The sequence below is a fragment of the Bradyrhizobium sp. Ses1 genome (assembly GCF_059512365.1).
Genome location: NZ_JCAMOQ010000003.1, coordinates 1 through 56,865, shown reverse-complemented (window position 1 = coordinate 56,865; position 56,865 = coordinate 1). Strand labels below are relative to the sequence as shown.

General features: G+C 63.4%; 52 protein-coding genes (1 of these 52 only partly in view). 28 read left to right on the top strand and 24 right to left on the bottom strand.

The features are described from left to right. Positions 1-1,311: the 3' portion of an Rne/Rng family ribonuclease gene (locus AC5ZG5_RS05545; RefSeq protein ID WP_456641516.1), read on the top strand. Its footprint begins 1,200 nt before the window's first position; only the last 1,311 of its 2,511 coding nucleotides appear in the window; the start codon falls outside the window, past its left edge; the stop codon is at positions 1,309-1,311. Between the two features lie 162 nt (positions 1,312-1,473). Here AC5ZG5_RS05545 and AC5ZG5_RS05540 read toward each other — a convergent pair whose 3' ends face one another. From AC5ZG5_RS05540 to AC5ZG5_RS05510, 7 genes are all read right to left on the bottom strand, one after another. Further along, positions 1,474-2,241: a DeoR/GlpR family DNA-binding transcription regulator gene (locus tag AC5ZG5_RS05540; protein ID WP_456641515.1), complete on the bottom strand. Its 768-nt coding sequence runs from the start codon at positions 2,239-2,241 to the stop codon at positions 1,474-1,476. Positions 2,242-2,417: 176 nt separating this feature from the next. Continuing rightward, entirely contained in the window at positions 2,418-3,416 is a 999-nt protein-coding gene (pdxA, locus tag AC5ZG5_RS05535; RefSeq protein WP_456641514.1) for a 4-hydroxythreonine-4-phosphate dehydrogenase PdxA, read from the bottom strand. After that, positions 3,413-4,720, bottom strand: coding sequence for a four-carbon acid sugar kinase family protein (locus AC5ZG5_RS05530; protein WP_456641513.1), 1,308 nt, complete (start codon positions 4,718-4,720; stop codon positions 3,413-3,415). The genes pdxA and AC5ZG5_RS05530 overlap by 4 nt, the downstream gene beginning before the upstream one ends. A gap of 2 nt (positions 4,721-4,722) precedes the next feature. Next, entirely contained in the window at positions 4,723-5,760 is a 1,038-nt protein-coding gene (locus AC5ZG5_RS05525) for a 2-keto-3-deoxygluconate permease (RefSeq protein ID WP_456641512.1), read from the bottom strand. Positions 5,761-6,088: 328 nt separating this feature from the next. After that, on the bottom strand, positions 6,089-7,426 hold the full coding sequence (locus AC5ZG5_RS05520; protein WP_456646157.1) for a dicarboxylate/amino acid:cation symporter: 1,338 nt from the start codon (positions 7,424-7,426) through the stop codon (positions 6,089-6,091). Positions 7,427-7,529: 103 nt separating this feature from the next. After that, positions 7,530-8,087, bottom strand: coding sequence for a biotin transporter BioY (locus tag AC5ZG5_RS05515; protein WP_456646159.1), 558 nt, complete (start codon positions 8,085-8,087; stop codon positions 7,530-7,532). 91 nt (positions 8,088-8,178) lie between these two features. Further along, positions 8,179-9,366, bottom strand: coding sequence for a pyridoxal phosphate-dependent aminotransferase (locus tag AC5ZG5_RS05510; RefSeq protein ID WP_456646156.1), 1,188 nt, complete (start codon positions 9,364-9,366; stop codon positions 8,179-8,181). A 135-nt stretch (positions 9,367-9,501) separates the two neighbouring features. Here AC5ZG5_RS05510 and AC5ZG5_RS05505 point away from each other — a divergent pair, with 135 nt between their 5' ends. The 10 genes from AC5ZG5_RS05505 (at position 9,502) to aat (ending at position 19,416) form a co-directional block, all read left to right on the top strand. Beyond that, positions 9,502-10,905, top strand: a complete 1,404-nt coding sequence (locus tag AC5ZG5_RS05505; RefSeq protein WP_496165433.1) for a M48 family metalloprotease — start codon at positions 9,502-9,504, stop codon at positions 10,903-10,905. 68 nt (positions 10,906-10,973) lie between these two features. Then, positions 10,974-11,741 carry a DsbA family protein gene (locus AC5ZG5_RS05500; protein WP_130229456.1) on the top strand — a complete coding sequence of 256 codons (768 nt, stop codon included), beginning with the start codon at positions 10,974-10,976 and terminating at the stop codon, positions 11,739-11,741. Positions 11,742-11,934: 193 nt separating this feature from the next. Next, entirely contained in the window at positions 11,935-12,729 is a 795-nt protein-coding gene (locus tag AC5ZG5_RS05495) for a DUF1236 domain-containing protein (protein ID WP_456646154.1), read from the top strand. A gap of 306 nt (positions 12,730-13,035) precedes the next feature. Then, entirely contained in the window at positions 13,036-13,503 is a 468-nt protein-coding gene (aroQ, locus tag AC5ZG5_RS05490) for a type II 3-dehydroquinate dehydratase (protein WP_130229458.1), read from the top strand. 41 nt (positions 13,504-13,544) lie between these two features. Next, a complete protein-coding gene (accB, locus tag AC5ZG5_RS05485) occupies positions 13,545-14,036 on the top strand; it encodes an acetyl-CoA carboxylase biotin carboxyl carrier protein (protein ID WP_130229459.1) in 492 nt (163 codons plus the stop codon). An 83-nt stretch (positions 14,037-14,119) separates the two neighbouring features. Beyond that, positions 14,120-15,472 carry an acetyl-CoA carboxylase biotin carboxylase subunit gene (accC, locus tag AC5ZG5_RS05480; RefSeq protein ID WP_456646153.1) on the top strand — a complete coding sequence of 451 codons (1,353 nt, stop codon included), beginning with the start codon at positions 14,120-14,122 and terminating at the stop codon, positions 15,470-15,472. 162 nt (positions 15,473-15,634) lie between these two features. Beyond that, the gene (locus tag AC5ZG5_RS05475; protein WP_456646152.1) at positions 15,635-17,164 is read left to right on the top strand and encodes a sensor histidine kinase; all 1,530 of its coding nucleotides are present in this window, start codon (positions 15,635-15,637) and stop codon (positions 17,162-17,164) included. After that, complete coding sequence (locus AC5ZG5_RS05470) at positions 17,161-17,601, top strand: response regulator (protein WP_456646151.1); 441 nt, start codon at positions 17,161-17,163, stop codon at positions 17,599-17,601. Before AC5ZG5_RS05475 ends, AC5ZG5_RS05470 begins: the two co-directional genes overlap by 4 nt. Then, positions 17,598-18,689 carry a sensor histidine kinase gene (locus AC5ZG5_RS05465; protein ID WP_456646150.1) on the top strand — a complete coding sequence of 364 codons (1,092 nt, stop codon included), beginning with the start codon at positions 17,598-17,600 and terminating at the stop codon, positions 18,687-18,689. Before AC5ZG5_RS05470 ends, AC5ZG5_RS05465 begins: the two co-directional genes overlap by 4 nt. Positions 18,690-18,735: 46 nt before the next feature. Next, positions 18,736-19,416: a leucyl/phenylalanyl-tRNA--protein transferase gene (gene aat / locus AC5ZG5_RS05460; RefSeq protein WP_456646149.1), complete on the top strand. Its 681-nt coding sequence runs from the start codon at positions 18,736-18,738 to the stop codon at positions 19,414-19,416. A 97-nt stretch (positions 19,417-19,513) separates the two neighbouring features. Here aat and AC5ZG5_RS05455 read toward each other — a convergent pair whose 3' ends face one another. Continuing rightward, positions 19,514-20,521 (bottom strand): DUF2155 domain-containing protein, encoded by a 1,008-nt coding sequence (locus AC5ZG5_RS05455; RefSeq protein WP_456646148.1) that lies wholly within the window; start codon positions 20,519-20,521, stop codon positions 19,514-19,516. A 244-nt stretch (positions 20,522-20,765) separates the two neighbouring features. Here AC5ZG5_RS05455 and lipP1 point away from each other — a divergent pair, with 244 nt between their 5' ends. After that, on the top strand, positions 20,766-21,716 hold the full coding sequence (gene lipP1 / locus AC5ZG5_RS05450) for a LipP1 family hormone-sensitive lipase (protein ID WP_456646147.1): 951 nt from the start codon (positions 20,766-20,768) through the stop codon (positions 21,714-21,716). A gap of 54 nt (positions 21,717-21,770) precedes the next feature. On the opposite strand, the gene AC5ZG5_RS05445 is transcribed toward lipP1, so the two are convergent. Next, positions 21,771-22,514 carry a response regulator transcription factor gene (locus AC5ZG5_RS05445; RefSeq protein ID WP_456646146.1) on the bottom strand — a complete coding sequence of 248 codons (744 nt, stop codon included), beginning with the start codon at positions 22,512-22,514 and terminating at the stop codon, positions 21,771-21,773. A 118-nt stretch (positions 22,515-22,632) separates the two neighbouring features. Between AC5ZG5_RS05445 and AC5ZG5_RS05440 the strand changes: the two genes are divergently transcribed. After that, complete coding sequence (locus AC5ZG5_RS05440) at positions 22,633-24,579, top strand: sensor histidine kinase (RefSeq protein WP_456646145.1); 1,947 nt, start codon at positions 22,633-22,635, stop codon at positions 24,577-24,579. 236 nt (positions 24,580-24,815) lie between these two features. Beyond that, a complete protein-coding gene (locus tag AC5ZG5_RS05435) occupies positions 24,816-27,866 on the top strand; it encodes a putative Ig domain-containing protein (RefSeq protein WP_456646144.1) in 3,051 nt (1,016 codons plus the stop codon). 49 nt (positions 27,867-27,915) lie between these two features. Here AC5ZG5_RS05435 and AC5ZG5_RS05430 read toward each other — a convergent pair whose 3' ends face one another. Next, complete coding sequence (locus tag AC5ZG5_RS05430) at positions 27,916-28,854, bottom strand: GlxA family transcriptional regulator (RefSeq protein ID WP_028164076.1); 939 nt, start codon at positions 28,852-28,854, stop codon at positions 27,916-27,918. Positions 28,855-28,976: 122 nt separating this feature from the next. Between AC5ZG5_RS05430 and AC5ZG5_RS05425 the strand changes: the two genes are divergently transcribed. After that, on the top strand, positions 28,977-29,663 hold the full coding sequence (locus AC5ZG5_RS05425; protein ID WP_130231598.1) for a DJ-1/PfpI family protein: 687 nt from the start codon (positions 28,977-28,979) through the stop codon (positions 29,661-29,663). A gap of 335 nt (positions 29,664-29,998) precedes the next feature. On the opposite strand, the gene AC5ZG5_RS05420 is transcribed toward AC5ZG5_RS05425, so the two are convergent. After that, positions 29,999-30,409, bottom strand: a complete 411-nt coding sequence (locus tag AC5ZG5_RS05420; RefSeq protein ID WP_028164074.1) for an NADH:ubiquinone oxidoreductase subunit NDUFA12 — start codon at positions 30,407-30,409, stop codon at positions 29,999-30,001. A gap of 264 nt (positions 30,410-30,673) precedes the next feature. Here AC5ZG5_RS05420 and AC5ZG5_RS05415 point away from each other — a divergent pair, with 264 nt between their 5' ends. Beyond that, complete coding sequence (locus tag AC5ZG5_RS05415) at positions 30,674-31,324, top strand: BA14K family protein (protein ID WP_456646143.1); 651 nt, start codon at positions 30,674-30,676, stop codon at positions 31,322-31,324. Positions 31,325-31,512: 188 nt separating this feature from the next. Continuing rightward, positions 31,513-31,917: a response regulator gene (locus AC5ZG5_RS05410; RefSeq protein ID WP_456646142.1), complete on the top strand. Its 405-nt coding sequence runs from the start codon at positions 31,513-31,515 to the stop codon at positions 31,915-31,917. Positions 31,918-31,938: 21 nt separating this feature from the next. Here AC5ZG5_RS05410 and AC5ZG5_RS05405 read toward each other — a convergent pair whose 3' ends face one another. Next, positions 31,939-32,835: a DMT family transporter gene (locus AC5ZG5_RS05405; RefSeq protein WP_456646141.1), complete on the bottom strand. Its 897-nt coding sequence runs from the start codon at positions 32,833-32,835 to the stop codon at positions 31,939-31,941. Positions 32,836-33,631: 796 nt separating this feature from the next. Between AC5ZG5_RS05405 and AC5ZG5_RS05400 the strand changes: the two genes are divergently transcribed. Together AC5ZG5_RS05400 and AC5ZG5_RS05395 are read left to right on the top strand one after the other, a co-directional pair. Then, complete coding sequence (locus tag AC5ZG5_RS05400) at positions 33,632-37,399, top strand: vitamin B12-dependent ribonucleotide reductase (RefSeq protein ID WP_456646140.1); 3,768 nt, start codon at positions 33,632-33,634, stop codon at positions 37,397-37,399. Between the two features lie 384 nt (positions 37,400-37,783). After that, on the top strand, positions 37,784-38,371 hold the full coding sequence (locus AC5ZG5_RS05395; protein WP_456646139.1) for a QcrA and Rieske domain-containing protein: 588 nt from the start codon (positions 37,784-37,786) through the stop codon (positions 38,369-38,371). Between the two features lie 227 nt (positions 38,372-38,598). On the opposite strand, the gene AC5ZG5_RS05390 is transcribed toward AC5ZG5_RS05395, so the two are convergent. After that, positions 38,599-39,366: a hypothetical protein gene (locus AC5ZG5_RS05390; protein ID WP_456646138.1), complete on the bottom strand. Its 768-nt coding sequence runs from the start codon at positions 39,364-39,366 to the stop codon at positions 38,599-38,601. Positions 39,367-39,389: 23 nt separating this feature from the next. Next, positions 39,390-40,529 carry a YncE family protein gene (locus AC5ZG5_RS05385; protein WP_456646137.1) on the bottom strand — a complete coding sequence of 380 codons (1,140 nt, stop codon included), beginning with the start codon at positions 40,527-40,529 and terminating at the stop codon, positions 39,390-39,392. Positions 40,530-41,012: 483 nt separating this feature from the next. On the opposite strand from AC5ZG5_RS05385, the gene AC5ZG5_RS05380 reads away from it, so the two are divergent. Further along, positions 41,013-41,480, top strand: coding sequence for a hypothetical protein (locus AC5ZG5_RS05380; RefSeq protein ID WP_456646136.1), 468 nt, complete (start codon positions 41,013-41,015; stop codon positions 41,478-41,480). 62 nt (positions 41,481-41,542) lie between these two features. Here the strand turns inward: AC5ZG5_RS05380 and AC5ZG5_RS05375 are convergent, their stop codons facing one another. Beyond that, positions 41,543-42,463: a DMT family transporter gene (locus AC5ZG5_RS05375; RefSeq protein ID WP_456646135.1), complete on the bottom strand. Its 921-nt coding sequence runs from the start codon at positions 42,461-42,463 to the stop codon at positions 41,543-41,545. 1,015 nt (positions 42,464-43,478) lie between these two features. On the opposite strand from AC5ZG5_RS05375, the gene AC5ZG5_RS05370 reads away from it, so the two are divergent. Beyond that, a complete protein-coding gene (locus tag AC5ZG5_RS05370; protein WP_456646134.1) occupies positions 43,479-44,015 on the top strand; it encodes a hypothetical protein in 537 nt (178 codons plus the stop codon). Positions 44,016-44,532: 517 nt separating this feature from the next. On the opposite strand, the gene AC5ZG5_RS05365 is transcribed toward AC5ZG5_RS05370, so the two are convergent. Beyond that, a complete protein-coding gene (locus tag AC5ZG5_RS05365; RefSeq protein ID WP_080663856.1) occupies positions 44,533-44,778 on the bottom strand; it encodes a DUF3551 domain-containing protein in 246 nt (81 codons plus the stop codon). Between the two features lie 415 nt (positions 44,779-45,193). On the opposite strand from AC5ZG5_RS05365, the gene AC5ZG5_RS05360 reads away from it, so the two are divergent. Then, entirely contained in the window at positions 45,194-46,132 is a 939-nt protein-coding gene (locus tag AC5ZG5_RS05360) for a hypothetical protein (protein WP_456646133.1), read from the top strand. 70 nt (positions 46,133-46,202) lie between these two features. Here the strand turns inward: AC5ZG5_RS05360 and AC5ZG5_RS05355 are convergent, their stop codons facing one another. After that, positions 46,203-46,757 carry a TetR/AcrR family transcriptional regulator gene (locus AC5ZG5_RS05355; protein ID WP_456646158.1) on the bottom strand — a complete coding sequence of 185 codons (555 nt, stop codon included), beginning with the start codon at positions 46,755-46,757 and terminating at the stop codon, positions 46,203-46,205. 149 nt (positions 46,758-46,906) lie between these two features. On the opposite strand from AC5ZG5_RS05355, the gene AC5ZG5_RS05350 reads away from it, so the two are divergent. The 3 genes from AC5ZG5_RS05350 to AC5ZG5_RS05340 are packed head-to-tail and all read left to right on the top strand — an operon-like array spanning position 46,907 to position 49,444. Further along, the gene (locus AC5ZG5_RS05350; RefSeq protein ID WP_456646132.1) at positions 46,907-47,926 is read left to right on the top strand and encodes a zinc-dependent alcohol dehydrogenase family protein; all 1,020 of its coding nucleotides are present in this window, start codon (positions 46,907-46,909) and stop codon (positions 47,924-47,926) included. Further along, on the top strand, positions 47,923-48,780 hold the full coding sequence (locus AC5ZG5_RS05345; RefSeq protein ID WP_456646131.1) for an alpha/beta fold hydrolase: 858 nt from the start codon (positions 47,923-47,925) through the stop codon (positions 48,778-48,780). The genes AC5ZG5_RS05350 and AC5ZG5_RS05345 overlap by 4 nt, the downstream gene beginning before the upstream one ends. 4 nt (positions 48,781-48,784) lie before the next feature. Continuing rightward, positions 48,785-49,444 (top strand): nitroreductase, encoded by a 660-nt coding sequence (locus tag AC5ZG5_RS05340; protein WP_028165827.1) that lies wholly within the window; start codon positions 48,785-48,787, stop codon positions 49,442-49,444. Between the two features lie 128 nt (positions 49,445-49,572). Here the strand turns inward: AC5ZG5_RS05340 and AC5ZG5_RS05335 are convergent, their stop codons facing one another. Both AC5ZG5_RS05335 and AC5ZG5_RS05330 read right to left on the bottom strand, forming a co-directional pair. Beyond that, a complete protein-coding gene (locus tag AC5ZG5_RS05335; RefSeq protein ID WP_028165828.1) occupies positions 49,573-49,842 on the bottom strand; it encodes a DUF2312 domain-containing protein in 270 nt (89 codons plus the stop codon). A 164-nt stretch (positions 49,843-50,006) separates the two neighbouring features. After that, positions 50,007-50,288, bottom strand: a complete 282-nt coding sequence (locus AC5ZG5_RS05330; protein ID WP_456646130.1) for a hypothetical protein — start codon at positions 50,286-50,288, stop codon at positions 50,007-50,009. Positions 50,289-50,741: 453 nt separating this feature from the next. On the opposite strand from AC5ZG5_RS05330, the gene AC5ZG5_RS05325 reads away from it, so the two are divergent. Beyond that, entirely contained in the window at positions 50,742-50,972 is a 231-nt protein-coding gene (locus tag AC5ZG5_RS05325; protein WP_028165830.1) for a DUF6894 family protein, read from the top strand. A gap of 180 nt (positions 50,973-51,152) precedes the next feature. Here the strand turns inward: AC5ZG5_RS05325 and serA are convergent, their stop codons facing one another. Together serA and AC5ZG5_RS05315 are read right to left on the bottom strand one after the other, a co-directional pair. Next, on the bottom strand, positions 51,153-52,409 hold the full coding sequence (gene serA / locus AC5ZG5_RS05320; protein WP_456646129.1) for a phosphoglycerate dehydrogenase: 1,257 nt from the start codon (positions 52,407-52,409) through the stop codon (positions 51,153-51,155). A 142-nt stretch (positions 52,410-52,551) separates the two neighbouring features. Then, positions 52,552-52,758, bottom strand: coding sequence for a hypothetical protein (locus tag AC5ZG5_RS05315; RefSeq protein WP_130230954.1), 207 nt, complete (start codon positions 52,756-52,758; stop codon positions 52,552-52,554). Between the two features lie 174 nt (positions 52,759-52,932). Between AC5ZG5_RS05315 and AC5ZG5_RS05310 the strand changes: the two genes are divergently transcribed. Both AC5ZG5_RS05310 and AC5ZG5_RS05305 read left to right on the top strand, forming a co-directional pair. After that, on the top strand, positions 52,933-53,787 hold the full coding sequence (locus AC5ZG5_RS05310) for a DUF2306 domain-containing protein (RefSeq protein ID WP_456646128.1): 855 nt from the start codon (positions 52,933-52,935) through the stop codon (positions 53,785-53,787). A 411-nt stretch (positions 53,788-54,198) separates the two neighbouring features. Further along, positions 54,199-54,441, top strand: coding sequence for a hypothetical protein (locus AC5ZG5_RS05305; protein ID WP_028165833.1), 243 nt, complete (start codon positions 54,199-54,201; stop codon positions 54,439-54,441). A gap of 107 nt (positions 54,442-54,548) precedes the next feature. On the opposite strand, the gene AC5ZG5_RS05300 is transcribed toward AC5ZG5_RS05305, so the two are convergent. The 3 genes from AC5ZG5_RS05300 to AC5ZG5_RS05290 form a co-directional block, all read right to left on the bottom strand. Then, a complete protein-coding gene (locus AC5ZG5_RS05300; RefSeq protein WP_456646127.1) occupies positions 54,549-54,785 on the bottom strand; it encodes a hypothetical protein in 237 nt (78 codons plus the stop codon). Between the two features lie 472 nt (positions 54,786-55,257). Continuing rightward, complete coding sequence (locus tag AC5ZG5_RS05295) at positions 55,258-55,425, bottom strand: hypothetical protein (protein ID WP_196237332.1); 168 nt, start codon at positions 55,423-55,425, stop codon at positions 55,258-55,260. 199 nt (positions 55,426-55,624) lie between these two features. Next, positions 55,625-55,984, bottom strand: coding sequence for a hypothetical protein (locus AC5ZG5_RS05290; protein ID WP_208827056.1), 360 nt, complete (start codon positions 55,982-55,984; stop codon positions 55,625-55,627). Positions 55,985-56,865 lie beyond the last annotated feature (881 nt).

Below are 56,865 nucleotides of genomic sequence, written 5' to 3'. Positions count from 1 at the left end.
GCGGTCGAGCGCAAGCTCTCCGATTGCTTGCGGCAGGACCGCGCACGCATCCAGGTCGGGCGCATCTCGCATTTCGGCCTGCTCGAGATGTCGCGCCAGCGCATCCGCGCCAGCGTGCTCGAGAGCTCGACCGAGCCCTGCCCGCATTGCGGCGGCTCCGGGCATGTCCGCTCGGTCTCGTCGGTGGCGCTGCAGCTCCTGCGCGGCATCGAGGAAATCCTGATGAAGGGCGCGACTCACAATCTCGTGGTGCGCACCCGCACGGACGTCGCGCTCTACGTCCTCAACCACAAGCGCGGCCATCTGCGCGATCTCGAAACCGCCTTCAAGGTCCAGATCTCGGTGGCGGCGGATGCGACCGTGAGCGGCCAGCAGTCCTACATCATCGACCGCGGCGAGCAGGTGCACACGCTGGAAGCCGCCAAGGCGCTGCTCGCGGCGCAGGCCGCGTCCGCGCCGCCTCAGCTCGAAGAGGCCTATGACGACGAGGAACCGTTCGACATCGAGGCGGAGATCGAGACCGAGGAAACGGAAGGCCTGAGCGACGAAACGAGCGCCGGCGAAGAGGCCGACGGTCCGCGCCGAAGGCGGCGCCGGCGGCGTCGCGGCCGCGGTGGCGGCGGCGAAGTCCGCGAGGGCGGTGTGCCGCGCGAGGATGGCGAGGCGTTGCCGCTTGCGCCCGAGACCGACGACGGCATTGCCGCCGAGGAAGTCGAGACCGACGAGGACGAGAGCGAAGAGCAGTCGGCTCGTGGTGAAGGCCAGAACGGCGAACGCCGTCCGCGCCGGCGTGGACGGCGCGGCGGACGCCGCCGCCGTGGCGGCCATGGTGCGGATGAGGGTCTTGCCGCCTCGATTGCCGACGAGCTCGGCCCGCGCGCGGAGCCGGAAGCCGCGGACGCCGTCGCCGATTTCGACGGCGGCTCGCCCGAGCCTGCACAGACATTGGTTCAGCCCGAACCGGTCGCCGAGCCCGAGTTCGAGCTCGAGCCGGCCAAGAGCCCGCCCCCTCAGCCGGAGCCGGTGAGCGTCGCCGCGCCCGAGGCCGAGGAGCCTGCGCAGGAGAATGATCGCGCGATGCGTCGCCGCTCGACCGTGCGCGAGAAAGTGAGCTTCGCCTCGCAGCCCGAGCCCGTGCCCGTCGTGGTGCAAAGCGAATCCGAGCCGATTCCGCCGGCAGAGCCCGCTCCCGCGCCGGTCGCCGAACCTGCGCCTGCGGCCATCGCGGAACCTGCGCCTGCAGCGGCGACCGAGGCTCCGGCGCCCCGCAAGGCCGGCTGGTGGTCGCGCCGCTTTGGTGGCGGGGGCTAGGGCGTTTTCGAGCGAAGCATGCCCTCGGACTTGATCCGAGGGTGGACACCGGTTCGCATAGCAATCAAGTTTACGCAGATTGCGTAGACTTATCTGCGCAGAAAACGGGTCAAAATTAGAATCTAGAGTTCGGTTCTGATTCCATCAGAACCGAAAAATGCTCTAGCGAACGCCAGCAACGATCAAGCGCGCTCCCGCATCGGCGAGGCGCTTGCACTGCTCGTCAGATGCGCCGAGATCAGTCACCAGCGTCCAGCGCGGCGGCAGCGGCGCCCAGGCCATTTGTTCGGCGCGGCCGAGCTTGCTGGCGTCGGCGAGAACGATGACTTCTTTCGACTGCTGCATCATCAGCGACTTCAGTGCGACCTGCTCGAGATCCGCTTCGCACAGGCCACGGCCATCCACCACGCCGTCGGCGCTCATGACGGCGCGGTCCGCGGTCATGCGGCGCAGCGCCTCGTTGGCGAGCGGCCCCATGGTGCTCATGCTGGTGGTGCGCAGCGCGCCGCCCAGCACCACAAGCTCTATGGTCGGAGCCTTGGCGAGGAAGGGCAGCAGCGCGAGATTGTTGGTGATGATGCGCAGCCGCCGCTGCTGCAGCAGTCGGCCGAAGGCTGCGACCGTCGAGCCGGCATCGAGAATCAGCGTGTCGCCGTCCTCAATCAGATCGATCGCTGCGTGCGCGATCGCCTGCTTCTGTTTGCCCTGAACCGCAAGGCGCTGCTCGAGCGTCGTCTCGTTTGCGTGGGCGGTGAGAATGGCGCCGCCATAGGTGCGGCGCACGACATTGTTCTTGGAGAGATGCTGCAGGTCGCGCCGCACGGTGGAGGCGGAGACGTCGAAGCGCCGCGCGAGATCGTCGACATCGATCTCTCCTGCGTTCAGTGCTTCCAACAGACGAGCGTGACGCTCCTTGCTGCGCATCGACATCGAACCTCAGCCCACAGATTCATTGCCGTCAGCCGAGCTCGACCGTATCGGCTCCGCGGCACGACCGATGGATACCACGATGCATCGGCCGCGCAATACAAGCGCTCAACCCACATCGAGCTCCTCATCCTGAGGAGCCCGCGTACCGGGCGTCTCGAACGATAAGGCCCAGCCCCTCAAGCCGCCTTCTTCGGCGCGAGATCGACCGCCTGCCGCAGCGCCTCGATCAGGCTGCGTTCGTCGGCGATGCCCTTGCCCGCGATGTCGAAGGCGGTCCCGTGATCGACCGAGGTGCGGATCACCGGCAGGCCAACAGTGATGTTCACACCGGCTTCCAACCCCAGCACCTTGATGGGTCCATGGCCCTGATCGTGATACATCGCGACCACCATGTCGTAGTCGCCGCGGCCGGCCAGGAAGAACAGCGTGTCGGCAGGCAGGGGGCCGCGCACGTCCCAGCCCTTGCGCTGACAGGCTTCCACGGCCGGCGTGATCTTGGCGGCTTCCTCGCCGCGACCGAACAACCCGTTTTCGCCGGCGTGCGGATTGATGGCGCAGACGCCGATCTTCGGATTGGCGATGCCGGCGCGCACCAGCACGTCATGTCCGCGTGCGATGACACGCTCGACGAGGCCGGGCTCGATCTTCTCGATCGCATCGAGCAGGCCGATATGCGTGGTCACGTGAATGACGCGGAGTTTCGGCGACACCAGCATCATCGACACTTCCGGCGTGCCGGTCAGATGCGCCAGGAGCTCGGTATGGCCGGGATATTTGTGGCCGGCCGCATGCAGCGCTTCCTTGGAGAGCGGCGCGGTGCAGATGCCCTGAGCGAGCCCTGCCTGCACCACCTGCACGGCTTTCTCGATATAGCGATAAGCCGCCTCACCTGCCGTTGCCGAAACCTTGCCGAACGGCAGATCGTCCGGCACCAGCTTCAGGTCAAGGCACTGCACCGCCTTCGACGCAAAATTCGCCTCCTTCGCGTCGTTCAGCGCATCGACCTCAAGCGAGAGGCCGACGATCTGACCGGCCTTGCGCAGACGGTTGGCATCGCCGATCACCAGCGCATTGCAGATCGCCTGCACCTCCGGCTGCGCCAGCGCCTTCATGATCACCTCGGGTCCGATACCGGCCGGATCTCCCATGGTGATCGCAATGGTCGGACTGGTCATATGAAACTTCCTCTGGTTCGGACGGCGCGAAGGCGCTCGCTGATGCGGATGAGGCTGTGCTCGTCACCGAACGCGCCCGCTTTGGTGGCGATCGGAACGGATAATCGGCCAAGAGTGAGGCCGAGCGACACGCCCGGCTCGATTTCGTCGGCAAGACGGATGCCGTTGACGCCGAAGCGCGACAGCAGCGCCGCGGCAGTTTCGCCGCCCGTCGCAGCAAAGGCGCCGATCGCGGGTGCGACGGCCTCCAGGGCCTCGGCGAGACCGTTGGCGAGCTGCGGGCCGAGCGACATGTCGGGATGATCATCCATCATGATCTCAACCAGTGCATCGCCGCCGCCGGCAAGTCGTTTCATCACGTCCGCGGCGAGCGCCGCCCGGCCGGCACCATCGTTGAGCAGCGTCTCCGGCGCGACCGGGAAATGCGCCACGGTGCCGGTCGCCTCCAGCTCGCGCGCGGCAGTGCGAGACGCGCCGGCGAGCGAGCCCACCACGATCAGGGTGCCGGATGCGCTCGTCGGAATGCGCAGCGGCTCGACGACATGGCCGTCTTCGAGGCCGGCCAGCGCATGCGCGAGGCCGGCGCTGCCGATGAAGAAAGTTGCGGGCGATGCATGCAGGCTCGCCTCCGCGATCAAATGCAGATCGTGTTCGGTCTCGGCGTCGCAGGCCGCAACGACATCGCCCTCCCCGGCCAGCCTCGCGAATGTGGCTTTGAGATCGCCACCGCGCACGGCAGCGAGCTTGACCTTCTCACCGCGAATGCCCGCGGTCGCGAGAACGTCGACAAGATCGGCATTCGAATAGGTGTGGTCGCGCCGCCAGACCTCGGCCTCCTCGAGGGGGCGGCCTTTGACCAGGATGCGCCCGTCGATGGTGGTGCGGCCGGTGGCCGGAAAGGCCGGCGCGAACACGCCGAAGGCCGGACCCGACGGCGACTTGAGATGCGCAAGCGCGGCGGCAATCTCCGCTGCAGGTTGCCCCCGCAGCGTCGAGTCAATTTTCTTGAAAAGAATACGTCCGGGTTCGCAGAGGCGCGTCAGCACATCGGCATGGCGGACTGCAGCGGCCGCGGCCGAAAGGCCTCTACTCGCTGCATCGTAGGCCAGGACGGGCAGCCGGTAACCCGACGCGTCGGTCACCTCACCCCACGTCACCGCAGCCGCACGCCCCCTTCTGCCGAAGGCGATCGCACAATCCGCGGCACCGGTGAGATCGTCAGCGACGATCAGCCAGCTCTGGCTTGGCGCATTTTCTTGACGCGAACCGGTATCCACTTCGCTCGAAAACGCTTTAGGAGCCATCTTCAGTGACCTGCCTCAGTGACAGCCGAGCGCACCGTGGGGGTCATGTTGCCGGCAGAAGCCTGGTCCTTTTCTGCAGGCTCCTCGACGTCGCGACCAACAACGCGGGCCGTCCAGGCGGTAACGATCGGCACGAGGATTGCGGTAACCACGACGCATGCCGCGACGAGAATGGTCGCAGGCCGCGCCGCGTCTGCATAGGCCGGATTGGCCGCGGCGACAATCGCCGGGACTGCCGCCGCATTACCGGCCGTCGAGGCCGCCGCAACACCCGCGACACCATTCCCGCCAGTGATGCGATCGGCCAAGAACAGCGGGATGCCGGTCAGAACCACCACGGCCACTCCCATGCCGAGGCCGAGTAGACCGGCGTGCCAGACCTTCGACAGATCGAGGCCGGCGCCGAGCGCGAAGGCGAAGAACGGGATCATCACAGGCACCGCGCGGCTCAGGAAGTCGCGCATCTCGCGATCGAGATTGCCGATGATCATGCCCACCATCAGAGGCAAGATAGCGCCGACGAGGGTCTGCCATGGAAATGCCGAGAGGCCGGCGACGCCCAAGGTGATCATGGTGAGGAAAGGACCGCTCTCCAGCGACATGATGGTATAGGCGCCGACGTCACGCGGACGTCCATATTGGCCCATCAACGCCATATAGAGGCCGCCATTGGTGTCGTTCATGGCGGCGACGATCGCGAGAGTCGACACACCCGCGAACATGCCAGCAGCGACCGGCGCTTCTCCCAAAATGCGGCCGAAGATCAGGCCGAGGACAACGGCAACGCCAACCTTCACGATCAGCAGGGTGCCGCCCTTCTTCACAATGTAGGGGGTCGCGCGGAAGTCGATGCTCGCGCCCATGCAAACGTAAAACACGGCGAGAATCGTCAATGCGCCGGAGAAAAGTGCGCCGGTGAAGGAGCCGAAGAACTTCGGAGTCTCGGGAAAGAAGGTCGCAATAAGCGCCCCGACCAACAGCGGGACCACCATCATCCCGCCAGGGACCTTCTCGATCGCCCGCTTAATTGGAACCTGCATTTCTGTTTTCTCCCGCGCAAAGCGCTCATTCGATCATTTTGCGCATTTCCGCCAGAGAAACGAGCAAACGGCCGCCCGTATATGCTCGCATCACGCAACATTCAAGGCTTATTGCGCATTTCGCGCAAAATGGCCATGCGGGCGGTCGACCGCCAAACGGGACCCTTGGACGGAGTGTCGGCGGGCCTGATCTTCGGGCGCGCCATCTACCGCCAGTCCTAGCTGGCTTCCTTCAGAACGATTTGCTCCATGCGGAACGGGGCGCACCATGGGAAATGGTGCGCCCCGTTATCGTTGCGTTTGCCGCGCCGAAAAGCTCGCTGGCAGGTCAGCCCGTGGTGATCGCCGTCTCGACGTCGGATGGATCGATCTGCTTGTTCAGGTTGGCGTGCAGCTTCTTGTGGTCGAGCTCGCCCTCCCACCATGAGACGAACACCGCGGCGATGCCGTTGCCGGTGATGTTGGTCAGTGCGCGCACCTCGCTCATGAACTTGTCGATCGAGAACACGATGGCCATGCCCGGCACCAGCGCCGGATTGACCACGCTCAGCGTCGCCGCGAGCGTGATGAAACCCGCCCCGGTGACGCCGCTCGCCCCCTTCGAGGTCAGCATCGCGACGACCAGGATGGTCAGTTGCTGGCCGAAGGAGAGATCGACGCCAAGTGCCTGCGCGATGAACAGGGTCGCCAGCGTCATGTAGATGTTGGTGCCGTCGAGATTGAAGGAGTAGCCGGTCGGCACCACCAGCCCGACCACCGGCTTGGAGCAGCCGAGCCGCTCCAGCTTTTCCATCAATTGCGGCAGCGCGCTCTCGGACGAGCTGGTGCCAAGCGCGATCAACAGCTCATCCTTGATGTAGGCGATGAACTTGAAGATGCTGAAGCCCATCACCCGCGCGATCAGGCCGAGCACCAGCACCACGAACAGCGCGGCGGTGCCGTAGAACAGCGCGATCAGGCCGATCAGGTTGCCGAGCGCCGCGGGACCGAACTTGCCGATGGTGAAGGCCATCGCGCCGAACGCGCCGACGGGCGCCGCTTTCATGACGATGCTGATCACGCCGAACACCGCATGTGCGCTATCGTCGATGATATCGCGCAGCCGCTCGCCGCGTTTGCCCATCGCCATCAGCGCGAAGCCGAAGAGGATCGCAAACAGCAGCACCTGCAGGATGTCGCCGCGCGCAAACGCGCCGAACACGCTGTCGGGAATGATGTTGAGGACAAAATCGACCGACTTCTGAGCGTGCGCTTGATCCGCGTACTTGGTGGCGCTCGCGACGTCCGCCGCCCCGGGTTTTGCTGCGAGCCCATGGCCGATCTGGAACAGGTTACCCATGATCAGGCCGAGGATCAGCGCAAAGGTGGAGACGATCTCGAAATAGAGCAGCGCCTTGATCCCGACGCGCCCGACCTTGCTGGCGTCCTGGATATGGGAGATGCCCGAGACCACTGTGCAGAAGATGATCGGAGCGATCACCATCTTGATCAGCTTGATGAAGCCGTCGCCGAGCGCCTTGATCCAGTCATTTGTCGCGAGCGCCGGCCACAACCAGCCGACCACGACGCCGAGCACGATCGCGATCAGCACCTGGACATAGAGGATTCGGTACCACGGTTTTGATGTGCTGGCCTCAGCAGGCTCGCTCGTCGCAATCGTTGCCATGAGTCTCACTCCTACTCGAAGATGCGCAAGGTCGATCCGCCGAGCGATGCGGCGATGACCATCTCGGAAAATCAGATTGGCAGGCGCCTCGCCCGCGGCTCGCTTACAGGCGGCGATCGGCGAGCCGCCGTGCAGCCGGCAGCAGCGCGGCCCCGAGCGCGGTCTTGACGAGCGTACCCGCGATGAACGGCACGATCCCGACCAGCCACGCCTTCTCGGCCCCCAGGCCGACACCGAAGGCGAGCCAGCTAAAACCGGCCGCGAGGATGATGATGTGGCCGAGCGCCATCGCTGCAAACAGCCGGACGACGCTTCGGTCAAGGCCGCGCTCGGCGAGCCAGCCGGTGACGAACGCCGCCGCCACGAAGCCGAACAGATAGCCGGCCGTCGGCCCCATCAGCGGTGCGAGGCCGCCGACCGGTCCGGCAAACACCGGAAAGCCGATCGCGCCTTCCGCCAGATAGGCGACCACCGTCGCAGTTCCGAGCCGTGAGCCGTAGGCAGCGCCGATCATCAGCACCACCAGCGTCTGCAGCGTCATCGGCACATAGGGCAGCGGCAGATTGACCTTGGCCGACAGCGTCAGCAGCGCCGTGCCGAGGAATACCAGGACGATCCCGCGCAACAGTCCGGAGAAATCACCCGACCGGTTCGGCCACAGCACCGAAGCAAGAGGAAAATGCCTGGCGGCGGCGGAAACAGATACCGATCTGACGGACAAGGCCAACTCCGGGGTGTGACAAACTGGCGCGCTATTTAAGCCAACCAGCGATCCGCGCAACCGCTTCCTGCATCTCCTCTGCGGACCGCGCATAGGAAAAACGGATGAAGGCGCGGCCATGGATCGGGTCGAAATCGACACCCGGCGTCGCCGCGACATGGGCCTTTTCCAACATCTGGCGGGCGAATTCGAAGCTGTCGGACGTAAAGTCCGACACATCGGCATAAAGGTAGAATGCGCCATCCGCGGGCAGGAACTTGGTCAGCCCCGCTTTCGGCAGCCCCTCGATCAGAATACGCCGGTTCTCCTGATAGCCGCGCTTGATCGCTTCCATCTCCTCGCGGCCCTCGAAGGCGGCTTCGGCGGCGATCTGCGACAGCGTTGGCACCGAAATCGAGAGGTTCTGCTGCAGCCGCTCGATCGGGCGGACCAGCGGCTCGGGCACGACCATCCAGCCGACCCGCCAACCGGTCATGCAGAAATATTTCGAGAACGAATTGATCACGAGGGCGTGTGGGGACAATTCGGCTGCCGTAACTGCCGGAAAGGCGTAGTCGAGCCCGTGATAGATCTCGTCCGAGATGAAGCGGATGCTGGCGCTCTCGGCCGCCGCCATCAGGGTTGCAAGAGCCTCGCGCGACATCATCGTGCCGGTCGGATTGGCGGGGCTGCCCACCAGAACGCCTTTGAGCGGCGCCTTGCGATGTGCGTCCAGCAGCGCCTCGCCGGTCAGCGCATGCCGCGTTTCGTTCGTCGTCTCGATCAGCACCGGCTCGCAGCCGAGCGCGGTCAGGATATGCCGGTACGGCGGATAGCCGGGCACGGTCACCGCAACGCGATCGCCCGGCTCGAACATTGCGAGAAACGCCAGGATGAAGCCGCCCGACGAGCCCGTCGTGATTACGATGCGCTCGGCATCGACCTCGCATCCATACGTCTCGCGATAATGCCGCGCGATGCGCGCGCGCAGCGAGGGAATACCGAGCGCGGAGGTGTAGTCGATGCGTCCATCGTGGAGCGCCGCGTGAGCGGCCGCGATCGCCGCTTTCGGTGCCGGCGCCGCCGGTTGGCCGACCTCCATGTGGATCACATGCCCGCCGGCCGCCTCGATTCGCGCCGCCGCCGCCATCACGTCCATGACCATGAAGGGCGGAACCTCGCTCCTTCCCGAAGCGGTCAAAAGGTGATTCACGCGGTCTCTAAATGTCGCTTCGGGCATGGATATCTGCTATTTGGGCCGGCGTCGCCGGTTTCGGGTTCCGTAACGACCGGTTGCGCCCCAGACTGGCCGCATTCGGCGGTTTGTTAGGGCATATATTGTCCGTGGCCCGCCGCCAATCGCTAAGACCGCTCCATGCTGCTCCGTTTCGCGCTTCGCAAGAAGACCCTGAAATTGACCGCGCTCGCCACCGCGATCGCGCTGGCGGTCGCGCCGACGATGGCGCTGGCGCAGGAGAACAAGGGCCCGCCGATCCTTCGCGACACCGAGTCCGAGCAGTTGCTGCGCGACTATACGAGGCCGATCCTGCGCGCTGCGGGACTGGAGAAGCAGAACATCCAGATGGTCATCATCAACGATGGCACATTCAACGCTTTCGTTGCCGACGGCCGGCGCATCTTCGTCAATTACGGCGCGCTCATGCAGTCGGAGACGCCGAACCAGATCATCGGCGTGCTCGCGCACGAGACAGGACATCTTGCCGGCGGCCATCTCGCAAAGCTCCGCGAGCAACTGGCGCAGGCGCAGACCCAGATGATCATCGCCATGCTGCTCGGCGCCGGCGCGATGGTCGCAGGCGCACGCGGTGGCAGCAGCAACGGCCTCGCCAATGCCGGTGCCGCGGCGGTCGCGGCGCCGCAGGAAGTGATCCGCCGAACGCTACTCTCCTATCAGCGCCAGCAGGAAGAGAACGCCGACCGCGCCGGCGTGAAATTCCTGAACGCGACTGGCCAGTCCGCCAAGGGCATGTACGAAACGTTCAAGCGCTTCACCGACGAAAGCCTGTTCGCAGCTCGCGGCGCCGATCCGTATCTGATGTCGCATCCAATGCCCGCTGATCGCGTGGCGGCGCTGGCGGAGATCGCGCGCTCCAGCCCCTATTGGGACAAGAAGGACGATCCCGCGCTGCAAATGCGCCACGACATGGTGCGCGCCAAGATCTCCGCTTTCATGGAGCGGCAGGACACCGTCTATCGCCGCTATCCTTCGTCCAACAACGGCCTGCCCGCCCGCTATGCGCGGGCGATCTCGACCTATCTGCATGGCGATCTCCGCAGTGCGCTGGCCCAAATCGACGGCCTGATTAAGGCGCAGCCCAACAACGCCTATTTCTACGAATTGCGCGGCCAGGCGCTGCTCGAGGGCGGCAGGCCGGCGGAGGCGATCGCGCCATTGCGAAGGGCGGTGCAGCTCTCGGGCAACGCGCCCCTGATCGAGATGCTGCTGGGCCAGGCGCTGGTCGCGACCAGCAACAACGCCTACACCGATGAAGCCATCAACATCCTGCGCGCCGCGGTGGCGCGCGAGAGCGAGGCGCCGATCGGCTATACCCAGCTTGCCATGGCCTATGGCCGCAAGGGCGATTATGCGCAAGCGGACCTCGCTTCCGCCCAGGCCGCCTATCTGCGCGGCGACAGCAAGACCGCGCGCGAGCTGGCCTCGCGTGCCAAGACGCGCTTTGCCATCGGAACCCCCGGCTGGGTCAAGGCTGACGATATTGTGAGCGCCAAGCCGCTGCCGGGTCAGAAAAACAACTAGCCATCAACGTAAATCGTCTACAACGATTGCCAACCGGCACTAAACCCAAGCCGTACAAGGATTTGCCCATGCGCCCGCTCCGTTTTCTCGCTCCCGCCCTGCTCGCCGCAGCGCTCGCTGGCGCCCCGCTGCCCGCATCCGCGCAGGGCTTCTCCGATACGCAACGCAGCGACATCGAGAGCATCGTGCGCAACTACCTGATCACGCATCCCGAGGTGCTCGAGGAGGCGATGACCGAGCTGACCAAGCGTCAGGCCGCGGCCGAGGCCGAGAAGCATCAGGCGAGCATCGCGAAGAATGCGGATGTGATCTTCAACTCGCCGCGCGGCGTGACGCTCGGTAACAAGGACGGCGACGTCACCTTCGTGGAATTCTTCGACTACAACTGCGGCTACTGCAAACGCGCGATGGTCGACATGATCGACCTCATGAAGGCCGATCCCAAGCTGAAAGTCGTGCTGAAGGAATTTCCGGTGCTGAGCCAGGGCTCGGTGGAAGCGGCGCAAGTCGCCGTCGCCGTGCGCATGCAGGATCCGACGGGCAAGAAATATCTCGACTTCCACCAGAAGCTGCTCGGCGGCCGTGGCGCCGCCGACAAGGCACGCGCGATGGCGGTCGCCAAGGAAGTCGGCCTCGACATGGCCAGGCTCGAGAAGGACATGGCGGGCCCGGAAGCGAAAGCGACCATCGAGGAGAACTTCAAGCTCGCGGAAGCCATGGGCATGAACGGGACGCCAAGCTACGTCATCGGCAAGCAGGTCGTGATCGGCGCAGTCGGGCTGGAGAACCTGAAGGAAAAGATCGGCATCGCCCGTTGCGGCAAGGCGACGTGCTGACATCACTGCGAGACAATCTCGGATGCGCAAAGGCCGGCTTCGTAGCCGGCCTTTTGTTTGAGCGTTTCTGCACGCTTCCGTTCATCGCGCATTCACAAAACAAACCGCGTGGAACCGCTCTCAGTTCGGAACGCCGCTCTCCTCCTTTCGTTGTTGGCGTGGGCAATGCAGGACTTCTTGAGGAGGAATCGAAATGACGAACCGCTTGTTGATTTCAGTCGCGACTGCGGCCTTGATCGCCGGAACCGGCTTTGCGAACGCGCAGGGCACCGGCATAAGCCGCGAGTCGCCGTCGTCCGGTGGCGGCGCGACGACGCAGCACAGCGCGCCATCCAGTGGCGGCGCGTCTTCAGGCACGATGAACCGTGAACACGGCGGCACCACAGGCATGAGTGGCGCCGAGCAGTCCGGCAAGAGCTCGGGCTCTTCCGGCATGAAGTCGGAGTCCGATAGAAGTGGCGCGGCCGACAGGAACGCCCAGGACACCAACGCCCCGGGTCAGAAGTCGAAGAGCATGAGCTCGGAGAACGAGAGGACCAAGGGCGAGAAGGACATGAAGGCTGAAGGGCGCGAAGGCCGTGATCGTGACCGCATGAATGCCGAGACTCGCGACAAGAGCGGCGGCACCGCCGCCGAAAGCCGCGACAAGAGCGGCACCATGGAAAAGCAGAAGGGCGCGACCGACACCAGCCGCTCGCAGACCACGACCGGCAACGCCGGGACCTCGGCAACAGCCGCCCCGCCGGCCGAGAAGCGGACCCAGATCGTCTCCGCGATCAAGTCGGAGCGGGTTGAAGAGGTCAAGAACGTGAACTTCAACGTTGCGGTCGGCACCACCGTGCCAACGAGCGTGCGCTTCCATCCGCTTCCATCCCGGATCGTCGAAATCTATCCGGAATGGCGCGGCTATGATTTCATCCTCGTCAACGGCCGCTACGTGATCGTCCAACCCGAGACGCACCAGATCGTCTACATCATTGAGGGCTAACGGCAGCCCTCACGCGAGGGCGGGTCCAACCCGCCCTCGTTTTTATCCCCTTCGCCGCAGGTCACCGCCGAACGGCGAGCGCACCCATGTCGCTTTTCCACAAAAGTTGGTTAATTAGTGTTTTCCGTGGGTTAGCCAGGCAACCTGACGGTCCGAATGAGCCGTTTGAACCGGTTTGCGACAAACCTAAAGCTTTCCCTCTGGTCCGTTGTTACCTATAAACCCGCGACTTGGAGCGAGATCCGGAACCCCGTTTCCGAAACGATCCTGCCCAGAACGATTTAGCGCTGTTTCTTGGAACTCCGGATGGCCCAGGCCCCTGCCGCGACGATCTATGTGCTCAACGGCCCGAACCTCAATCTGCTCGGGACCCGTGAACCCGAGACCTATGGCCATGCCACGCTCGCCGACGTCGAGAAGCTCTGCAGGGATACCGCGGCCCAGTTTGGCCTGACCGCGGACTGCCGGCAGTCCAATCGCGAGGGCGAGTTGGTCGACTTCATCCATGAGGCGCGGGCGAAGCAGGCGGTCGGCATCATCATCAATGCGGGGGCCTATTCCCATACCTCGATCGCGCTGCATGACGCGCTGATCGGGGTAAAAATTCCGACCGTCGAAGTGCATATCAGCAACATTTATACCCGCGAGAGCTTCCGGCATCATTCCTTCACTGCTAAAGCCGCCTTTGCGTCGCTTTGCGGCTTCGGTATCGATGGCTATCGCCTCGCGATATCAGGCCTCGCCGCCAGGATCGGCGCCAAGGCGACAGCCTGACGCATTCCCCGTCATCAGACAGAGAGTTTCGGACCAAGATCATGGCGCGCCAGCCAGACGACAAATCCGCCGCAAAGCCCGGCAAAGACAACGACAAGGATGACGCCGCGCTCATCCGCGAACTCGCGCTCCTGCTCGACGAGACCCACCTGACTGAGATCGAGATCGAGCGTGCGGGCGTCCGCCTGCGTGTCGCGCGCAACGTCAGTATTGCCGCGGCCGTGCCGGCGGCCGTCGCGCCGGCCCTGTCGGTGGCTGCACCCGTGGCTGCCGCTGCCGCGACCGACCTCGCCAAACATCCGGGCGTAGTGCCCTCGCCCATGGTCGGCACCGCCTATTGGGCGCCGGAGCCGGGCGCAAAGCCCTTCATCGAGGTCGGCAGCAAGGTATCAGCCGGACAGACGCTGCTGATCATCGAAGCGATGAAGACGATGAACCAGATTCCGTCCCCACGCGCGGGCACCGTGACGCAGATCCTCGTCGAGGACGGCCAGCCCGTCGAATTCGGCGAGCCGCTGGTAATTATCGAATAGCGAATGGCGCGTAGCGGATAGCGAATGGTGAAGAGACAACTCCACTCGCTAGTCGCCATTCGCCGCCCGCGAGCTGGAAGCACATGTTCGACAAGATCCTCATAGCCAACCGCGGTGAAATCGCGCTTCGCGTGCTGCGCGCCTGCAAGGAGCTCGGCATTTCGACGGTGGCCGTGCATTCGACCGCTGACGCGGATGCCATGCATGTGCGGCTTGCGGACGAGAGCGTCTGCATCGGGCCGCCGCCATCGAAGGACTCCTATCTCAACATTCCCGCCCTGCTCGCGGCCTGCGAGATCACGGGCGCCGAGGCGGTGCACCCCGGCTACGGCTTTCTCTCCGAAAACGCCCGCTTCGCCGAGATCCTGGCCGAGCACAATCTGCATTTCATCGGTCCGAAGGCCGAGCACATCCGCCTGATGGGCGACAAGATCGAGGCCAAGAAGACCGCCAAGCGACTGGGCATTCCCGTCGTTCCCGGCTCCGACGGCGCCGTAAGCTCTGATGACGATGCAATGGCGATCGCCAGGTCGATCGGCTTCCCGGTGCTGGTGAAGGCCGCCGCCGGCGGCGGCGGGCGCGGCATGAAAGTCGCGCACGGCGAAGCCGATCTGGCGCTGGCGCTCTCCACCGCCGCAACCGAAGCGAAATCCGCCTTCGGCGACGCGTCGGTGTATCTGGAGAAATACCTGCAGAAGCCGCGCCACATCGAGATCCAGGTGCTCGGCGACGGCCGCGGTGGCGCCATTCATCTCGGCGAGCGCGACTGCTCGCTGCAGCGGCGCCACCAGAAGGTCTGGGAAGAAGGTCCCTCGCCGGTCCTCTCGGCCGCCCAGCGCGCAAAGATCGGCGAAACCTGCGCGAAGGCGATGCGGGATCTAAAATATCTCGGCGCTGGCACGATCGAATTCCTCTACGAGGACGGCGAGTTCTATTTCATCGAGATGAACACCCGCATCCAGGTCGAGCATCCCGTCACCGAGAGCATCACCGATATCGACCTCGTGCTTGAGCAGATCCGGATTGCCGCCGGCGGCGACCTGCCCGCGAAGCAGGACGAGGTCGCGATCATCGGCCACGCCATCGAATGCCGAATCAATGCGGAGAACCCGCAGACCTTCCGCCCTTCGCCTGGACGCATCTCGCAGTACCACCCGCCCGGCGGCCTGGGCGTCCGGATCGATTCCGCAGTGTACCAGGGCTATGTCATCCCGCCCTATTACGACTCGCTGGTCGGCAAGCTGATTGTGCACGGCAAGACCCGTGGCGAATGCCTGATGCGGCTGCGCCGGGCGCTGGACGAGATGGTCGTCGACGGAATCGAGACCACGCTGCCGCTGTTCCGCGCGCTGGTGCGCGAGCCCTCCATCATCGATGGCGACTATCACATCCACTGGCTGGAGCAGTATCTCGCCGGGCAGCCGACCATCGGCTGACGGCCCAAATCAGACGACGCAAGTCAGACGGCCCAAGTCAGACATCCTAAGCCAGTTCCATTTCGCATGGAACAAAGCACGGAACCGTGCGTTTGCAGCGACCGGGATTTCCCATCCCCGAGGACCGCTTGCATTCCACTGGATCCATGACACGAGGCACCCGTGACGTCTGACGCCAAGCGCCGGCGCGCATTGGGGCAGATCCTGCTGCTCGCGGCGGGGCTCCTGGTGCTGGTCGCGATCAGCGCCGGGTCGGTCCTGCTGGTGAACAAGGCGCGCCAGGATAGCGCCTGGGTGGTCCACACCGTCGAGGTGGAAAACCAGATCAATGCCGTACTGCTCGAGCTCCGCCGTGCCGAAAGCGCGGCCCGCGCCTATCTCTTGACCCGCTGGCCGGAATTCCTGACCGACCATGAGCAGGCGGTGGCCAACGTCGTCCCCTATGCGGATAAGCTGGCGCAGCTCACGGTCGACAATCCGCTTCAGGTCGAGAACGTGAAGAAGATGCGCGCGGCAATCGACATCCGGCTCGATCAGTTCAGGCGCGAAATGGATTTCATCAAGCGGGACGAAGCCGCTAGCGCCGCGGCGCTGGTCCGCGAGGCGGCCGCCGGCAACACCAATGCCATCATCCGCGACGTGACGGACAAGATGCACGCCGAGGAAGAGCGGCTGTTCGATTTGCGGACGGCCAATGCCGACCGCTCGCAGATACTGGCGTCCTCCGTCACCATCGCCGGATCGTGCATCGTGATTGCGCTTGGCGCGATCGCGGCGTTCCAGGTGCGCCGCTCCACGCGCGTCCGCGACGAGGCCGAGACCAAGCTCCGGGACCTCAACGTCACCCTGGAGACCAGCGTGCAGGAGCGCACCGCCGATCTGCGCGAGGCCAATGACGAGATCCAGCGCTTTGCCTATATCGTCAGCCACGACCTGCGCTCGCCGCTCGTCAACATCATGGGCTTTACCGGCGAGCTCGAGGAGCTGCGCGGCGACATCTTCAAGCGGATCGCCGCCCTGAGCCACAGCGCCTCGGAAGCTGCCGCATTGCCGCAGAACGCCACCGACAGCGCCGAGCCTGTGCTCGAGAGCGCCGACAAGCAGCTCTCCGACGATTTTTCCGAGGCGCTCGGCTTCATCAAATCCTCGATCGCCAAGATGGATCGCCTGATCACCGCGATCCTCAATCTCACCCGCGAAGGTCGGCGCGAGTTCAGTCCCGACCGGATCAACACTCGCGAGCTGATCGAGGGCGTCGCCGCCACCGTCGCGCATCAGGCGGCCGAGGCGAATGCGCAAATCCGCATCGAGCCATTGCCTGATATCACCAGCGACCGTCTTGCGCTGGAGCAGATCTTCTCCAATCTCATTGACAATGCGCTCAAATATCTGAGGGACGGTGTTCCCGGCGACATCGCGATCCGCGGACGCACCAAGCTTGGCTTTGCGATCTTCGAAATCAGCGATAATGGCCGCGGTATCGATCCCAAGGATCACCAGCGCATTTTCGAGCTGTTCCGCCGGGCCGGAACCCAGGACAAGCCCGGCCAGGGCATCGGGCTCGCGCATGTGCGGGCGCTGGTGCGGCGTCTTGGGGGAACCATGTCGGTCGCCTCGGAACTTCACAAGGGCAGCACATTCACGATAACACTTCCAGTCAACTGGGCCGCCAAGCGGAAGGCAGATGTATGAGCAATCCAGTCACCATCATCATGATCGAAGACGATGAAGGCCACGCGCGGCTGATTGAGCGGAATATTCGCCGATCCGGTGTCAACAATGCGATCTTGCCGTTCACGAACGGTACAGATGCGGTTCGCTATCTCTTCGGCCCGGATGGAAGCGGCAGCGACCAAAATGGCCAAGCACTGCTCATCCTGCTTGATCTCAACCTACCCGACATGACCGGCATCGATATCCTGAAACGGGTCAAGGAGAACAAGCACCTGAAGTCGACCCCGGTGGTGGTGCTGACCACCACGGACGATTCGCAGGAGATCAAGCGATGCTACGAGTACGGCTGCAACGTCTACATCACGAAGCCGGTGAACTACGAGAGCTTCGCCAACGCGATCCGCCAGCTCGGACTGTTCTTCTCGGTCATTCAGGTTCCGCCCGCAGCAGCATGAGCACCACGAGCCCTACCCTGCTCTACATCGACGACGACGAGGCGCTGGCGCGGCTTGTCGACCGCGGCCTGACGCGGCTCGGGCTGAAGGTGGTGCACGCGGCAAGCGGCCAGCAGGGGCTGGATCGCATCGCACAAGGCGGCATCGACGTGGTCGCGCTCGACCAGTACATGCCGGGTCTCGACGGGCTCGAGACGCTCGAGCAGATCCTGAAAATTCCCGACGCGCCACCGGTCGTGTTCGTCACGGCCTCACAGGATTCCGCGATCGCCGTCACCGCGCTGAAGGCCGGCGCGGCGGACTATCTTGTCAAGGACATCCACGGCGAATTCATTCCGCTGCTCCAGGTCGCCGTCAACGGCGCGCTACGTCAGGCGGAATTGCAGCGGGCGCGCGACGAGGCGGAAGCCGAGATCCACGCCTCGCGCGACCGCTTCGCTGCGCTCGCCGCCGAGCGCGAGGTCTTGCTCCGTGAGGTCAATCACCGCGTCGGCAACTCGCTGCAGATCATCGCCTCGCTCCTGCACCTGCAGGCGAGTTCGGCGACACAGGACGACGTCAAGGCGGCGCTCACCAACGCGATGGGCCGCGTCGCTGCCGTCGCCCAGGTCCACCGTCGGCTCTACACCTCGCACGACCTGAAGAGCGTGCTGCTGAACCAATATCTGGAATCCCTGCTCGAAGATCTCCGCCGCTCGGCTGAAGGCAACCGGATGTCGCGGCTGACCTTGAAGGCCGAACCGATCGAGATCGATCCGGATCGCGCGGTCGCGATCGGCATCATCGTCAACGAGCTGGTGATGAATGCGGTGAAGTACGCCTATCCCGACGGCGCCGGCCCGATCCATGTGGAGCTCAAGGCCGAGGGCGATGATCTGCTCCTGGCGATTTCCGACGACGGCGTTGGCCTCAACGTCAAGGCCGACCCGCGCTCCACGGGCCTGGGCCAGCGCATCGTCAGCGCCATGGCCTCCAAGCTCGAGGCCAGCGTCGAGCGCGACCCCAACCATAGCGGCACGCGCATCCTGGTACGCTTTCCGCGTGCCAGCGGCGCAACGGCGAAATCCGCCAGCGCCGCCGCGAGCTAGCTCGGCCCCTATCGCGCCGCCCTCGCTCGCCTGCTATTCTCCAACCATGACATCGCGCGACTCCGCCGCATCCGAGATCACACCCGACGTGCTGCTGCGCGCCTATGCCTGCGGCATCTTTCCGATGGCCGAGAGCGCCGACGATCCCACGCTGTTCTGGGTCGAACCGGAAATGCGCGGCGTGATCCCGCTCGACGGTTTTCGCATCACCTCGCGGCTGGCGCGCACGGTGCGTTCCGATGCGTTCACCGTGACGGTCAACAGCGCGTTCAAGGCCGTTATCGCCGGCTGCGCCGCTCCGGCGGAGGGACGCGAGGACACCTGGATCAACAACCGCATCCGCGAGCTCTATGTCGGGCTGCATCGGCTCGGCCACTGCCACAGCGTCGAGGCCTGGCAGGACGGCGAACTGGTCGGCGGCCTCTACGGCGTCAGCCTGGGGCGTGCCTTTTTCGGCGAGAGCATGTTCCATACGGCGCGCGACGCCTCGAAGGTCGCCCTGGTCCATCTGGTGGCGCGGCTGATTGCCGGCGGCTTTCAGCTGCTCGACACGCAATATGTCACTGAGCACCTGCGCAGCTTCGGTGCGCTCGAAATCCCGCGCCGCCGCTATCGCGCGCTGCTCGACCAGGCGATCTCAGGTGCGCCCGCTGATTTCCTGAAGTTGCCGACCGATCAGCCAGTCAAGGGCGGTGATGCGCTCGCGATCATCGCAGCGCGCACATGAACCCTCGTAGCCCGGAGCGCAACGCAACTCGGGACATCTCTCAAATGGCGCGAACCCGGGATTGCGCTTCGCTCCATCCGGGCTAAGCCATCTCCACTCAGTTCCCGAATATGCTGAAGAGCCCGCCGGGCCGCTGCTGCGGTGGAGGGGGCGGCGGTTGGGGCTGCGCCGGCGGCTGCTGGTATTGCGGCTGCTGCTGCGGCGGCGGACGCGGGGTCGCCTGCTTTTGCGCGGGCGGCCGCTTCTGCGCCGCCGGCGGTGGGGCCGGCTGTTTCGGCAGATCGGGCGCCGCGTTGACGATGGTCTGCTCCGGCCCTTTGCAGTCGGTCAGCCAGATATCATAGATCGGATGCTCGACACCGTGCAGGCCCGGACTTGCAGCGAACATCCAGCCCGAAAAAATCCGCTTCACTTCGCCCTGCAGCGTGATCTCGTCGACCTCGACAAAGGCATCGGTGTTGGCGGCTTCCGTCGAGGGCCGCGTGTAGCAGGCGTCCGTCTTCACACGCAGCGCACCGAACTGCACGGTCTCGCCGATATCCTCCTCGAAATTGATGATGCGCCCGGTGATCTTGTCGAGCCCGGAGAAGGTCGCCTTCTTGTTCGCGATCTTGGTCGACGGCGGCTCGCTCACCACCTCGTCGCCGGGCTGCAGCGTTGCCGGCGTCTGCGGCACGCTCTTGGGCTGACGCTGTCCCGGCGGCAGTCCCGGCAAAGGATTGGCACCGGGCGGCGCATTGGCGACATTAGGAGGCGCCCCGGGCGATGGCGGCTGCACGGCGACCGCGGGCGGCGCATTCGGAGGAGGCCCCTGGGTGCCCGGCGGCGGCGCCAGAGGCTGCGACTGGAAGCTGCCCGGTGGCGGCACCCCCTGCCCCGGCGGCGGCCGGTTCGGTGTCGGCAACAATCGGCCGCGCGGCAATTCCGGCACTTCCTCTTCATCGTCGGGAGCCGCCTGCTGGCCGCCACGCGGAATCGCGCCCGGCGGGCGCGGGGCGGGATCGGAGAAAATAGTACCGATCTGCGCGCGCGCAGGCTGCGCAAGCGGGAGGGTTGAGGCGGCGATCAGGGCCGCAAAGCCAGTCAGGGCAACGGTTCGGAGCATCTCGCGCGGCTTCAAGGAACGAATCGGGCTTTGAACATACTAATCAATTATTGGCTACATGCCGCTCGCAGGTTCACCGGTTAACACGCCGAATACGGCGGGGAAAGGGCGGGCCTCCGCCACTGGTCAGGCTCCCTGCCCCATGAGATAGTTCCGGCACTCGCCGAGGTCTGCGGACGCCACGCGGAAAACAGCAAAAAATCCGGAAAACCGGACCGGATGATCCAGAGGAAGCCCGTTCAATATGCCTATCGTTCTCGATCCCGATGCCGCCGCCGTCTTCAAGGCCTTTCAGGAGGCTGGCCGCCCCGCTTACGAAACGCTGACCGCCCCGGAAGCGCGTGCGTATTATTCGCAGGCGCGCTTTGTCAGCAATCCTGAGCCGCCGGAGCTGGCACAGGTCGAACCGCTGTCGATCCCCGCGCCCCACGGCACGATCCCGGCGCGGGTCTACAGGCCCAAGAAGCTGCGCCAGAAGGACGGCCTGTCACCGGCGCTGGTGTTCTTCCACGGCGGTGGCTGGGTGATCGGCGATCTCGACACCCATGATGTGGTCTGCCGGAAGCTTGCCGATGAAAGCGAGCTGATCGCGATCTCCGTCGACTACCGTCTCGCGCCAGAGCACAAATTCCCTGCGGCCGTCGACGATGCCATCGCGGCGACGAAATGGGTGGCGGCAAACGCGAAGCAGCTCGGCATCGATGCCGCGCGCCTTTGCGTCGGCGGTGACAGCGCCGGCGGCAATCTCGCCGCGGTCGTGGCGATCGCTGCGCGCGACGGCAATGGTCCTTCCATCGCGGGACAAGTGCTGATCTATCCGGCGATCGATTTCGCGATGACGCATCCCTCGCACAGCGAGCCGGAGACCAGCGTCCTGCTCACGCACTCGGTCATCCGCTGGTTTCGCGATCACTATCTGAGCAGCGCCGCGGACGCGCATGATTGGCGCGCGTCGCCGGCGCGTGCGACGACCCTGATCGGCCTGCCGCCGGCCTATGTGCTGACCGCCGGCGCGGATCCCCTGCGCGATGAAGGCGACGAATATGCCGAACGCCTGAAGGCAGCCGGCGTGCCCGTGACCTACAAGCACTTTCCCGGCCAATTCCACGGCTTTTTCACCATGGGCAAATTGCTCAACCAGGCCAATGTCGCGGCGACCGATATCGGCGCGTGGCTGAAACGACTGAACGCGTAACCGGGCGGGCGACGGTCAAGGTAACTAAGTTCACGCAGGGAAACTGGTGGATGATCATTCTACTTTAATGTTCACCATCAGTCGCAAGCCAACACCTTTGATGACGCGGAACGGCAACTCAATATCCTCGGCCTTGAGCTTGGCGCGGAGCCGAGTGAGGGCGGCGTCCAGGGCACGGCTCTCGGGATCTGGCTCTACATCTCCAAAGAGTCCGGCGATTTCTTCGCGCGATACCGTGATATTCGGGCGGGTTGCCAAGTAGTCAAGCAGCACCAGCTCTCGGCCGGACAGCCTGACAAATCGTCCCGCTGGATCATGAAGCGTCTGGCGGGCTCGATCGAGACGCAACGTGCTGCTGGAATTCCCAACGGCACGATTGACCTGCTGTCTGCCGCGTCGTGCGAGATTCTCGATGGCCAGCGCCAATTCCTCGCTATCGACGGGCTTGGTGAAGTAGAGATGCGCGCCATCGCCGTATCCGCGCAAGCGATCCTCTCGGTCCTTGCGCGCGGTTAGCATAATGATGCCCATGTCCTCGCCCGCCGAAAGTTCGGCCGCGAGATCAAATCCACTTGTGTCCGGCAAGTTGATGTCAAGCACGGCGACGTCAAAGCGGGCTTGACGTAACGCTCTGTAAAATTCGATGCCGGACGCCGCCTCGATCACCCGCATACCGCGAAGCCGCAGATAATCCGCGATACTCTGGCGAAAATCGCTGTGGTCTTCCACAAGCAGGATGCTGATGTTCTGCGAGACGATCGGCCCCTCTGATTCCCGTATGAATGAATTCTCAGTCATCACAAAGAATTAGACCAGGAGTGGTGAAGAAGATTCTACGATGTTTGCAGCAGTGCTCTTGCGATTTGTCCCAGCCAAAACAATAACAATTTTAACGGATGCTGCACGAGAGCGGTGGATGGCTCACGTTCGGCGCGGCACGCGCTATTACCTCTCGCTGTCATTGCTGACGTTTTGCATTCTCTCCGTCAACGCGGAAGCTGCCTCCCACCTTCCATCTATCCGGGGGAACGTGGCCGTGCTCACTGATCCTTCATCGACTCTCACGCTGCAGGACGTCCTGACGCCGGCCCGCCAAACGGAGTTTCGGTCCGCTCCTGGCCAGAACATCAACTTTGGCTACATCACTCATGCCGTATGGCTCCGACTGACCCTACCCGCCCCGGCCAATGCCGAAGGCCTTCTATCCCTCACACCGAACTTTGTTGACACGATCGACATCTATGTCGCCAAGCCAGGTGATGGATCCTCCAAGGAGGACTTTACCCTCCATCAGGCGGGAGACCATCGGCCGCTCCCGCACGATAGCTTTTCCGGGCTGGACAATGCGGTACGTCTCGAGTTTGCCGCGGGCGAAAAGACTGTTGTCTATATCCGCCTGCTGAATCTCAATTCGTTCACCCAGATGAATCTGAGACTCGAAACGGTCCAGGGCCATACGCGGTCGGCCGCCGTCATCGGCGGCATCTATGGCGTCTGGTTCGGGGGCATGAGCGTGTTGTTCGTCATTCACCTCGTCTTCTTTTGCTTCGACCGCAAAAGGCAGTATCTGCTCGTGGCCCTCAGCACACTTGGTGTGATGTTGGTCTACGCGGGCAATCTCGGGCTTAGTCATGTGTTATTGTTCCGTGGCACCGGGTGGGCCAACGATCTCTTTCTGGGCTTCAACGCCTGGATGGGGTTGGCATTTAGCGTTCTCGCCTGTTCGAGCCTGCTTGATCTGCGAAAAAAATCGACTTGGCTTCACGGGCTTTACCTCGCTTTCGCCGCCACAGGGATAGTGGGCACGGGATTCGCGCTTTCGGGAGGTAACGTCGTCTTCGGTCCTATCGGCTCGTCGGTGAGTATGCTGGCCGCAATCGTCAACTTGCTCTTGGGCTTACGGTACTTGAACGAAGACGGAGCGGTCAGTCGACTTCGAGCTGCCGCATTCGCGGCCGTCGCCATAGGCGTTCTCATCTCACTTGGGGACCGATTGGGCTTCGACCTGTTGCCGGAATGGAGTTATCACGCCTACGGCGTTTCGGGTCTGATCATGACGATTCTGCTCACCGGCTCGCTGGCGGCGTGGCTTCGAAAGGCCGAAGTCCTCTCACTTGCGCAGGCGACCGAGAGGCGCGTCGCGGAGGAAGCCCTGCAAGCTGAAATGCAATCGCAATTGCGGCAGGTCCGCTTTCTGGAAGTCGTATCACACCAATATCGCGCGTCGCTCGCGGCGATCCGCTCCAGCATCGACAGCATCGGCCTTTCACTGGCAAAGAGTGATCAGGCGAACCATGACCGCATCACGCGCATACGACGTTCCGTAGCGCAACTGGTGGAAGTTCTTGAGACCAATCTCGCACGCAGCCGCCTGCAAGGGCCCGCCTTTCGAGTTCGCCTCGCGCCAGCAACTGCTGGGTCCATTGTCGTCGCCGCACATCAACGCAGCCGCGATCTGCTGACAGGTCCGGAGATCAACCTTCGTATTGCGCCCGATGCCGCCGACATCAAACTCGCTGCCGATACGGATATGCTCGAACTCGCGATCCTCAACGTGTTGGAGAATGCCGTCAAATATGCCGCCCTGAAGGGCGCCTCACCGATCGCGTTATCCCTCGACAAGACAACGGAGGGCATCGCGATAATCGTAACCGATCATGGCATAGGTATTCCGGAGCGTGATCTCCCTCATGTGTTCGAGAATTCCGTGCGCGGCTCGAATGCGAAAGGGGCTGATGGTTCAGGGCTTGGCCTCTTCCTCGTTGCCAAGATTGCGACTGCGCATGGCGGTTCGGCCACCGTACAAAGCCGAGAAGGCGAAGGCACCACGGTACGAATCAATTTGCCCGCTCGCGAGGCCTGAGCAAGATTCACGCATCTCAAACCCGATGCCACCTGACCATTGCGTTGGTCTGAATCTGCGCCATCGCGAGTCTTGTGAATTCGCTACGGTTTTCGTTGCGTTCCGTTTCGTTGCGTTATGAACGTTACGATTGGTTTCTAAGGTTTTCCTGGGGCTTCCGCTATTTTCTCCCATGCGGCTCGGGCTTGCGCGTTGCGCATGAGAGCCAGCTCAGGCGTGGGACTAGGGGGCAATGAGTGGGCGCGAAGTATCCGGCAAAATTGCCCGACGATCGCGCGTTGCGGGCAAGGCCTGCTGGTGTTGGCGCGCTCGCATTATTTGTCGCGCTCATTCTTACGGTTTTCGCCATGTGCGGGCAGGCTCATGCACTGTCGGCGGGATGTAGCGCTGTTGCAGGTGGTGCGCTGAGCGGAAGCAGTCAGAGCATGACATACGGCCCAGCTACGTTCGAAGCGGGAGAAACAATATCGTTTGTCAACAACTCAACTCTCTACACCAACACGATTCTAGCGAACCTCACGACGGGCAATTCAATAAATACGCCATCGACTACAGGAAGTTTGGCTATCAACTCCTCAGGGAGTCAGAAATTCAATTTGTACACGGGCGTAAGTGTGGGGCCCGCTATAATTGACGTTCGTGCCACGTGCAGCGGACCGGCTTCGGCCCTGCTCACCCTCTCTCCTGCTGCTGGCAGGTTAACCGCAGGGACTGTGGGAGACGTTTACAGTCTAACCCTGAGTGCCTCGGGTGGTACCGGCTCGTACACGTTCGCGGTCACCTCGGGATCACTCCCGGATGGCTTGACGCTCAACGCAGCTTCCGGCGCCATCACCGGGACGCTGACACGCGCAATAGCCGGCATCGAGCCTTTTACGGTAACCGTCACCGACAGCGCTGCTAGTACCGCATCTGCGACCTATCAAATCCTGGTCGGCGCCGATACCACGCTGCCGCCTGCGACCGTCGGCGTAGCCTACGATCCTGTCCGTGTGGTTGCCGAAACCACTCCGACCTCGGGGAGCATCCCTCCGGGGATGACGCTAACGCAAGTGACGGGAGTGAGGGTCGTTCTGGGCGGTACTCCGCAACAGGCCGGGACCTACGTTTTCACCTTCTCGAACGGGGCTCGCTACACGATCGTTGTGAACCCGCCTGCTATTCTGACGCTCTCTCCTGCCGCGGGAGCGCTGACAGGCGGCACGACCGGGATCGCCTATAGCCAGACGGTAACAGCCTCGGGCGGGACTGCCCCCTATACCTATGCGGTCACCTCCGGCTCGTTACCGAGCGGTTTGCTGCTCGATCCGTCTACCGGAAAGGTCAGCGGTACTCCGACGACCCCGAGCAACTCTGGCTTCACCATCACCGCGACCGACGCCAATAGAGCTACCAGCTCGGCCGCCTACACGCTGACGATCTCTGCTCCCGGCGCGCTTTCGCTCTCGCCTGTGGCAGGCGCACTGGGCGGCGGTACGATTGGCGTTGCCTACAACCAGACCGTCACCGCATCCGGCGGAACAGCGCCCTATGGCTACGCCGTCGCGTCCGGTTCGCTTCCGGCCGGCCTGTCGCTCGATCCGTCCACCGGAAAGATCAGCGGTACTCCGACGGCGGCAAGCAATTCCAGCTTCACCGTTACAGCTACGGATGCCAACAGGACTACGGGGTCGGCAGGTTACACAATCGCGATTTCGGCCTCCGCTGCGTCGTTCACTTTTACGCCTCCGGCCGGCAGCCTGCCGGAAGCCATGGCGGGCGAGGAATACAGGCAGTCAATATCCGCCAAGGGTGGCGCGGCGCCACTCATCTACAGCGTCGCTTCAGGCGCTCTCCCAAAAGGTATGACCCTGAACATCTCGACCGGTGAACTTACCGGGCCGCTTGCGCCCACTGCCGCGCCGGGCAACTACACATTCACACTCCAAGTTCAGGACAGCCATGGTGCGATCGGTACGGCCGCGTACAGCCTGAAGGTCAATGCACAGAAAGTCACGGTCACCGACCGGGTGATCGATGTGCCGGCCGGTTCGACGCCCGCGGACGTCAATCTCAATCGCGGCGCAACGGGAGGGCCGTTTACGTCAGCGGATATCGTTTCCGTTGAGCCCGCCAATGCGGGAAGCGCCAAGATTACCCGCGGTCAACTGGCGCAGGCAGGCCCTGCGACACCGACAGGCTGGTACCTCCAGTTCAAACCCGATCCTGCCTATTCCGGCCAGGTGCGCGTGGGATTTCGTCTGACGAGTGCGCTCGGCGTCTCCAACACAGGAACAGTCACCTACAAGCTGAGTCACGATGCGCAGAAGGTGGCCCGCGATATTGATGCTCTGGTCCACGGCTTCGTACAGACCCGCCAGAACATGATCTCTTCCACGATCAGCGTTCCGGGCTTGATGGAGCGCCGGCAGATGGGACGAGACAAGGATCCCGTCACGGCACGCGCGCTGCCGTCAGAAAGTGGATTGACGCTCAACTTCGCCACCAGCCTCGCGCAGATGCAAGGTGCTCGCGACACCAAGTCTGGCGCTTCCGCGGCAGTATCCTTGCCTTTCAATCTCTGGATCAATGGCGCGATGCTGGCCCACAACCGCACTGAAAATGCCGGCAAGTGGGGTAGTTTCGCCATGGTCAATCTCGGAGCGGATTACCTGTTGACGGAAAAAGCTCTTGTTGGATTTTCGTTCCACTTTGACCGGATGATCGATCCCAGCAAGGAAGATGCCAAACTCACCGGCAATGGCTGGCTCGCAGGCCCGTACGCTTCGTTCGAACTCGGCAAGGGCGTGTTCTGGGATACGAGCCTGCGTTATGGCGGCTCCGCGAACAATATCGACACGCGGTTCTGGGACGGAACATTCGACACGAGGCGGTGGATGATCGACTCCTCGATCAAGGGGCAATGGAATCTCGACAAGGTGACCGTGCTGACGCCGAGGTTGCGAGCCGTCTACTTCTCGGAAAGAGTCGAAGACTATGTGGTGAGCAACAGCGCGAGGGATCAAATGGCGATCAATGGCTTTGACGCGCGCCAACTCCGCGTCAGTGCCGGCGCAGAAATCGCGCGATCCTATTTGCTCGGCAACGGTTCGATCCTTACGCCGAAGGTCGGAGGGACGGGTGGCTATTCCGGCCTCGATGGTTCTGGCGTGTTCGGCACTTTCACCGCAGGTGTTTCGCTGAAGACTCAAGACCAATGGACGCTCGACGCGGGACTTCTCTACAATGTCGAAGGGCGAGGTCAGTCATCCGTCGGCGGGAAGCTGGGGCTTGGGGCGAAGTTCTGATCGTGCTGCCGGATCACGCGGCCCGGTATCCACTTCGCTCGAAAGCGCTCTAACCTGCCCTCGCCGCTCGCCGCAGCGATTGCGGCGGCTGGCCGAAGGCGCGGATGAAGGCGCGGCGCATCCGCTCGGGATCGCGAAAGCCGGTCGCCTCCGCGACGCGCTCGATGGCTTCCCCCGAGGACTGCACGCGCTGCCGCGCCACCTCGATGCGCAAACGTTCCACCGCTTTCGATGGCGTCGTGCCGGTCTCCGCGACGAAGGCGCGGGTGAAGTGGCGCGAGCTCATGCCGGCTTTCTCCGCCATGTCCTCGACCGTCAGCGGCGCATCGAGATGCTCGCGCGCCCAGGCGAGCAGCGGGCCGAAGCGGCCGTTTGCAGCCTTCAACTCCAATAGCGAAGAGAATTGCGACTGGCCGCCGCTGCGGCGGTGATAGAGCACGAGGTGCCGTGCGGTCTTTTGCGCGATCTCCTCGCCATAGTCCTCCGTGATCATCGCCAGCGCCAGGTCGATCCCGGCGCTGATCCCGGCCGAGGTCCAGATGTTGTCGTCGCGGGTGAAGATGCGATCCGGCTCGAGCTTCACTTTCGGATACGCGGAAACGAAATGCTTGGTCCGCTGCCAATGCGTGGTGGCGCGGCGGCCGTCGAGCAGGCCGGCTTCGGCGAGGATATAGGCGCCCGAGCAGACGCTCGCGATGCGCACCCCGCGCTTGGCTAGCATGCGCACGAATGCCAGCGTCTTCGCGCACCTCGCCGCCATACGTACGCCCTCGCCGCCCGCAACGATCAGGGTCGAGATCGCCGCTGACGGTCGCAGCCCTCGCGCGAGCATCTCGGCGCCCGAGGACGAACGCACGGGCCCCGGCGTCACCGCGATCACCTTCAGCGCGGGCGGATTATCGGCAGAGCGCGCGGCGATCTCGAAGACCGAGATCGGGCCGGCGGCATCCAGCAATTGAAATTCGGGGAAGATGAGCACGCCGATCATCGGACCTTCTCCTGTCGGTCATCCAAAACGGATGATTGTCCTGAAATGAGGGAATTATGCCATTCTGGACATGAGGGCCACCATGCCATTGTGTCGCGGTCAACGGATATTGAGGTGTTCCCATGTCCAGCCCGCTACAGATCGGACTTCTGGTGTTTCCGAAGGTGACGCAGCTCGACCTCACCGGTCCGCTGCAGGTGTTCTCCTCCGTGCCCGGGGCCAAAGTGCATCTGGTGTGGAAACGGATCGAGCCGGTGCCGAGCGATACCGCGCTGGCGCTGATGCCGACGGTCAGCTTTGCTGACTGCCCGCAACTCGACGTGATCTGCGTCCCCGGCGGCATGGGCGCCGACGACATGGTCAATGACGAGGAGATGCTCGCCTTCCTGCGCAAGCAGGCGGAGGGCGCGAGGTACATCACCTCGGTCTGCACCGGATCGCTCGTGCTCGGCGCTGCCGGCCTGCTCAAAGGTTATCGCGCCGCGACGCACTGGTCGGCGATCGATTTCCTCGCCGCGTTCGGCGCGATCCCGGCGCGGATGCGGGTCTGCATCGACCGCAACCGCATCACCGGGGGCGGCGTCACCGCCGGCATCGATTTCGCGCTGACGCTGGTGTCGGAGCTCGTCGACCGCAGGACGGCGGAAGCGATCCAGCTTCGGCTCGAATACAATCCGAAGCCGCCGTTCAACGCCGGCTCGCCGGACACCGCGCCGGCCGAAATCCTCGCCTTCATGAAAGAGAAGATGGCATCGTCACAGGCGCGCCGCGGCGAGATGATCGCCCGCGCCGCGGCACGGCTCGCATAAATTCAACGCAAAGAAAAAGGCCGCCAGGTTTCCCGGGCGGCCTTTCCTGTCTTGCGGTGGCCTCACATTAACGGGCGATTTCAGGACGTCTGCACCGGGGGCCTATGTCCCGGCCCGCATCCCACTCGGAGGCCGCTGCTCATCGGGGCAGTCGCGATTCTGGAGCCCGATCCGACGCGATGGTCATCCATCTCCGTAAGATGCCCCTATTGAGCTCCGGTCCCGCGTGACGTGCAAGGAGGTCGTGTTGCTCGTCCCCGCTGTTACCGCTGTTCACAGGCACGCGTGCGCTGCACGCGCAATTGCGCGCTCGCACAACGTACGAATGAGGTTGATCAGCCTGCGGGCGTCCAGGGCTGGTAGTCGCCGGTCGCCTTCGGGCGACGGCCGCTCGCCAGCGTCGAGCCGGACGGACGGTACGCCGCCGGCGTGCCCGTCATGTTCGGCACATGCGGCTTTTCCCATTCCCGCGGCGTGTATTTCTCTTCGGTCGGTGGCAGGTCGACCACGTGATGCAGCCAGCCGTGCCATGACGGCGGCACGCGCGAAGCTTCGGCGTAGCCGTTATAGATCACCCAGCGGCGCTCGAAATGCAGCACCGGATCGATCTTGCCGCCACGGGTGCGATAGTAGCGATTGCCCTGCTCGTCCGTACCGACGAGTTCGCCGAACCGCCAGGTCCAGAGCTGCGTGCCAAAGGTCTGGCCGTTCCACCACGTGAAGAATTTGAGCAGGAATTGTTTCATGAAGCGCCGGCCGGTTCGGGATCGTTGGGCTGTGATGCCACCGGCGGATCGAATTGTCCAGATTGCCGCACGTGTTGTGCCCCAGAGCGGAACATCACAGCGCAGTGTTGGCGGCCAATTGTCGCGGAATTCGGTCTAACCCGTTCATTCGCCATACAGTTCTTATCTGACAGGCTGAGACCTCGCGCAATGAAGTGGCGCGAGGCTCGGGAACGCCGGCCCCCGGAAAGGGTTGGGCCATGTCCCGCAGATGGAGTCCCAACGATGATCAATCTCAAGATTTTAGGCACCGCCGCGGCGCTCGCGCTGGTGCTGCCGCTCGTGGTGCCGAGCGAAGGCTTTGCGCAGGGTACCAAGTTCTCGGCCGGGCGGGTCGGCGGCGGCGGAGCGGCCATTGGAGGCGGTGGAGGTGGATTCCGCGGCGGCGGCTTTGCCGGTGGAGGCGGCGGCTTCCGGGGCGGCGCCTTTGCCGGCGGCGGCGGCGGTGGCTTCCGAGGCGGCAGCTTTGCCGGCGGCGGAGCCGGCCTTGGCACCAAGTTCGCGGGCGCTCCCGCCTTCCGCGGCGGCGCGGTTGCTAATCCTCGCTGGAGTGGTGGCCGGCCCGGGTGGAGCGGCGCGTATCGGCCCGGCTGGCGCGGCGGCTATGGTCACCGCGGCTACGGAGTCTGGCCTGGTATTGCTGCAGGTGCCGTGATCGGCGGCGCCCTCGCGTCGAGCGCCTATTACGACGACTATTATGGCGGCTATGGATACGCACCGAGCTACTACGACGACGGCTATTACGATGACAGCGCTGCGGTCGCGGTCGCGCCTGGCGGCGGTGACGTCGCTTACTGCCAGCAGCGCTACAAGTCCTATGACCCGGCGTCGGGAACCTATCTCGGTTATGACGGTCAGCGTCATCCCTGCCCCTGACCGGCTGATTCCTTTGGCGTGAAAAAGGGCGGCGAAAGCCGCCCTTTTTGTTGAGAAGATAAATTCGGCTGTAAGCGAATCTCATATGCACGGCATCTTGCAGACGTGCTATCGCGCTTCCGCCTTAATCAAACAGTCGGCCGTGCGGGTCGGCATATGCAGATATCATCGCAACAAGAGGATCCATCGTGCCGCGCGTTCTCGTGGTCGATGATGACCCCATGGTGGGCGCCGCCATCGAGGTCTGTCTGAAGCGCAAGGGGTTTGACGTCACCGTCGCCGATGGCGGCGAAGCCGGGATGGTCGCGCTCGAGGATCGAAGCTTCGACGTGATGCTGATCGATGTCTTCATGCCGCATATGAGCGGCTTCGAATCGATCCGGATCTTTCACGAGCGCGCGCCCGAGATCCCGATCATCGCGATGTCCGGCTACGCCTTCGCCAACGCCGAGCGTGCGCCGGATTTCCTGCGCATGACCCTGGAGCTCGGCGCCGCGCGCTGCCTGCGCAAGCCTTTCACGCCGGAGGCGCTGATCACCACCGTCAACGAATGCCTCGGTCAATCAGCGGCATCGACGCGCCCTTTGAAGTAACGACACAAGGCGGTCGATCGGCTACGATCGCGTGGCCAGCACGACGGCGGCGAGCGTGAAGATGAGCGCTGCGACCTGCGTCGGCCCGAGCGGCTCGCCCAGCGCGATGGCGGACGCCACCACGCCGATCACGGGCACCGCCATGGTGCCGATCGCCGCGATCGAGGCCGGCAACCGCCTGAGCGCGGCGAACCAGCTCACATAGGCGATGCAGAACTGGATCAGGATCGAATAGACGAGCAGCCACCAGCCGAGCGTCGTCACGCGATCGAAATGCGAGGTCTCGACGAGAAGACCGGCCACCGCCACCGGCAGGCAGCCGAGCCCGATCTGCCAGGCCGCCGCCGGGATCGGTGTCATCTTCAACGGCAGCTTTTTCGCGAGCACCGTGCCGAGCGCAAAGCCGAAGGCGCCGGTGATCGCCATGATGATCCCCGGCAGCTTTTCGCGGCTCGCGGCAATTCCGTTGCCGCCCATGATGGCGGCGAGCCCGGCGAACGCCATCACCAGCGCGATCGTGCGCAGCAGCGTCGGCCGTTCGCCGAGCACCGGCCAGGCCAATAGCGAGGCCCACACCGGCATGGTGTAGGCGATCAGCGCGGCTTCGCTGGCCGGCAGCCAGAGCAGTGCGAGGCCCATCAGCACCATCCAGCCGGTGACGTTCAGTAGCGACGCCAGCATCAAGCGCAGCCACATCTCGCGCCCGACCGACAGGCTCTGCCCGCGAACGACCGCGAGCAGAGCCAGCAGCACAGCCCCAATCACACCGGTCGAGCCGCGCAGCGTCAGCGGCGGCAGCTCGTTTAGCAGGTACTTCGTCACCGGCCAGTTGAAGCCCCAGCCCACCGACGTAACGGCGAGGAACAGGAAGCCCGCAGGCGCTAGTCGGCCGCGCGCGCTCGGTTTTGATTCTGTCATGAAGCCCGGCAGGGAATGGAATCGGCGGCGACCATGCCTTCGATTTGGGCGGCCGACCACGCGCCCGCCAGCATACCTGTCCGTAACTTCCCCGTAAGCTCACGTGAGTCTTCGGAATTCAATCCGTCAGACGCCAAAAATACCTGCCCTGTGAAAAGCGGGCGAAGCCATTGTTCCACAGCCGACATGAGATTTTTTTCTCTTGGGAATCCCTGAGGACTCACTGATACTTGGCCGGGTCACAGGCGCGGCACGGCCCCTGTTATGCTCCCTTTTCCACCATATTTAGTATTTGATTCAGGAACCCGTACTAATCCTTGACGGGCGTCACGGACTTGGCCTAGCTTTCACTCTGTTCGGCGCGAGTGTGTTTCGGGTCCCCGCCGGTCGCTCCCAAAAGGGTCCAGAACGACCACTCCGTCAGCCGAACAGGCCGCGGGTGAAGGGCTTTGCTGCCCGCGATTTCGGAAATTCCTCCCGGAATTTCCCGGGCATTTTGGGACGCCAATAACGGGTCGGAAAAGGCCCATTGGTGACCTGTCGCGTTACGAGTTTTGAGGCGTTGAACGCATGACCCGAACGGTCCGCCTGGGCCGGTCAGGGACATGCCGTCGCCGGATCGGTGCCAGCCGATACCGGCGATCGAGAGAAACAGGCCGGTCCACCGGCTGAGCTTGCGGGGCTCTGGCCCCCCACCCTTTGGACGGAAGGATGGGACCAGGGACTCGCTCTAGGAACAACATTTCCGGATCACCCCTGCGGCAATGGGGGCCGGGCAGAAGACGGGGCACGACGCATGCATATCGAACGGCGCAACACCACTGCGGGACAATCTCCTTACGCCGGGATCAATTTCAGGCTGACCACGTCTGAGATCCGCAATCCCGATGGCTCCATCGTGTTCCGTGCGGAAAATGTCGAGGTGCCCGAGTTCTGGTCGCAGGTCGCCTCCGACGTGCTCGCCCAGAAATATTTCCGTAAAGCCGGCGTCGCCGCGCGCCTGAAGAAGGTCGAGGAGGAGACTGTGCCCTCCTGGCTGTGGCGCTCGGTGCCCGACACCGAGGCGCTGGCGCTGTTGCCTGACAGCGAGCGCTATGTCGGCGAGACCTCGGCCAAGCAGGTGTTCGATCGCCTCGCCGGCTGCTGGACCTATTGGGGCTGGAAAGGCGGCTACTTCTCCTCGGATGAAGACGCGCAGGCCTTCTTCGACGAGATCCGCTATCAGCTCGCCAAGCAGATGGTGGCGCCGAACTCGCCGCAATGGTTCAACACCGGCCTGCACTGGGCCTATGGCATCGATGGCCCCGGCCAGGGCCACTATTACGTCGACTACAAGACCGGCAAGCTGACCAAGTCCAAATCGGCTTACGAGCATCCGCAGCCGCACGCCTGCTTCATCCAGGGCATCGAGGACGATCTCGTCAACGACGGCGGCATCATGGACCTCTGGGTGCGCGAGGCGCGCCTGTTCAAATACGGCTCCGGCACCGGCTCGAACTTCTCGCGCCTGCGCGGCGAAGGCGAAAGGCTGTCCGGCGGCGGCCGCTCGTCGGGTCTGATGAGCTTCCTCAAGATCGGCGACCGCGCCGCCGGCGCGATCAAGTCCGGCGGCACCACGCGCCGCGCCGCCAAGATGGTCGTGGTCGACATCGATCACCCCGATATCGAGACCTATATCGACTGGAAGGTGAAGGAGGAGCAGAAGGTCGCCGCCCTCGTCACCGGCTCCAAGATCAACCAGAAGCACCTGAAGGCCGTACTGAAGGCCTGCGTCAACTGCGAAGGCTCGGGCGACGACTGCTTCGATCCTGAGAAGAACCCGGCGCTCCGCCGCGAGATCAAGCTCGCGCGCCGCGCGATGGTGCCCGACAACTACATCAAGCGGGTGATCCAGTTCGCCAAGCAAGGCTACAAGGAGATCCAGTTCGACGTTTACGACACCGACTGGGATTCGGAGGCCTATCTCACCGTCTCCGGCCAGAACTCCAACAACTCGGTATCGCTGAAGGATGACTTCCTGCGCGCGGTCGAGACCGACGGCGACTGGAACCTGATCGCCCGCACCAACAGGAAGGTGACGAAGACGCTGAAGGCGCGCGATCTCTGGGAGAAGATCGGCTACGCCGCCTGGGCCTCGGCCGATCCGGGCCTGCACTTCAACACCACGATGAACGACTGGCACACCTGCAAGGCGTCCGGCGACATCCGTGCGTCCAATCCGTGCTCGGAATACATGTTCCTGGACGATACCGCCTGCAACCTCGCGTCCGCGAACCTCCTCACCTTCTACAGCACCACCACCAAGCGCTTCGACATCGAGTCGTACGAGCATCTGTGCCGGCTCTGGACCATCGTGCTCGAGATTTCCGTGCTGATGGCGCAATTCCCCTCGAAGGCGATCGCGGAGCTCTCCTACGAATTCCGCACGCTGGGCCTCGGCTTCGCCAATATCGGCGGCCTCCTGATGACCATGGGCCTGCCCTATGACAGCAAGGAAGGCCGCGCGCTCTGCGGCGCGCTGACCGCCGTAATGACCGGCATCGCCTACAAGACCTCGGCCGAGATCGCGGCCGAGCTCGGCACCTTCCCCGGCTACAAGAAGAACGCGGCCCACATGCTGCGGGTGATCCGCAACCATCGCCGCGCCGCGCATGGCAACGCGGCCGGCTATGAGGCGCTCGCGGTCAACCCGGTGCCGCTCGACCACGCCTCCTGCCCGCAAGCCGACATCGTCACGCATGCGACCAGGGCCTGGGACGATGCGCTCGCACTCGGCGAGGTCAATGGCTATCGCAATGCGCAGACCACCGTGGTGGCGCCGACCGGCACCATCGGCCTGGTGATGGATTGCGACACCACCGGCATCGAGCCCGATTTCGCGCTGGTGAAGTTCAAGAAGCTCGCCGGCGGCGGCTATTTCAAGATCATCAACCAGGCGGTGCCGGAAGCCTTACGCGCGCTCGGCTATCGCGAAAGCGAGATCGCGGAGATCGAGGCTTACGCCGTCGGCCACGGCTCGCTGTCCAACGCGCCGGGCATCAATGCCTCCACGCTGAAAGCAAAAGGCTTCACCGACGAAGCGATTGCCAAGGTCGAGAAGGCGCTGCCAACCGCGTTCGACATCAAGTTCGCCTTCAACAAATGGACCTTCGGCGAGGACTTCATCCGCGACACGCTCGGCATCGGCGCGGAAGCGATCGCCGCCCCCGGCTTCGACCTGCTCTCGGCGATCGGTTTCTCCAAGCGCGAGATCGAGGCGGCCAACGTGCACATCTGCGGCGCGATGACGGTGGAAGGCGCGCCGTATCTGAAGGCCGAGCACTATCCGGTGTTCGACTGCGCCAATCCCTGCGGCAAGATCGGCAAGCGCTATCTCTCGGTCGAGAGCCACATCCGCATGATGGCGGCGGCGCAGCCCTTCATCTCGGGCGCGATCTCCAAGACCATCAACATGCCGAACGACGCCACGGTGGAGGACTGCAAGTCCGCCTACCTGCTGTCCTGGAAGCTGGCGCTGAAGGCCAACGCGCTCTATCGCGACGGCTCGAAGCTGTCGCAGCCGCTCAACTCGCAGCTCATCTCTGATGATGAGGACGAGGACGATGCGGTGGAGGCGCTGTACGAGAAGCCGATGGCCGCGCGTGCCGCGCAGGTCTCCGAGAAGATCGTCGAGAAGCTGGTCGAGCGCATCGTCGTGATGCGCGAGCGCGAGAAGATGCCGGATCGCCGCAAGGGCTACACCCAGAAGGCGGTGGTCGGCGGCCACAAGGTCTACTTGCGCACCGGCGAATATGACGACGGCCGCCTCGGCGAGATCTTCATCGACATGCACAAGGAAGGCGCCGCGCTCCGCTCCTTCATCAACAACTTCGCGATCGCGGTCTCGCTCGGCCTGCAATACGGCGTGCCACTCGATGAATATGTCGACGCCTTCACCTTCACCCGCTTCGAGCCCGCGGGTCCGGTGCAGGGCAACGACTCCATCAAGTACGCGACCTCGATCCTCGACTATGTCTTCCGCGAGCTCGCGGTGAGCTATCTCGCCCGCTTCGACCTCGCCCATGTCGACCCCACCGAGAGCGGCTTCGACGCGCTCGGCAAGGGCGTCGAGGAAGGCAAGGAGCCTGAGGGACCGCAGCACCAGGCGACCAAGTACCTGTCACGCGGCCTCACCCGCTCGCGCACCGACAACCTCGTCGTCATGCGCGGCGGCTCGACCGCAGTCAGCCAGAACGCCGACAACGCCCCCGCCGGCGGCTCCCGCGTCACCGCCCTCTCCTCGCAAGGCGCGCAGTCCCGCGTCTCCGACACCATCGAAGGCGCGGTGGCGTTGAAGCAGGAAACGGAGCACGATCTCTCGCCCGCGGAGAAGGTGGGGACCGTGCACTGGAGCAAGGCTGGCACCGCCGCGGCGGTCGCTCCAACAAAGGCCGAACGCCGCGCGGAAGCGAAGGCCAAAGGCTACGAGGGTGAGATGTGCTCGGAGTGCGGCAACTTCACGCTGGTGCGGAATGGGACATGCATGAAGTGCGACACGTGCGGCAGCACAACGGGGTGTTCGTAAACGAGCGAAGATCAAGATCGTTGTAGTTCACACCAAAGAAGGTCCGCGATTGGGCATAGCAGGCCCGTGATCGCCCGGAGCCCCGCTCAATAGCGGGGCTCCGTTCTGATAGCTCAAGCCACTACTCGCGGAGAACTCCCGATCGGGCTTCGCTCCGCAACTGACTTGTCGTACCGGGATGATGTCCCCGTCGGTCCGCTACCCGGCCTTAGTTTCGCGAGCCGCATGTAAACGCCAAGCTTTCAAGCGCGCCAACGGCCGCAGAATGACTTGCATCTGCCGAGGTCGAAAAAAGTGCTTTATTTGTTAAGCCGCGGCGCTCAATTTGGGCTAAGATAAGGTGCAAACCGCACGTGGTAAGAAAGGTCGAACGGAGGCGGGGCGATGGCGTGTCAGGACCCTGTACGACGCTCGCTGCTGCTGACGGCTCTGGCCGCCGGGGCATATCTCGCTGCGAAGCCAGCCGTGGCGGAGGAGGATCAGCCGGGCAGTGATGAGCGACCACAGAAGGGCGATTTTCTTGTTCATTCCGAAGGGGAACATGCCGGCGAAATCATCAAACCGGGTGATCTCGAGCTTGGCGGGCCACCCGTGCACGCTTGGCCGAAAGACCCGAAGTCCTCGGTGATCCGCAAGGGGTCGCGGCTCAATGAGATCGTCCTCCTAAGACTTGATCCGGGCGAACTCGACGATGAGTCCCGATCGCGATCGGCCAACGGCGTCGTCGCTTATTCGCTGGTTTGCACTCACGCGGGATGCCCTGTCTCTGAGTGGGTCAAGGCATCGGAAGGCGACAAAAACGTCCTAAAGTGTCCCTGTCACAACTCCGAATTCGATCCCCGACAAAGTGCGGAAGTCGTATTCGGACCGGCACCTCGCCATCTGGCCGCACTTCCACTCGCGATCGCCGATGGCTCGCTCACGGTGGCCGCAGGGTTCGTCGGAAAGCTGGGCGGCCAGCCCGGAGGGTGAGAGTCGCACTATGGACGCGATGTTGACCTGGCAGTCGGCCGGCTTAGTGCCACTCCTTGACTTGACCGCTGCTGTCGACGGCGCGCGACACGTCCCTGCCGTCCTTGATCGCCTTGACCGAAATGCCTTCAGCGGTGGACTTGATGTCGCGGATTTGGGTGCAGCGTTCCGATTGAGCTTGGCCAAGAGTTCCTGCCGGGTCAGAGCGCCCCGCATTTTCAATACTTCTATCTGGCGTGGACGCTTTCGAAGAACCGGAGTGGAACACCAAACGTGAGTCCGGCACGAACTTCGTTGACCGGATGGTGATTGGTCACCGCGTAGCGATAGGCGACGTCGAAAGAGAGCTTGTCGCTCACCTGCCAGATCAAGCCTACGAGCCCGGAAAAGGTTTCCTCCTGGCCGAACTCCTTCTCGTAGAAAAATTCCGAGACCGGCCGCACCGTCCATTTCGACGGCCCCTCGATGATACTGCCGAGGAAGACATCGGCATGATGGTCGCGCGTCAGCAGCGTTTCCGCGTTGAGGTGGATCGTTCCCCAGTCCCAGCGCTGCGAGACGATTGTTGCCCAGCTTGCGCCAACGCCGCTGTCGCCCGTGCTGTCCGGCAGCAGCACACCGAATTCGGTCGCGATGCTCGGTCCGCTCTTGTCCTGCAGGCTGCCCGGTACCACGACATGCTTGAGGAACGCACCTGCTGCGATCAGGTTTGTCGGCCCAGACGGCGAAAGCGGCGTCTCGCCCTGTCCCTCGAACACCGCCTCCCATCCTTCGCTCAATCCGAAATTCAGGACGGTCCATGGCGCGACCAGCGTCGGGGTAGCCCCGTCGCGGCGAACGCCGGCTGGCTGCAGTTCGACTTCGAGTTCTCCAGGGGCGGCCACAGCGGCGTCGGTGCCGTCGAACGGCCGGTAGGCGAAGGCGATCTCCGGCCACGCGACACTCAGGATCAGCAACGATAAGGCGGATCGGACCAGCGGGGCACCTGGAAGCATGGCTGCACCTCCATCGGCTTGGCTCAAGGTACCGGGCGATAGAGCCAGATCGCAGCGCCGTCACCGCCCCTTGCGGGTACCGCAAGCAGGAGGCGATCGAGTTCAGGCACAAACAGGGAGGTCCGTGCGCCGGGCGCGGTGGCGACGCGAGCGATTGTGCGGTAGGACGTGCCGTCCGCCGCGAGCACATCCAGATATCCTTCGCCACAACTGGCGTAGATGAGATCACGCTTCTCGTCGACGAATAGGTCGTCAATATCGCCGCAGGTGGGAATGGTCGCCTTCAGCTGTCCATCGCTCTCGGCGAACACGCCAATGGCGGCCGGGCGTCGAAATGCGACCAGAACCTGCCGGCGACCGTTGTCGAGCGCCATGGCGAAGTTGGCGCTGCGGGCTGACGTGGGCCAGGAGCCAAGCAGCTTTCCAGATGCGCGGTCGATGACGTCGATCTCGTTCTTGTTTGGAACATTGACGAAGATCCGGTCCGAATTCCGGTCGAGCTGGAAGCTTTCGGGGTGCGCGCCCAGACTTGCGCTTGCTACCTTGCCGTGGGTTGTAGCGTCGAGCGCGGTCACGGCGCCATTACCATAGCCGATGAAGATGCGTCCCGCCCTTGAATCGACACGGACGTTGTCGGCATCGTCACCGAGTTCAATGCGTCCGGTCGGCGAAAGATCGGCTCCTTTGAAAAGCTTGACCGAGCCATCGCCTCCGTTTGCTACGTAGACAGTGTCAGTTGCCGGATTGTAGCCAACGCCCTGCGGCTCCTTGAGGTCAGGGACGATGCGATCCAGACGTTGGCCCTCCAGATCAACGACTGCGAGACTATTGCTGGCGAGCGCAGCGACGAACAGGCGGTGCCTGGAAAGATCGACCGCCATGTGATCGATCCGGCCGTGAATGCCAGCGAGCGGGATTTTTATGTCAAGGCGCAGCGGTGGTGTACCTGCAGCCAAGGCAGCGGTTTCTCCGGTGAGCAAAACAGCTGCCGTCATAGCCTGCAGGAGCGCAAACCCGCGAATGATGATCATCGGCCTCCCCTCCCTTCCAGGAGCGCCTCGCACGATTTCCGTCATTTGATGATCACCCATGCTGGTTGCAGCCACGGATATCGCAGTTGCCGCAATGAGCACGGGATTGCTGATTTTCCAGCGGAACAGCATCGCGAGCGAGACGAGCGCGATCGCAATCGTGAGCCAATCTCCGATGGCGCGGTCGGAATGCCGGCCGCCAAAGATGAGGTCAGGTCGAAAAGTTTATGGGACGGAAGCGGGATAACGGCAGACATGATGCGCCCTTGAGGAAACTGGACGCGATTCTTCAGCATGTCGCCTCGTGGGGAGATCGCTTCCCCAAGAAGCTCAGCTTCGACCCGCCGGCTGGTTCTGTCAACGGGAAACGGAGCTTGCGAGTTGGACGGATATCTCGATCCACTCTGAGATCGCCCGGTCATTCGCGCTTCCTAGAGCCGGACGCAGTAGTGAGCCAGCACCGAGATGTCCCCCTACTAGTCCCGCTGCCTAACCCGCTGTAAGACTGAGGCTCGGTCCCACGGAACCCCCTCCGCGTCGGAGGCGTTTGAAGCGACGGGCGGGCATAAGCCGTGTCACGACCTCATCGTCGCTTCGGCAGGACAGGAGAGCGCGATGAAACGAATGCTCATCCTTGCGGTCATCCTGTGGCTTGGCGTGGCTGCCACCGCTCACGCGCAGGTGAGTTCATCGGTAGGCACGCAGCCGAACCCTCAGGTCAGTGCTCAAACCGGCGCGCAGGTCAACTCCCCGACCAACGCGGTGAGCACGGTGACCGGCGCGATCGTGCCATCCGGCCAGGGAGTGACCGGGGCAACGGGAGGAAGCTTCAGTACCATTGCGCCCGTGGCGGTGCCCTGTCCGGCCGGCGTATCGCTGAGCGCCAATCTGACGGCGGTGACAACCGGACCAGTGGGCAGCATTGGCCCCAAGGCGCAAACCGTCACGCCCAAGACCACGTCGGGCGCTGGTGGCGCTGTCGGCAGCGTTGTCTCATCGAGCGCGCGCTGCCTGGGCGCGATACCGTCAATGGCCGGCAACGCCGGCGCAGGCGATCTCTTCGGCGGCATCGGCGGATGCTAGGACCGTGGGCGGATTAGCGCCAGCGTAATCCGCCACTCACCCTCGGCGCTGCCCTACGCGCTCTACCGCTGCCGTTGCGCTAGATAGAATCCGGACAGCACCAGGATCAGCCCGGTCGCCTGCAGCGCGGTCGGGGGTTCGCCGAGCAGGAGCCAGCCGACGAGCAGGGTCAGCGCCGGCACCATCGCCGGGAAGACGGCGGCGCGGGCGACGCCGAGAAGCTGGACCGAGAATGCGAACAGATACAGCGCCGCGGGGCCGGCCAGGATCCCCTGCCCCAGGGCCTGCAGCGCGTTTTCGCCGAGGCCCAGCGCCGCCACGCGGCCGAGCCCGCCGGATGCCGCATAGACCGGCAGCAGCAACAGCGACAGCACGCTGATGACGGTGGCCGCGGAGAAGGCGGAGACGCGCCAATGGCGCAGCAGCGCGCCGAAGACCGCGAACATCGATCCGGTCAGGACGAAGATCAGATCGCCCAGTACGCCGTCGGGCCCGATATGGCCGATCGATTCAGCCCCGATCACGGCAAGGCCGCCGACGATGACGACCGCCCCGAACACCCGCGAAAACGAAACCCGCTCCTTCAGCAGAGCGGCGGCAAGAAACAGGCCGCCGAGCGTCGCGCAGGACGGCTGGATGAGGCTGCCATGCCCCAACGGCACAAACAGGAATCCGGTATAGCTGATGATCGACATCACGGGTCCGCCGAGCACCATCAGCACCAGTCCACGGCCCCATCCGATGCCGCAGAGATTGCCTATTCCGGCGCGAAGCACGAGCGGCAGGAACGCGGTGCCCGACCACACGTAGCGATGCATCAGCAGGTCCGCAGGCGTGAATCCGACTTTCAGCCCGTGCCGTGTCGAGACGAAGCCGAGCGCCCAGCACAACGCCGCGCCAAGGCCGCAGGCGACCCCGAGCAGGGCCGGTTTCGCATCCGATTTTTGGATTGGAGCATTGGCGCCGATGGTCGGCTTGGTCATCGCCGATGCTTACGGCAGCCGCCCCAGCGGATCAACCCACGGCCATGCAAGGCTGACGGGCGCATGGGCCGATTGCCCCTCCACCACCGTCATTGCGAGGAGCGCAGCGACGAAGCAATCCATGCCTCCGCTTGCCGCGCTATGGATTGCTTCGCTCCGCTCGCAATGACGATGTGGAGGCAATGGGTGCGACATAACAACCCGACAGGCAAATCAGCGAAAGTCTGTCCAGCCCGTCAGGCGAAAATAAACCGCTTAACCCATTGAGGCTGGGCAAGTATTCGCCGCGGGCGCGTCCTCGTAGAACGTCCTTTCTTTGCGCGACGCGCATGGCAATGAGGATGGAATTTTCTATGTGCAATCGCCCGCAACGGCGAATGCATTTCTGCGCCGTTCAAGGCTGATTGAATATTTGCCCAGCCTCATTGGGCAAATCAGAACTATAACTCCGCGCGTCTCACCCGATGAGAGGGGCGTTGCGCAACGTCACGAACGCGCGGTGAGATGCGGTGGACGCGACGGCTCGCGAAAGACGAGCGCGGTTGTTCGCGGACGGCGAAGTCGTGTGGTCCCGGCGCCCCGACGCTGGCGCTAAGTCCTTAAGGGATGGAAACATCCCTAAGGGCGACGGTGGCAAGAAAGCCCGGTCACCGAGGAGAGCACGAAGCAAGCCGTAAAACCACTGCGCAGGGAAAGCCGGAGTTGCTTCGGTTGACCTGTGGTCCTACCCCCGTGCTTTTTGTTGCACGGGGCCCACGGGTGCAACCGGCACCCGGCTTTCCCTGCGCCCTCTACTCGAAAGAGGGTCAACGCAAACGCGACCTCGGGCATTTTGTGCCGCGGGAACGCGGACTCGCATCGCATCCGCTGTTTGACAATCGAATCGAAACACGTAGCCCCCGCGCACTGCGGCTCGGTCACAGGGAACCCCTCCGCGTTGGAGGCGTTTGAAGCAACGGGCGGGCGGACGCCGTGTCACGACCTCATCGTCGCTTCGGCAATACAGGAGAGCGCGATGAAACAAATGCTCATCCTTGCGGTCACCCTGGGGCTTGGCGTGGCTGCCACCGCTCACGCGCAGGTGAGTACATCGGTAGGCACGCAGCCGAACCCTCAGGTCAGCGCTCAAACCGGCGCGCAGGTCAACTCCCCGACCAACGCAGTGAGCACGGCGACCGGCGCGATCGTGCCATCCGGCCGGGGAGTGACTGGGGCAACGGGAGGAAGCTTCAGCACCATTGCGCCCGTGGCGGTGCCCTGTGCGGCCGGTGTATCGCTGAGCGCCGATCTGACGGCGTTCGGCTGCGCATCCGATCCGCTCGGCGCCCCAACCTACCAAGTTCCGGCGGAGGCAGGGGCCACCGCGGTGACAACGGCACCAGTGGGCAGCATTGCCCCCAACACGCAAACCGGCACGCCCAACGCCACGTCGGGCGCGGGTGGCGCTGTCGGCGGTGTTGCCTCGTCGAGCGTGCGTTGCCCGGGCGCGATACCGTCAATGGCCGGCAATGCCAGCGCAGGCGATCTCTTCGGCGGCATCGGTGGATGCTAGGCGCGTGCTCATAAACCAGTTCGTAGGGCAGATCAGCGCCAGCGTAATCCGCCGCTCACTCTCGCCGCTGACGGCCGCAAAGGCAACTTGCGTCATCCCGGTCCTGAACCACTGCAAGTGAATCGGGTGCAGTCCTGGTAAACACCTCGACGCTCGAACGATGGTAGCTGTTTCAGATGACAGTCGCGATATCGCGCACGACAGGTATTCACGCATTGCTGCCTGGCGGTCCGAGCGGCTGCCAATGTGTCGGTGGCGAGATCGGAATCGCGCGCATTGAGCCTTCCAATGCTCAAGGACAGAGGCACTGCCACGAGCGCGCAGATGACGGCAAACGACTGCTTGGTGCATTTCATGGCTCAGCCCCCGTTCAGGTCTGGCTCGGTCGTTGCGCGGCCGGTCCGCTTGCCGGACGCGATGCAGATGAAGCGGCCGTCAACGTCGGACGGCCGGACCTCGTCCGACAAGCCGTTCGCGCTGAGCCCGCCGCGCGGGCCTTCCTTATGTCACCACGATCTCAGTGCGGCGGCGGCCAGCGGCCTGGCTGCGTGTAGAAAAACGCGAAGCGCGGGTTGATCCCGCAATAGGAGAACGTGCCGGATGCGCTCGCCTGGCATTGTTCGTAGGTCCAGAACTGGCAAAGGCCCGGAAGGCCCCAGTCCTTTCCCTGCAGGCAGTAAGGGTAGTCCTGCGCGGTAGCTGGCGAGATTGCTCCCACTGCTACCGGAACGGCGACGGACAGGGCGAATATGAGACGTCGCATGCGATACCTCCTGAGGTTGGTGCCTGGTTCGACGCAGGAAGTCGTTCTTGCAATGTTGCCGAAAAGCGGCGCGATCGATTTCGAACTCATCGGGCACAGGCCCGAAGGTGCGCACCAGGGAAGGAAAGCAGTTGCGATCCGTCCGAGAAACAGGGCGCCCGGCCAGCATGGCCCCGGCGGAGCGGCGCGCTATGCAGATTCGGAATCTGCGGAGCTCAATTGTCGGCTTGCGACGCCGTCAGATCGAAGGGCGGATTAGCCGACGGCGTAATCTGCCGGGCCCGGCCGAGGTCGCCTTAAATTCTCCCTCACGCCGGCCTTATCTTGATCCAAACGGCGACGGCAACTATCCTCCCGATGATCTCGGACTGCCGCACTCATTCCGTTGATGCAAGACTGAATGGAGAGCGCATCGGTGGCTGATACGGACAACCCGAAGCCGGACGAACCGCAGGGCACGCCGCGCGCCGATGGCGAACTGGCGCGGGCCTATGAACGGATCAAAAGTGCCGGCGAAGACCTTACGCGGCTGGACAGATTGGTCTCCGGATTGGAGCGCGGCGACGGCCCAAAGGTCCAGCAGGAAGATGCCGGCGCCGCGCCACCCGACGCTCCCACCGTGAACGAGACTCCAACACCAGAGAACCAGGCTCGCGACCCAGGCCCGAGACGGGGTCGGCCCCTGCTGCGAGCCGTCGGCGGCCTTCTGTTGGCGCTGGGCATCGCGGGTGCTGCGCTGGCTTCGCGATACGGCAATGAGACCAAGGCGATCATGGCGCGATGGACCCCGCAAGCCTCGATGGCGTCCCCGGAGGCGTCCGAGCCTCGCGGTCCGACCAGATCGCTGACCGTCCAGGTGGCAGAGGCAGGCGAACAACCCTCCCCGCCGTCTTCGAGCCCCAAGGAAGCGCCGGCGCCTTCGAACCCCAAGGAAACGAAAGACGCTCCGCCAGCCGGCTCCGCCAAGTCCGCCGACTCGACATCCATAGATGTCGCGCAATCGCTCAAGACCATCGCGCAGGGCCTTGTAAGCATCAACGACAAGCTGGAGCAACTGAAGACCAGTCACGAGCAAACGCTTCGCGAGCACGCCGAGTCCATTCAACAGCTCAAGGCGGCTCAGGAGCAGAATGCGAAAGACAGTGCGCGGATCGCCGAGCAGATACAGGCGCTGCAAGCGCAGCTTGCCGCTTCGTCCGCGAAACCCTCCGCGCCGACCGTGAGGAAAGAGAGCAGCGTGGCTGCGCGCCCGCACGTGCCTGCCGCAATCGAACCTCGGCGGCCCAGACGGCCGCCAGGGCCTTGGAGGCCGCCGCCGTATACGGTCGACCCCTGGGACGATCCATATTGGTGAGGTGTGCGCCCCTCGACGGGCAAATCAGTTCCACGTCGCTCGCGCTGAAGCGGTTTTCCGACGCTGCGAACTACATCTTGCTCGCGGCTCCGATTAACAGTGCCTTCATCGCTTTGCCCGTCAGCGCCATTGGAATTGCATCCCTTGATGCCGCGCGCTCCAGCGCAAACCCATGCGATAGCGCGAGCAGTGTTATGGCGAGATCGGCGGGCGCCAGGCTCCCCTTGTTGCCGAATTTCGCGAAGGTCTGCTCAATCAGACCGGATAGCGTTTGACGATATTCAGCATAGGTCCGGACAAAGGCGTCGTCGGTCTTGTTCGCGCGCGATACCCGCAACTGGAACTCGGCCATCAGCAGGCACCAATCGGGATGGTCGCCGAGCTCGACGTATCGTGCGGCCGCTTTTTCGATGAGCTGCTCGAAGCTGTCACTCGTCGTCAGTGCCGCTTCAAAATCGCGCAGATCCCGCTCCAGGTGCCGCTTGAGCAGCGCGAGAAAGATCTCGTCCTTGTCGGCGAAATTCGAATAGAACGCGCCGCGCGAGAATCCGGCAGTTTCGGCGATCTCATCCACCGATGCGCCTTCGAAGCCCAGCCTGGCGAAACAGGCCGAGGCCGAGCGCATCAGCAACTCGCGCGTCCGTGTCTGGCTCTCCTCGCGATTCAATCGCTTCACTTTTCGCATTGGTCCTCCTGTCGCGAGCCGAATCCTGACGCTTGACAGCCTAACATCTTTGCATTCAGATACATCTATGTATTTGGATGGCCATTTGTATGAAATGCTGGGAAGTTCGGTCGTTCGACATCGAAGGATTGGCGCTCGGGGAGCGGCCTGAACCGATCGCGGGCGAAGGCGAGGTGCTCGTGGAAATCGATGCCGTCTCGCTGAATTATCGTGACCTCGCGATCGCGCGCGGCGTTTACGCGCCCTCGCAGCCACTCCCGATGATCCCGGCCTCCGATGCCGTCGGCCGCATCGTCGCCGTCGGCCCCGGTGTCGAGCGATGGCAGGTCGGCGAGCGGGTGATCGGCTGTTACATGCAGAGCTGGGACCGGGGACCGAGCGAGCCTTCCGACCGCACCCGGACGCTGGGCTCGCCACTGGACGGCGTGCTCTGCGAGCGGCGCGTCTTTCCGGCCGATTTCGTGGTACGCGCCCCCGACCGATTGACTGATGTCGAATGCGCGACGCTTCCTATCGCGGCACTCACCGCCTGGTGCGCCCTCTTCGATCTTGCCGGCGCGAAGCCCGGCGAAACGGTGGTCGTGCAGGGCTCGGGCGGGGTGTCGACCTTTGCCGCTCAATTCGCGCTTGCCGCAGGTTTGCGCGTGGTGGCGGTGTCGCGCTCCGCAGCCAAGGCCGCCGCAATCCGTAATCTCGGTGTCGAGAGCGTAATCCTTGCTTCGGATACACCGGAATGGGGCAAGGAAGTCGTCCGCGCGACGCACAAACGGGGCGCGGACGTGATCGTGGATGTGGGCGGCGACTCCACGTTCGCCCAGTCGGTGGCTGCAAGCGGGCAGAACGGTCGGATCATTGCCGTGGGCTTTCTCGGTGGCCTGTCGACCAAGGTCGAGCTTGGTCAGGTAATTTCGAAAAACCTCACGATCCGCGGCATCACCGTCGGATCGCGCGCCAGCTTCGAGGCGATGCTGTCCTTCATCGAAACGGCCGCGTTCAAGCCGGTGATCGACAGCCTTTATCCATTTGAGGCAGTGCCGGAAGCCTATCGCCGACTCGCCAGCGCCGACCAGCACGGCAAGATCTGTATCGACGTCAGGAGCGTGCAATGACGGGGCTTACCGAGTGGTGGGATAGCGGCTCGACGATCGAGGTTGATGGCCACGCCATTTTCACGCGCGTGGAAGGGAGCGGGCCAACCGTCGTCTTCCTCCACGGCTTTCCGACCTCCTCGCACGATTGGGCTGGCGTCATCATCCGCCTTCGCGACCATTACCGTTGCGTGACGTTCGACTATTTGGGCTACGGTGCCTCCGAAAAGCCGACCGATGCCGATTATTCGGCGCTGATCCAAACCGACCGCGCGCTCGCGATCCTTGCTGCTCTCGGCGTTACCGAGGCCGATGTCGTCGCGCACGATCTGGGCGGCATCCTGCTTCAGGACATGCTGCACCGCCAGCTCGCGGGCCGATTGGAACTCGGTCTGAGGCAGGCGATCTTCATGAACTCCTCGGTCTACGCGGAGCTTTACCGTCCGACCCCGACGCAACTCGCCCTCGCCGACCCGGTCCAGGGGCCGATCATCTCCCGATCGCTCTCGCGCGCAACGCTCGAAGCAGCGATGGCGACACTGTTCCCGTCTCGGCGGCTCGCGGCCTCAGAGCTCGATGACATGTGGGACGCCATTCGGCGCGCAGATGGACAACTGCTCTGGCCGCGGCACCTCGTCTACATGGCCGAGCGGTCCAGGCTTTCCCCGCAGTGGGAAGCCGCACTGTCGCAGACCGGCGTCAAGCTTGGCTTCGTCTATGGCGCTGCCGATCCAATTTCCGGCAGCGCTATTCTCGAACGCGCAAGCGCGAAGCTACCGCATGCCCGTGTGACCGCGCTTGCCGGTCTCGGCCATTATCCGCAACTCGAGCGGCCGGATGAAGTGGCCGACGCGCTCACCAAACTCCTTGGTTGATCTCATGAATGTTGCGGAAGCTATCGAGCGGCGCATTTCGGTTCGATCGTTCAAATCCGATCCCGTCACCAAGCAGCAGGTCCTGCGGCTGCTCGATAAAGCCAGGCGCGCGCCATCGGGCGGCAATCTCCAGCCATGGCGCGTCTATGCGCTTCAGGGCGCCCCGCTTGACGAACTCAAGGCCCGCGCAACTGCCAATCCGCTTGGAGAGCCTCCGGAATACCAAGTCTATCCGAATTCGCTGTGGGACCCGTACCGGCGCCGACGCTGGGAATGTGGAGAGGATCTCTACACCACGATCGGCATTCCCCGGGAAGATCGTGCCGGCCGACTGCAGCAATTGGCGAAGAACGGACAACTATTCGGCGCGCCGGTCGGCCTGTTCTTCTGCCTCGACCGCAGGCTCGGCCCTCCGCAATGGGCCGATCTCGGCATGTTCATCCAGACGGTGATGCTGCTCGCCGTCGAGGATGGACTGTCGACCTGCGCGCAGGAATACTGGTCGCGCTATCCCCGGACGCTGGCAGACCTGCTTGGACTGCCAGCCGAGGAAATGGTGTTTTGCGGGATGGGCCTGGGATACGCGGACGAAAATCCCATCAACACGCTCAGGACCAGGCGGGACCCGATCTCCGATTGGGTTGCGTTCCGCGGCTTCGACTGACATCGCCATGTCAGCATTGGCCGCGATACGCTGCCCGGACGTCGGCAGGTTACGCGGAGCCTGTCATCGGGCCGCGCGAAGCGCAGCCCCGATGGTTCACCCGCCCGACGCGCGTCACTTTGATCGTGTCATGCCGCTTTGGCGGTCTTTTCCGGCGGCGAGGTTTCCATCGCGCGCATGTAGAGATCGAGCAGGCTCTCGCGCTCGTCGCGCTCGTCCTTGTCCTCTTTCCGCAGCTTGATGATCTCCTTGAGGATCTTCACGTCGAAGCCTTCGCCCTTGGCTTCCGAGAAGACTTCCTTCTTCTGCTCGTTCAACTCCTGCAATTCGGTGTCCAGATTCTCGATCCGCTCGACGAAGGAACGAATACGCCCGCCGGGAATGGTGATGTCAGACATGGTGCCTCTTTGCTGAATGAGGTCGTGAAAATGCGCGGAAAGAAATGACCAAATTCTTAACCCGCCGTCCTGCCTCACCGCCGTCCACAAGCGGCGGCCATCAAGAAAAAAGGCCCGCGAGGTCGCGGGCCTTTTGGCATTTCGTGCGGCTTTGGACGCGGCGCTCAGTGGGCCGCGAGACCGGAGGTTTGGGTCGGGCTTTGTGTGGCCGACGCCGCCTTGAGTTTCGGTCGCTGTGTCAGCACGCTGAGCTGGTGCGGAGAAGCCGCTGTGGTGGCGACCGGCGACTGCTCCCGGACATTGGCCGCTCCCAGCAATCCAACCTGCACCTGCGAGATCGGCAGGCCGTTGAGTTCATAGGTCGGCAACTCCGCAGCGAAGCTGGCAGCGCCACCCGCCATTGAGATCGCGACGAGGGCCGCAAGAGTTAGGGAAGTCTTCTTCACTGCAATTCTCCTGAGTGGATTCGCTGCCCAGCATATAGGTCCCTTGTTGCACTGCGGCATTCGCTATTGTTGCATTGCAACAATGCAGGGAATGCGCACCTCCCGACGCGATAGTGAGCGGGATCAATGCGCAACAGTCATCGTCGCGTCATGGAGCGATTCGTTTCGCCATCTGCGCGCGTCGTAGATTCGAACTGCAGAAGCGAGCAGCAAGACAGAACGATTTTCCGTTCGCAAAACCCGGTCACGCGAACGCCGTGGCCCGCCGCGAGCAGAACGACCCCGTTCACATTTTTCTGAGCTCATGCAGCGGTTTAGCGAACCGATCACATCGGCTTGATTCGAATCCTCTGCATTCCCCGTAACTTCCCGATGGGGGATCACCCGGATTCTCAGCCGTCATCCCTGCTGCTATCGATAAGCCGTGAGGTCGCTTGCCGCAGGAGGCGGAACATGACTGAACTGTATTTCCACTGCTCCGACGCTGAGCACGTCATCATCGACGAATGCGGCCACGCCATGGACCTGGCCGAGGCACGCGAGCACGCGGAAGGCCTGGTCCGCGCCCTCATCATGACGCCAAGCGAGGAAGATTGGCGGAGCTGGGTCCTGCACGTCACCGATGAGCTCGGCGACGAGGTCCTCGCCGTGCCGTTCGCATCAGTGCTTGGCAAGTCGCATTGAGGGCGGAGCCGGTGCTGCTCGCACAGCCGTCATGGACGCCGCTGCGCCGAGCGCTGAAGGCGATCATCGCCGGCTGCTGCAAGCTGATTGGAGCCGTCTGCGATCCCTACCGGCCCGAGCTTCACTACATGCGAGGGCCCGGCCCAAGGTGGCGCGCGAAGCAGCAGACCAGGGAGCCCCTCACCGCGCCATCGGCCGATTCTGATCGTACAGCACGCGGACGCGGATGGTGCCGTCGACAGCCCGTAAGTCCGCCAGCAATCCCTCGCCCTCTCCGCCGACGACGTCGGTCTCGAGCACTACATAGCCGACTTCCGGATCGGTCTGCAGGTACTGCGCGAGGATGTTGATGCCGTGACGGGAGACGGCGTCGTTCACCTGCCGCAGCACGCCGGGGACGTTCCGGTGCACGTGGATGAAGCGGGTGCCAGTTGGGCGGGCCGGCAGTTGCACCTGCGGGAAGTTGACAGCGCCGAGCGTTGAGCCGACATCGGAATAGTCGATGAGCTTGCGCGCGACCTCGCCGCCGATGCGATCCTGGGCTTCCTCGGTGGAGCCGCCGACATGCGGGGTCAGGATCACGTTGGAAAGGCCCTGCAGCGGCGAGACGAAGCGGTCCGCATTCGAGGCCGGCTCCACCGGGAAGACGTCGACGGCCGCGCCGGCGAGCCAGCCCTCGCCGAGCACCCGGGCCAGGGCATCAAGGTCAACGACGGTGCCGCGCGAGTTGTTGATGAGGTAGGCGCCCTGCCTCATCTGCCGCAATTCACGCTCGCCGATCATGTTGGCAGTGGCCGGCGTCTCCGGCACGTGCAGGGAGACCACGTCGCTCGCGGCGAGCAGCTCATCCAGCGTCTCGACCGGCTCGGTGTTGCCGTGGCGGAGCTTGTCAGTCTGGTCGAAGAAGATCACGCGCATGCCCATGGCTTCCGCGAGATTCGACAATTGCGAGCCGATATTGCCGTAGCCGACGATGCCGAGCGTCTTGCCGCGCACCTCGCGGCTGCCCTCCGCGGACTTGTCCCAGCCGCCGGTATGCGCCGCGACCGAGCGCGGGAACACCTTTCGGAGCAGCATCACCACCTCGGCGATGGTGAGTTCCGCCACGCTGCGGGTGTTGGAATAAGGTGCATTGAACACTGGGATGCCAAGCCGCCGCGCCGCGTCGAGATCGACCTGGTTGGTGCCGACGGAAAAACAGCCGACCGCAATCAGCCGATCGGCCGCCTCGATCACGTCGGCGGTGAGCTGGGTCCTGGAACGAATGCCCAGCATATGCACACCCGACAGCGCCTGCTTGAGCTCCTTGGCGCCGAGCGCCTTCGGCAGACGCTCGACCTCGGTGTAACCATTGGCGTCGAACAGGCGAACGGCAGAATCGTTCACGCCTTCCAGCAGCAGGACGCGGATCTTTTGCTTGGGCAGAGACAGGGGCATCGGTCGTCCGTTCGTGGTCTGCCCGGGCCGATCGTCGGAATTTGGTCTGGCCCGGAGGAGCGGACGGATATCCGCCCTTGCCGCCCGAGGCAACCGCTATCCGCGATTGGCGCTGCACGCCCGCCACCAACTCCGCCGACCCTCACCCGCCCAGCACATTCCCCCATCCGTCGAACACGAACTCCCGCCACGCAACCGCCCCGTCGGCGCGCGCGTTGCTGGTGCGGCGGAAGTCGTCGGCTTCGTCGCCGATCCAGGTAACAATCTCGTCCGTGGCGCGGTCATGCAGGATCGCGGGCTCGGACGGGTCAAAGTTCATCATGGGATGCAGGGTTTGCTGAGCTGTCATGCTTGCACAACGCGCTGGAGACCACGAAAGTTGCGCTCGATCGATCACATGCGTTCGAATTACATCGGTAACGTCATCGACCAGGCTCCGAGCCTTGCAGTCATCCCAATGCCTCAATCAGCTCCAAATCCTGTTCGTCGCGCGTCAAACTTATGCTGAGCTATCGCAGTGTCCTTGCAATTCGAACTTGATCGGCAACAAAGCAGCTCGATCGGCGCCAACGCCGTCGGCGCGGCGGCGTTGCGATGGACGATGACCGCCCTTGTGGCTGCCGTCTGGATCAGCGCGGCCATCTTCGGCCTCTATATCGTTGCAATCTATCTTGGCGCGCTGGTGGATGGAAATCTTGATCAGTGGAACCGGGATCTGCCGCGCCTTCACGATCCGCATTCGCTGCTGGCAACAATGGGTATCGGGCTGCATTTTGCGGCCGGCACGGTGCTGCTGCTGCTCGGGCCGTTGCAACTGATCAGCGCCGTGCGGGCAAGAGCACCGGCGTTTCACCGGTGGGTCGGCCGGCTCTATGCATTGTCAGCACTCATGGCCGGCTTGGGCGGGCTCGCTTTTATCGCCGTGCAGGGCACCATCGGCGGGACACCGATGAATATCGGTTTCAGCCTCTATGGCGCGCTCACGGCCATCGCCGCCGTCACAACGTTCTGGCATGCGCGAGGCAAACGCTTCGAGCAGCATCGCGCCTGGGCGATCCGGCTGTTTGCACTGGTGATCGGATCCTGGCTCTACCGGATGGACTACGGATTCTGGGCATTGCTCGGCCACAACATGGGCCACACGCCGACTTTCGATGGGGGCTTTGACGTCGTGCTGGCTTTCTTTTTCTACATTCCCAATCTGATTGTTGCCGAGGCGTTCATTCGCGCGCGCGAGCTGCGCTCTGCTGCTCACGTCAAAATCGGAGCGGCGATTTGCATGGGCATCGCCGCAGCGTTCATCGCAGTAAGCACGTACTACTTCACGGCCTTGCACTGGGGACCGAGGATTGTGCAAAGGCTTCTCTTGATCCTGTGATGGAGCACGGCGGCCGCTCATCGCCAGAAGAAGCAGGATTGCTGTCTTACTTCGTAGCTCGGCTCCTTCGCCGCCAGTCCAGAGAAAAGACCGGCGGGCGTTACGCCGCCGGCCTTCTCTTGTAGCTGCCGGCTCCCGGATCCGGTTCCGCCACAAATTCCCGTGCCTTTAAGGGGACGCCGATAAGTTTAATAAAGTCCTAACAAGGCAAAAGTGGCCTGGATCACAGTTTGCGGCCAGCGGGCCACCGGAAAACTACGGAACATTTCATCGCGGGACGAGCCGTGTGATGCATTCGGGCATCGCTGCACACCGTTCTCGCGCGACGCTTAACCATTGTGCGTTGGTCGTATTAGGGAACCAACGACTCAGTGCTACCATGCAGTGCATACCGAAACAGGAGTGGTTCGGATGCCTTGCTACAGCTTCGATCTCGTCGTTGGGGAAGAGTTCAGGAATCAGGGCTCGATCATTCTCGAGGACCTGCACGTCGCCTCCGACAGAGCCGACCAGCTCGCCAACGAGCTCTCACAGGTCAAGCCCGAGTTGAAAGCGAAAGGCTGCGCGGTTCGCGTCACCGATGCCGACAATATCGAACTGTACCGCACACCACTCGATCCCGTTCCGGCGTGGCGCTCCGCAGGGCGGATTTGAGCAACGGCACACTTCAAACGGCTTGAAGGCGGACGGCGCGCGAACGCAATCCGCCTTCGTCGGAAAAAGCCGGCGGCTTAACCATGCTCGCCGGCGTCGTCACTACGTCAGTGCCTGACGTGATGCCTCGCGGACGCGCGCGCATGACGCGCCGGAGGTGCAACCGACAGGTCGACGCGGCCGACAGACGCCAGCGCATTCTGCGGGTAGGAATGAGAGCCGACGCCGAGGCTCTGATAGAACGCCGCCGCGCCAGGCTCCTGGACCGCCTGCTGCGCAACCACAGGAGTCGCGACCATTGCTGATACCAATGCAACCGCGCTGAAAAGCTTGAACCTAGTCATTGCCTATTCCCCTTTCGACTTGACCAAACAAATCATTGGACTCTCGCCAACGTTTCGAAGTCATCGTGGCGTTCGCGGCTGCAGATGGCGATCAGACGTTCACGTTCAATAGAATGATACTCATCATCCAAAAAACATCATCGTGATCGGCCACGGCGGACGTGTGCGTTTAAAGGGGCCGGGGCATCTCTGCTTGATGTGTCTTAGGAAGAAGCTTCGCCGTGGCGATCAACCGACAATACGGACGTTCTCAATCGAGCGCCGAAATGAAATGATCTTCCCGGGCACCAACCGCTGATGCAGCCGCGCAATCAGCGCATCGCCGTCCGGCGCCCCGCGATCGGTCGTTCACGTTTTGCTGAATTGATGAAGCAGAACTGGTAGGGCGAATTGGCGTCAGCGTAATCCGCCACTCACAGCCAGCCGATCGGCGGATTGCGCTGACGCTTATCGCCCTACGCAATCCGAAAAATCACGCTGCTAACAATCGATCGAACTCCGCCGGAGCGTACGACTTCCCCTCTTTGTCCGTGATCACGACCTGCCAGCCGGCGCTGGCGAAGACGCGTGCCTTGGCAACGATGATCAATGAGCTCTGGCGTTCGACCTTGACTTTCTCGTTGTCGCGTTCTGCGATCATTTTGTAGGACAATTTCTTTTCCCATGTTTGTGCTTGCCCGGTTTTCGCCAGTAGCCAACAGGTTTTGGCCGCAATTCGCCGGGAACGTGACGATTTGATGGAACGGCGCCCACGCCGTTCTGCCGTTGCGACGGGCGCATAGCGGAAGCCGCAACAAAAAAGCGGCCCGTAGGCCGCTCTCCTGTCGCTACTGCGTTCCTCAATAAGGATCGTAGTAATAGGCGTAGGAATCATACGGCTCGAACGGCGCAGCGGCGATCGCGGCTGCGGTACCGATCGCTCCACCGACGACGCCGGCAGCGACCGCGCCTGGACCCGGCCCGTAATAAGGTCGGTGATAGACGGGTCCGTAGTAGACCGGTCGATAATAGTAACCCATACGGGGATAACGGCCGGTGTTATAGGGCGTACCGACGCCATAGCTGCCCGTCATGTAGCGCGAATTCGGATAGTTGAACCCGATCGAACCGGGTTCCTGCGTGACTCCCTGCGCCATCAACGGGGTAGCGAACGTCGTCGCCAACACTGCGGCGGCACTCAACAATGCGAGCTTCTTCATCGGTCCTCCTCCAATGGTGCCCCTTCGGAGGCCCAACTGTGGAACACGGGCGCCGTTCCGACCTTTCAGTCAACGCGCCGTGAAGTTCCGCGGCGCTATGGATGGGTGCAACCGGCACCCGGCTTTCCCTACGCCCTCTGCGTTTCGAGGAGGGTGAAACGAACGCAAAGGTCGGGCAATTCACGCCGTGAGAACGCGAACGCGCATCCCCTCACAAACTCCGCCGTCATGCCCCGCGAAGGCGGGCCATCCAGTATCCGGCGGCTTTTCGGCACAAACTCAACCGCCTCTGGAATACTGGATCGTCCTCCGGAGCCTGTCATCGGGCGGCCATTCGGCCGACCCGGTGGCGGACGATGACAGCGGAAAGCTGCTTGAAATTTGAATCGGAAGGATCCTCTGGTCGTCGCGGGCTTGCGCGGGTCGTCCCGGGCTTGCGCGCCGCGGCGAAGCCCCTTGGCCTAGCCGGACCCTCTTGCGGGCTGCCGAAGCGCGCCGAAGAAAAACCCCGCCTCCACGAATGGAAGGCGGGGTTGAAGTTCATTGGGTAAGAATCCGCACGCAATGGATAAGTTCAAGGCGCGGGATGTAGCGTCTCGAATCTTATCGCGCCGATGGACTTCGGCAACCTGATTAAAGCGCCGCATGCGAGGGAAATTTTCCCGACGACGACAGAGAAAATTCCCGAGCGCGTCAAGGCAAGACTCTAGCGAGTGATGACTTTTCTTCGAATCGTCATCCCGCTCTCGCTCTTTGTTTGAGCATGATCTTTTTCGGAAAACCGGTACCCACTTTTCCGGATCATGCTCTAGGTCGCGTGGACAGTTATCTTAGCCAGAGCAGAGTTGCGGCGATAGCGACGACAGCGAAGTAATTTCGTG

Coding starts and splice junctions, on each gene's coding strand:
- AC5ZG5_RS05540 (WP_456641515.1), bottom strand. CDS start 2,241: ATGTCGATGCGCAGCAAGGAGCGTCACGCTCGTCTGTTGGAAGCACTG.
- pdxA (WP_456641514.1), bottom strand. CDS start 3,416: ATGACCAGTCCGACCATTGCGATCACCATGGGAGATCCGGCCGGTATC.
- AC5ZG5_RS05530 (WP_456641513.1), bottom strand. CDS start 4,720: ATGGCTCCTAAAGCGTTTTCGAGCGAAGTGGATACCGGTTCGCGTCAA.
- AC5ZG5_RS05525 (WP_456641512.1), bottom strand. CDS start 5,760: ATGCAGGTTCCAATTAAGCGGGCGATCGAGAAGGTCCCTGGCGGGATG.
- AC5ZG5_RS05520 (WP_456646157.1), bottom strand. CDS start 7,426: ATGGCAACGATTGCGACGAGCGAGCCTGCTGAGGCCAGCACATCAAAA.
- AC5ZG5_RS05510 (WP_456646156.1), bottom strand. CDS start 9,366: ATGCCCGAAGCGACATTTAGAGACCGCGTGAATCACCTTTTGACCGCT.
- AC5ZG5_RS05505 (WP_496165433.1), top strand. CDS start 9,502: ATGCTGCTCCGTTTCGCGCTTCGCAAGAAGACCCTGAAATTGACCGCG.
- AC5ZG5_RS05500 (WP_130229456.1), top strand. CDS start 10,974: ATGCGCCCGCTCCGTTTTCTCGCTCCCGCCCTGCTCGCCGCAGCGCTC.
- AC5ZG5_RS05495 (WP_456646154.1), top strand. CDS start 11,935: ATGACGAACCGCTTGTTGATTTCAGTCGCGACTGCGGCCTTGATCGCC.
- aroQ (WP_130229458.1), top strand. CDS start 13,036: ATGGCCCAGGCCCCTGCCGCGACGATCTATGTGCTCAACGGCCCGAAC.
- accB (WP_130229459.1), top strand. CDS start 13,545: ATGGCGCGCCAGCCAGACGACAAATCCGCCGCAAAGCCCGGCAAAGAC.
- accC (WP_456646153.1), top strand. CDS start 14,120: ATGTTCGACAAGATCCTCATAGCCAACCGCGGTGAAATCGCGCTTCGC.
- AC5ZG5_RS05470 (WP_456646151.1), top strand. CDS start 17,161: ATGAGCAATCCAGTCACCATCATCATGATCGAAGACGATGAAGGCCAC.
- AC5ZG5_RS05465 (WP_456646150.1), top strand. CDS start 17,598: ATGAGCACCACGAGCCCTACCCTGCTCTACATCGACGACGACGAGGCG.
- aat (WP_456646149.1), top strand. CDS start 18,736: ATGACATCGCGCGACTCCGCCGCATCCGAGATCACACCCGACGTGCTG.
- AC5ZG5_RS05455 (WP_456646148.1), bottom strand. CDS start 20,521: ATGCTCCGAACCGTTGCCCTGACTGGCTTTGCGGCCCTGATCGCCGCC.
- lipP1 (WP_456646147.1), top strand. CDS start 20,766: ATGCCTATCGTTCTCGATCCCGATGCCGCCGCCGTCTTCAAGGCCTTT.
- AC5ZG5_RS05445 (WP_456646146.1), bottom strand. CDS start 22,514: ATGACTGAGAATTCATTCATACGGGAATCAGAGGGGCCGATCGTCTCG.
- AC5ZG5_RS05440 (WP_456646145.1), top strand. CDS start 22,633: ATGGCTCACGTTCGGCGCGGCACGCGCTATTACCTCTCGCTGTCATTG.
- AC5ZG5_RS05430 (WP_028164076.1), bottom strand. CDS start 28,854: ATGATCGGCGTGCTCATCTTCCCCGAATTTCAATTGCTGGATGCCGCC.
- AC5ZG5_RS05425 (WP_130231598.1), top strand. CDS start 28,977: ATGTCCAGCCCGCTACAGATCGGACTTCTGGTGTTTCCGAAGGTGACG.
- AC5ZG5_RS05420 (WP_028164074.1), bottom strand. CDS start 30,409: ATGAAACAATTCCTGCTCAAATTCTTCACGTGGTGGAACGGCCAGACC.
- AC5ZG5_RS05415 (WP_456646143.1), top strand. CDS start 30,674: ATGATCAATCTCAAGATTTTAGGCACCGCCGCGGCGCTCGCGCTGGTG.
- AC5ZG5_RS05405 (WP_456646141.1), bottom strand. CDS start 32,835: ATGACAGAATCAAAACCGAGCGCGCGCGGCCGACTAGCGCCTGCGGGC.
- AC5ZG5_RS05400 (WP_456646140.1), top strand. CDS start 33,632: ATGCATATCGAACGGCGCAACACCACTGCGGGACAATCTCCTTACGCC.
- AC5ZG5_RS05395 (WP_456646139.1), top strand. CDS start 37,784: ATGGCGTGTCAGGACCCTGTACGACGCTCGCTGCTGCTGACGGCTCTG.
- AC5ZG5_RS05390 (WP_456646138.1), bottom strand. CDS start 39,366: ATGCTTCCAGGTGCCCCGCTGGTCCGATCCGCCTTATCGTTGCTGATC.
- AC5ZG5_RS05385 (WP_456646137.1), bottom strand. CDS start 40,529: ATGCTGTTCCGCTGGAAAATCAGCAATCCCGTGCTCATTGCGGCAACT.
- AC5ZG5_RS05380 (WP_456646136.1), top strand. CDS start 41,013: ATGAAACGAATGCTCATCCTTGCGGTCATCCTGTGGCTTGGCGTGGCT.
- AC5ZG5_RS05375 (WP_456646135.1), bottom strand. CDS start 42,463: ATGACCAAGCCGACCATCGGCGCCAATGCTCCAATCCAAAAATCGGAT.
- AC5ZG5_RS05370 (WP_456646134.1), top strand. CDS start 43,479: ATGAAACAAATGCTCATCCTTGCGGTCACCCTGGGGCTTGGCGTGGCT.
- AC5ZG5_RS05365 (WP_080663856.1), bottom strand. CDS start 44,778: ATGCGACGTCTCATATTCGCCCTGTCCGTCGCCGTTCCGGTAGCAGTG.
- AC5ZG5_RS05355 (WP_456646158.1), bottom strand. CDS start 46,757: ATGCGCTCGGCCTCGGCCTGTTTCGCCAGGCTGGGCTTCGAAGGCGCA.
- AC5ZG5_RS05350 (WP_456646132.1), top strand. CDS start 46,907: ATGAAATGCTGGGAAGTTCGGTCGTTCGACATCGAAGGATTGGCGCTC.
- AC5ZG5_RS05345 (WP_456646131.1), top strand. CDS start 47,923: ATGACGGGGCTTACCGAGTGGTGGGATAGCGGCTCGACGATCGAGGTT.
- AC5ZG5_RS05340 (WP_028165827.1), top strand. CDS start 48,785: ATGAATGTTGCGGAAGCTATCGAGCGGCGCATTTCGGTTCGATCGTTC.
- AC5ZG5_RS05335 (WP_028165828.1), bottom strand. CDS start 49,842: ATGTCTGACATCACCATTCCCGGCGGGCGTATTCGTTCCTTCGTCGAG.
- AC5ZG5_RS05325 (WP_028165830.1), top strand. CDS start 50,742: ATGACTGAACTGTATTTCCACTGCTCCGACGCTGAGCACGTCATCATC.
- serA (WP_456646129.1), bottom strand. CDS start 52,409: ATGCCCCTGTCTCTGCCCAAGCAAAAGATCCGCGTCCTGCTGCTGGAA.
- AC5ZG5_RS05315 (WP_130230954.1), bottom strand. CDS start 52,758: ATGACAGCTCAGCAAACCCTGCATCCCATGATGAACTTTGACCCGTCC.
- AC5ZG5_RS05305 (WP_028165833.1), top strand. CDS start 54,199: ATGCCTTGCTACAGCTTCGATCTCGTCGTTGGGGAAGAGTTCAGGAAT.
- AC5ZG5_RS05300 (WP_456646127.1), bottom strand. CDS start 54,785: ATGACTAGGTTCAAGCTTTTCAGCGCGGTTGCATTGGTATCAGCAATG.
- AC5ZG5_RS05295 (WP_196237332.1), bottom strand. CDS start 55,425: ATGATCGCAGAACGCGACAACGAGAAAGTCAAGGTCGAACGCCAGAGC.
- AC5ZG5_RS05290 (WP_208827056.1), bottom strand. CDS start 55,984: ATGAAGAAGCTCGCATTGTTGAGTGCCGCCGCAGTGTTGGCGACGACG.